The organism is Stenotrophomonas sp. C-A (assembly GCF_054030835.1).
The window spans coordinates 3,773,737-3,830,013 of the sequence record NZ_CM132916.1 but is presented as its reverse complement, the minus strand read 5'-3'; the positions used below and the strand labels follow the sequence as shown (position 1 = coordinate 3,830,013).

Below are 56,277 nucleotides of genomic sequence, written 5' to 3'. Positions count from 1 at the left end.
AGGGTCTGCGCGCTGCCCAGCCACAGCGGCGTGCTGCCCGGCTGCAGCTGCGCGGGCGCCGGCCACAGGCGCATCACATAGCGCTCATCCGGCTGCGCGCCCTGGCGCACCATCAGCAGTGCTTCCACGCGGGTGTCCAGCGTGGCCGGCAGCACCGGCAGTTCGTCGGCGCCGGTGTTCTTGTCCAGCATCAGCAGCGCCTGTTGCCAGCCCGCCTGTTCCTGCCGCTTCCAGCCGCGTGCTTCCAGCTGCGCCTGCAGCGGTGCCAGCGGCCCGGCCACCTGCACGTCCAGCGGCCAGCGCTGGTCGTCGTCGAACTCATTGCGGCGCGCCGGCAGCGTCACCCAGTCGTGCTGCCACCAGGCCTGCATGTCCATCGCCTGTGGTGCCGGCAGGGTCGGTTCGAAGCGTTCCAGCTTCACCGGGATGTTGCGCGGCGCATAGCACATGGCCGCCACGGCGAAGACGCAATAGAACAGCCAGGCCACCGGTTTCACCCAGAACGAACGGTTGAAGCGGCGGCGGTAGGCGATGCCCAGCACCAGCAGCCAGAACGTGCCGAACAGCATGCCGCCGATCACGTCGCTCAGCCAATGCGCACCCAGGTACAGGCGCGAGAAGCCGATCAGGCTGACCACGATGCCCGACACCAGGTAGGGCCAGACGCGGGTGCGGCCGGGCATCTCGCGGGCGATCAGCACCGCGAAGAAGCCGAAGGTGATGGTGGCCATGGTCACCGACACCGAAGGGAAGCCGAAGCCACTGCTGGCGTCGACCGGGCGCACCACATCCACGGTGGCACCCAGCAGCATGGTCAGCGCCAGGCCGAAGGCGAGGGCAGCCAGCCAATGTGCGGCCGCCATCCAGCGCCGGCGCCAGATCAGGTAGCCCATCGCTGCAGCGGTGGCCGGCAGCAGTACCTGCCAGGCGCCCAGCGACGCCAGCGCGGCCATCGGGTAATCGGCCAGCGGGTTGCGCAGCGCCAGCATGGCCTGGTGCACCAGCAGGTCGATCGCCAGCGGCTCGCCGTGCGCGACCACCACGGTCAGCAACGCGAACCAGCCCCAGCCCAGTACCAGCAGCATCAACGCCAGCATTGCCAGCGGCACCGATTCACGGCGCTTGGGATCAAGCACGCCGACGGTATAGCGGCCCAGCGTCGGGTGGCGGTTGGACCAGTCCAGCAGGCGTGCCAGCCAGTTGTCCATGCGCGCGGCCGACCAGCGGTAGCCGTACAGCACGATGGCCCAGACCAGGCCAAGGATCACCGCCAGCAGGCCGACCACCACTACCAGTCGCCCGGCCACGGCGGCCACCGCGTCATACGCCTCACCGAGGATCCAGCCCGGGGCCAGGAACAGTACGGCCCAGGAGATGCTGGCGATGCCGCTGGCCTGCACGTAGCGGCTGGCCGGCATCTTCATCATGCCGGCGATGGCCGGCACGAATGGGCGGATCGCGCCGACGTAGCGTGCGATCAGGATGCTTTTGAAGGCGTTGCGGCGGAACAGGTTCTCGCCGCGGTCGAGCAGCTGCGGGTAGCGGCTGAACGGCCACACGCCACGCAGCCGGTCGCCCCAGCGGCGGCCGATCCAGTAACTGATGCCGTCACCGGCGAACGCGCCCAGGGCTGCCGCCGCCACCGCGTACGGCCCGGAGATCTGGCCCAGGCCGATGAACACGCCCACCGCGAACAGCAACGGAAGCGCCGGCACGATCGCGCCGAGAATGATGACCGCATCGCAGAAGGCGATCAGAAAAATGACCGCACCCGCCAACACGGGATGAGCGGCAATCCACGCGAGGGTGGCGTCGATCCATGAAGAGTCCATTGCCCGATTATAGGGGCGTGAAGGTGACTGGTTCCCAGCCGCTTCGTGACCGTTTGCAACCAGTGCCATCGCCTAGAATGGGCCCATGCCGCATACGCCTGACGCTCAACCGCATGCTTTGAAGGCCGACAGCTTCGGCCGGATCCTCCTTGTGAAAGGGCCTGATGGCCCCTTCGTGCGCCGTGATCTGGGCGCCACGCCGCTGTGGTTGCGGCTGCCTGCGTGGTGGCTGGCCCGCCGTGAAGCCCGCGCGCTGAAGCACATTCACGGCATGGCCGACGTACCGCAGCTGCTGGCCTGGAATGGCCATCACCTGGATCGCAGCTTCATGGCCGGCGACGCCATGTACCAGCGTCCGCCGCGCGGCGACCTGGCCTGGTTCCGCGCCGCGCGCCGGTTGCTGCAGCAGCTGCATCGCAAAGGCGTGGCCCACAACGATCTCGCCAAGGAAGCCAACTGGCTGGTCACTGAAGATGGACGGCCGGCGCTGATCGACTTCCAGCTGGCGGTGATCGGCAACCCGCGCTCGCGCTGGATGCGGCTGCTGGCGCGCGAGGACCTGCGCCACCTGCTCAAGCACAAGCGCATGTATTGCCGTGAATCGCTCACCCCGGTGGAGAAGCGCGTGCTCAAGCGCACCTCGTGGGTGCGCGAACTGTGGTTTGCTACCGGCAAGCCGGTCTACCGCTTCGTCACGCGCCGCATCCTGCATTGGGAAGACAACGAAGGGCAGGGGCCCAAGCCGTGAGGGCTTCGCGGGTAGTGACCGGCCCGCCGAGCGCGGGCAATGTGTTGCGTGCGCAGTTGCCTGGTGCCGACTTCGTGCACGCCTGTCAGGCCACCACCCGGCGCGACGGGCGTACCGCACTGCAGGCCTACCGCGACATGGCGGCGACCATTCCCGGCTGGTTCGATGGGCTGATGGCGCTGCGCAACCACGGCATGCGCCTGCTCGGCATGAAGCATCTGGGCTCGTTGCGGGCGGTGCAGGTTGTCGAAGATCCTCAACCCGGCCAGCGGCTGGGCATCTTCACCCTGCAGTCGATGGATGACGATGCCATCGTGCTGGAGGACAACGACCGCCACTTGCGTGTGCAGCTGGCCCTGCAGTGGCAGGGCGACGTGCTGGAAGTGGCGACCGTGGTGCATACGCACAACGCGTTCGGGCGCGTGTACATGCTGCCGGTTGCGCCGGTGCACCGGTTGATCGTGCCGCATCTGCTGAAGAAGCAGGTGCAGGCGTACCGGTGACGCGACACTGCGTCCGCCGGGCGTGGCCCGGCGCTGCCTGGATGGCACGTTTCGCATCGGTAGCGCCGGGCCATGCCCGGCGACACGCGGCGTTTCCGGGTTACGGCGTTGCCGGCACCACCTGCTGGCCGATGAAGTTGCGCTTGGCGTCGAAGTCATAGGCGATCTGCAACTGTCCCACATCCGGGCAGGCGTGGCAGTCGCGCAGCGGCGTGCGGTACAGCAAACGGATGCCACCGTTCTCCAGCGGCGAGGCGCCGGCCGACTGCGCCGGTGCGAACGGCGTGGCTTGCGGGTTGGCCTTCAGCAGTTCCTGCACAGTGGGGTCGGCACGCAGGGTGTCGTCCAACTGCACGGCATCCACATCGATGCGCTTGCCGCTGGCATCAACCAGACGGGTACCTTCATTGGTGTTGGCGCGGAACGGATACTCGACCGTGGCAATGCCCAGTCCTTCGTTCTCGTGCCAGGCGGTCACATAGGCCAACTCACCGCCGGTGGACAACTGCTCGGCGGCGGTGATGGCCTCGGCACTGGCGCCACCGGCGCGCATCGCGTCGCGAAGGCAATCCCGGGTGGCCGCATTCTCGCCCTGGCGGCAGGCGTTGAGGTCGCCATCCCAGACCACCGCCTCGCTCCAGCGCATCTTGCCGTCGGCGGCGGCCTTCTCCGCACTCGGCGCGTCACCGGCGGGCGGCTCCTTTCCGGGTTCCGGCGAACGGCCCTGGCAGGCGGTCAGCAGGGCAAGCCCCAGGGCAGGCAGCAACAGGCGGGAACGGCGCATGGCGTGGACCTCGTGCGTTGTCTGGAGGCCCGAGTATCGTCAAGGGCGGGTGAACTCCGCGTCGGCGCGGCATACTAGCGGCTCATTGCATACGCTGGAGTGTGGAACGTGGGCAGTCTGCAGGGCAAAACGCTTTTCATCACCGGTGCCTCGCGTGGCATCGGCCTGGCCATCGCACTGCGCGCTGCGCGCGACGGCGCCAATGTGGCCATTGCGGCCAAGTCGTCGGTGCCGAATCCGAAGCTGCCGGGCACCATCCACACCGCCGCCGAAGCGGTGACGGCTGCAGGCGGGCAGGGCCTGGCGCTGAAGTGCGACATCCGCGAGGAAGAGCAGGTGCAGGCGGCGGTGGCGGCCACGGTCGACACCTTCGGTGGCATCGACATCCTGATCAACAACGCCAGCGCGATCTGGCTGCGCGGCACGCTGGATACGCCGATGAAGCGTTTCGACCTGATGCAGCAGGTCAATTCGCGCGGCAGCTTCCTGTGCGCGCAGGCCTGCCTGCCGTACCTGCTGCAGGCGCCGAACCCGCACATCCTGACCCTGGCACCGCCGCCGAGCCTGGAGCCGAAGTGGTGGGGCGCACATACCGGCTACACGCTGGCGAAGATGGGCATGAGCTTCGTCACCCTGGGCCTGGCCGCGGAATTCGGCCCGCAGGGCGTGGCGGTGAATGCGCTGTGGCCGCGCACCGTCATCGCCACCGATGCGATCAACATGATTCCGGGCGTGGATGCGGCTGGCTGCCGCACGCCACAGATCATGGCCGATGCCGCACACGCGGTGCTGGTGCGCGAAGCGGCCGGCTTCCACGGCCGGTTCCTGATCGACGATGAAGTGCTGGCGCAGGCCGGTATTACCGATCTTTCGGGCTATGCGGTGGATCCGTCGCGCGCGCTGTTGCCGGATCTGTTCCTGGAATGATCGCGCATCGCGGGAAGAGGCCGAGGGCTGCGACCCTTGGCCTGCTGCGTTAGAATACGTGGCTGTAATCGTTTTCAACAGGGATGTGAACACATGTCACGCACTCTTTCCGTCGCGGCGCTGGCCGCTTCGTTGTCGTTGATCCTGACCGCCTGCGGTGGCAAGGCCCCCGCAGCTGCGGGCGGCGCCGCTGCCTCCGGCACGCCGGACGCCAGCGCGGCGCCGTCCGACACACAGCAGCAGTTGACCGCCAAGCTCAACGCCTACATCGGCTGCTTCAACGCGCTGGATTCGAAGACCCATGGCAGCATCCAGTCCTACACGCGCTGGATCAAGGACGTCGACGCTGGCCCGACCGGGCGCGAGACGCACGTGTACGGACCGTTCGAGATCAGCGATTACGACATGAAGCAGTGCGACGCTCCGGTGACCGGGGCGATCGCTGCCAAGCCGGCGCTGGCCGAACTCGATGCTGCTGCAGGCCATTACCAGCAGGCGCTGAAAGCGCTGGTGCCGGTCAGCAAGGACGCGCACGACTACTACGATCGCCAGGACTACGAAGACGACCAGTTTGCCAAGGGCAAGCAGCTGCACGCGCCCTTGATGGCCGCCTTCAAGGATTTCGTGGCTGCCAGCGAAACGTTCAATGCCGAGCTGGAGCGCCAGAACGACGCCGCCCAGCGCGAGCAGCTCAAGGCGCTGGAGCAGGCTGAGGGGCGCACGCGCGAGTACTACCGCCTGGCGATGATGCTGGAGGCCAAGGCCATCATGGATCTGATGAGCGAGGATGATTTCGATCAGGCCAAGGCCCGCGAACGCCTGGATGCCTTCAACCGCATTTCCGATGAAGCGCACGCCAAGGTTGCAGACCAGGAGCCGGGCAAGTCGGACTGGGAAGGCTTCGAACGTGGGGCCGAGAATTTCCGGCGCGAAGGCAAGGAGCGGCTGCAGCGCGTCAGCGAGAAAAAGCCTTACACCGATTTCGAACGACGCATGCTTGATTCGCCGTCGATGGCGCCGCGCGGTTCGGCCAGCAAGCTCATGCAGGAATACAACTCGCTCGTTTTCCAGAGCAACCGCCAGTGACCGGCGCGCCAGCACTCATGCGAGAGACCAGGACGACGTCCTGTCTGCGTATCGCGCCGCTGCTGCTGATCGGCGCTGTGGCGGGCCTCAGCGGCTGCGACAGATCGGCAGGGCTGGGCGTGGCCGACCCCGGGCTGGAGAAGGTGAACGCCTACATCGAGTGCTACAACGGCGTTGAACAGCCCATCCACGAGGGCTTCCAGGCCTACACCAGCTGGATGAAGGACCCCGAAGCCGGCCCGACCGGCAAGGAAGCGCAGCCGCGTTCGCCCGGAAAGGTGCTGTCGCACCGCGTCGAGTACTGCGGCCAGCCACTGACCGACGCGCTGGCGAAGACCCCGGCACTGCCGGTGGATGGCCCCGCGCGTGACTATCAGCAGGCCTTCCAGGCATTGAACACCCTGGTCGAGCGCGCCGATGGCTACTTCACCCGCGAGGACTATCGCCGTGATGGCGGCGAGGGGATGCGCAGCCAGCATGCCCCGCTGATGCAGGCCTACGCCGATTTCTTCAAGGCCAGCGAAGCGATGGATGTGGCGCTGGAAAAGAACGAGAACGATCGCCGTGCCGCGCAGCTGAAGCAGATCGAGGAAAGCGAAGGGCGCTCGCTGGCCTACTACCACCTTCGCCTGCTGGGCGACGGCAAGCGATTGGCCACGGCGTTCCAGGACGACGCACCGGACGTCGCGGCGCTGCGCGCGCAGCTGGCTGACTATCAGGCACTGGTGACGGAAATCCAGAACGGCGGTGTCGGCAAGGACGACCCGATGTGGGGCCACGTGCAGCGTTCGGCGGACAAGCTGGTCCGTACCGCGGGACGCGGCGTCGAGCGCCTGGAGCAGCACAAGCCGATCACCGCCGAAGCGCTGGCGGCAGAGCGGAAGGCGTCGGGCAGTTGGCTCACCACCGACCCGGAGGGAGCGCAGTCAACGATCCTTGCCGCATACAACGATCTGGTGACCACCAGCAACCGCATGCGATGAGCAACGGCGCACGCATCCATGCGTAACCGCCAAGGGGTAGTGCCGGCCGCTGGTCGGCATGTGCCTCAATGGTTGAACGCATCCGGCAGCTTGCCACCGCACTTGCGGCAGTGCAGTGCCTCCGGCTCATGGCCTTCCAGCCCACAGTCCGGGCAGCCACGCGCATCGCGGCGCGCGGCCTGTTCGGCTTCACGCATTGTGCTGGCCAGTTCGGCGGTGTAGATGCCGGTGGGCACGGCGATGATGCTGTAGCCGATCAGGATCAGTACCGAGGTGACGAAGCGGCCGAGCACGGTCTGCGGCACGATGTCACCGAAGCCGACCGTGGCCATGGTCACCACCGCCCAGTACATGCTGGCCGGGATATTGGTGAAGCCGTGTTCGGGACCCTCGATCACGTACATCAGCGCACCGGCGATGATGGTGATGGTGATCACCGTGAACAGGAACACCAGCACCTTGCGCCGGCTGCGCCACAGCGACGTCATCAACACGCCGCTTTCCTCGATGTAGCGGGTCAGCTTGAGGATGCGGAATACGCGCAGGATGCGCAGTGCGCGCACCACCAGCAGGCTCTGCGCGCCGGGGATGAACATCGACAGGTAGGCGGGCAGGATCGACAGCAGGTCGATGATGCCCCAGATGCTCACCGCATACCGCAGCGGGCGCTTGACCACCGCCAGCCGCAGCAGGTACTCGGCGGTGAAGATGATGGTGAAGCCCCATTCCAGGATGTACAGGCCGGTGGACCATTCGGCGTGCAGGTGCTGCACGCTGTCGATCATCACCACCAGGATGCTGGCGACGATCGCCACCACCAGGATCAGGTCGAAATTGCGCGAAGGGCGGGTGTCGTGGCGGTAGATGATGTCGAACCACCGACGGCGCCAGCCGGTCTCGGTGGCGGGGTTCAGCTGGGGGGCGGAAAACGGTCGCATGGGCGCATTGTGCCGCAGGGGTTCCGGCGCGAGAATGGGGATTCCTGAATCCTGCCGACTGCCATGACCGCCGCTACCGATCCGCTGATCTCCCTTTCGCACTATTACCTGCCGGTCTACAAGCCCCGCCAGGTGGTACTGGAGCGAGGCCAGGGCGCCCGCGTGTGGGACAGCCAGGGCCGTGAGTTCATCGACCTGGCCGCCGGCATCGCCGTGTGCGGCCTGGGCCACAACGACCCGGACCTGGTGGCCGCGCTGGTCGAACAGGCCGGCAAGCTCTGGCATACCAGCAATGTGTTCTACAGCGCGCCGCCGCTGCACCTGGCCGAGGAGCTGGTGAAGGCCAGCCGCTTCGCCGAGCGCGTGTTCCTGTGCAATTCCGGCGCCGAAGCCAATGAAGTGGCGATCAAGATGGTCCGCAAGTGGGCCTCCAGCCAGGGCCGCCCGGCCGACAAGCGGGTGATCATCACCTTCCGCGGCAGCTTCCACGGTCGCACCATGGGCGCCGTGACCGCGACTGCCCAGCCGAAGTACCAGGAAGGCTACGAGCCGCTGCCGGGTGGCTTCCGCTACATCGATTTCAACGATGAAGTGCAGCTGGAAACCGCGATGGCCGCCGGTGACGTGGCAGCGGTGATGCTGGAGCCGATCCAGGGCGAGGGCGGCGTGATGCCGGCAAAGTCCGGCTTCCTCAAGCGCGTGCGTGAGCTGTGCGACCAGCACAACGCGCTGCTGGTGCTGGATGAGATCCAGGCCGGCATGGGCCGCACCGGCACGCTGTTCGCGCACTGGCAGGACGACGTGGTGCCGGACATGGTCACCCTGGCCAAGGCGCTGGGTGGCGGCTTCCCGATCGGTGCGATGCTGGCCGGCCCGAAGGTGGCCGAAACCATGCAGTTCGGTGCACACGGCACCACCTTCGGTGGCAACCCGTTGGCCGCTGCGGTCGCACGCGTTGCGCTGCGCAAGCTGGCCTCGGCGGAGATCGCCGCCAATGTCAGCCGCCAGTCGAAGGCGCTGCGCGATGGCTTTGCGCGCATCAACGAAGAATTCGGCGTGTTCAGCGACGTGCGTGGCCGTGGCCTGATGCTGGGCGCGGTGCTGAGCAAGGACTTTGCCGGCCAGGCCGGTGCGATCCTCGACCACGCCGCCGAGCAGGGCCTGCTGACCCTGCAGGCCGGCCCGGACGTGCTGCGCTTCGTGCCGTCGCTGAACATCACCGACGAAGAAGTGGCCGAAGGCCTGAAGCGCCTGCGCGCAGCGATTGCTGCGTTCATTGCCGCGCGCTGACGCCGGCAGAGGCATCTGTAGAGCCGAGCCTACGCTCGGCTCATCGCGATGTCAGGCAACAGGAGCCGAGCATGGGCTCGGCTCTACAGCGGGTCACGCGATCCGATAGCGCTTCAACACCTTGCCCAATCCCCGGCCATCGCGCACGGTTTCCGCGTGCAGGCTGGCAGCGCGTGCGCCGCGCACATTGGCGAACAGGTCATCGACGAACAGCGTGTGCGAAGGCGCCACGCCGAGTACCTCAAGCGTGCGCAGGAAGACTTCCGGTGCGGGTTTGCGCAGGCCGAAATCGGCGCTGCAGAACACACGCTCCCGCAGGGCCGGGAACAGTTCCGGCAGCAGGGTGGGCAAGGCCTGCCGCATCAGCGCGCCGTTGTTCGTCAGCACCGCCATCGGCAGCTGCAGGGGCTGCAGCCGCTGCAACACGGCAGCCTGCGGATGGCTGGCGGCCCGCCGTGCCGCGGTCCATGCAGCCACATCGACCGTCGTGCCCAGACGCTCCCCCAGCTGCGCCAGATAGGCCGGGCCATCCAGCGTGCCATTGTCATGCGCCGCTTCCAGTCCGCTGTCATACAGCGCGGCCTGCACGGCCTGCGCCGGAACCTGCAGCGCCTGGGCCAGGTGCAGCACGCGTTGCGCGCGCTGGTACTGCACCAGCACGCCATCCACATCCAACAGCAACAGATCGATCCGCATCGGCCGAGCATGCCATTGCAGTGAACACGCGGGAAACCCTGGAGCAGCCATGCGACAGACGGTCGCAGACGCGGCCACAGGGGCCTGCCTAGAATGGCGCTTGAATCCGCAGGAGATGCAACGATGAAGGCTTGGAGGGTGGCAGTGGGACTGGGCGCGCTGATGCTGGCGCCGTCGGCGATGGCGCGGGTGTGTGCGGTGAGCATCGACAGCACCGACCAGATGAGCTTCAGCAGCCGCGAGATCAAGGTCGCCGCCGACTGCACCGCCGTGGACCTGACCCTGCGCCACACCGGCAAGCTGGCCACTACCGCCATGGGCCACAACTGGGTGCTGACCCGCACCGCCGACTACCAGCCGGTGGCGATGGCGGGCATGCGCATGACCCTGGCCGACAGCTACCTGCCGAAGGCCGACAAGCGCGTGCTGGCTCACACCAAGGTGATCGGCGGTGGCGAGACCACGCGTGTGCGTTTCTCTACCCAGGGCCTGCAGAAGGGCGGTGACTACACCTTCTTCTGCTCGTTCCCGGGCCACTTCGCGATGATGAAGGGCAAGTTCGTCTTCGGTTGAAAAAAGGGGACGGAGGGGATTAAGTCGTTTGTGCACAAACGACTTAATCCCCTCCGTCCCCTTTTTGCGATCAGCCCTTGGCGGCCTTGAACGCCACGCGTGCAGCGGCCAGCGTTGCTTCGATCACGGCATCGTCGTGCGCGCTGGACAGGAAGCCTGCTTCGTACGCAGACGGTGCCAGGAACACGCCCTGGTCCAGCATCGCGTGGAAGAAGCGGTTGAATGCCGGGATGTCACAGGCAGTGGCCTGCGCGTAGGTCTCCACCTTCTCGCTGGTGAAGAACAGCCCGAACATCGCGCCCACGCGGGTGGTGGTCACGGCCACGCCGGCTTCGGCGGCGGCGGCTTCCAGGCCGGCACACAGGCGTGCCGTGCGCTCGGCGAGGTCGGCGTGGAAGCCCGACTGCTGAATCAGTTCCAGCATCGCCAGGCCAGCGGCCATCGCCACCGGATTGCCGCTCAGCGTACCGGCCTGGTAGATCGGGCCGGCCGGTGCGATCTGCTGCATCAGCTCGCGGCGACCGCCGTAGGCGCCCACCGGCATGCCGCCGCCGATGATCTTGCCGAAGGTGGTCAGGTCCGGGGTGATGCCGTAGTGCGCCTGCGCACCGCCCAGGGCGACGCGGAAGCCGGTCATCACTTCATCGAAGATCAGCAGCGCGCCATGCTTCGTGCACAGTTCACGCAGGTGCTGCAGATAACCGTCGCGCGGCGGAATGCAGTTGGCATTGCCGACCACCGGTTCGATGATCAGGCCGGCGATGTCGTCACCCTGCTGCTCGAACAGCGCAGTCGCGGCTTCGAAATCGTTGTAGGGCAGGGTCAGGGTCAGCTCGCTCAGGCCGGCCGGGACGCCTGGCGAGGTCGGCACGCCCAGCGTCAACATCCCACTGCCGGCCTTGACCAGGAACGAGTCGCCGTGGCCGTGGTAGCAGCCTTCGAACTTGACGATGCGGTTGCGGCCGGTGGCGCCACGCGCCAGCCGGATCGCCGACAGCGTGGCCTCGGTGCCGGAGTTGACCATGCGCACCATCTCGCACGACGGCACCAGCCGGGTGATGGTTTCGGCCATGGTCACTTCGGCCGCGCACGGCGCACCGAACGACAGCCCGTTGTCGATCGCCTTCTTCACCGCCTGGCGCACCGCCGGGTGGTTGTGGCCGACGATCATCGGGCCCCAGGAACCGACGTAGTCGATGTAGCGGTTGCCGTCGACGTCGTACAGGTAGGCGCCGTCGGCGCGTTCGACGAAGAACGGCTCGCCGCCGACCGACTTGAACGCGCGCACCGGCGAATTGACGCCGCCCGGCAGCAGCTGCTGGGCACGGGAGAACAGGGCGTGGGACTGGTCGTGGTTCATGCGGATTTCCTGGGCATTACGCGAACTGGGCGAGGTAGGCGCGCTGGGTCGCGACCGGGTCTTCGGCGGCGAACACGCTGCTGACCACGGCGACCAGATCGGCGCCGGCGTCGATGATGGGACCGACATTGTCCGGCGTCAGGCCGCCGATCGCCACCCGCGGCACGCCCAGTGCGGCGCTTTGCCGCAGCAGGTCGGTATGGGCGCGGCTGCTGGTGACCTTGGTGGTGGTCGGGAAGAACGCGCCGAAGGCCACATAGCTGGCGCCGGCGGCCACGGCCTTTTCGGCATTGGCCAGCTGGTCGTAGCAGGAGGCGCCGATGATGGCGTCCGTGCCGAGCAGGGCGCGCGCGCTGGGGATGTCGCCGTCGGTGCCGCCCAGGTGCACGCCGGCCGCGCCCACGGCCTTGGCCAGTGCCGGGTCGTCGTTGATGATCAGCGGCACGCTGTGCCCCGCGCACAGTGCCTGCAGCGCCATGGCCTGCTCCCGTCGCAGCGCGTCGCTGGCGGTCTTGTTGCGGTACTGCAGCCAGGTAGCGCCAGCGGCCAGCAACGGCGCGGTACGGGCCAGCAGGCGCGCGGTATCGGGCTCGTCCGGGGTGATCAGGTAGACGCCGCGGGGCGCCGGGGAAGCAGAAGTCATTGATGGCTACCGGTGAGTGGACCGCGATGGGACAATGGCGGCCCGTGAATCCAGCCCTGATTATCCGATGAGCGATGCCACCCCCACCACCTTGCGCACCTGGATGTGCGTGGTCTGCGGCTTCCTTTACAGCGAAGCGGAAGGCTTGCCGGAGGAGGGCATCGCGCCGGGGACGCGCTGGGAGGACATCCCCGAGACCTGGACCTGCCCCGATTGCGGGGTGACCAAGGCCGATTTCGAGATGGTCGAAGTCGATTGACCGGTGGGGCCTGCAGGCCCTTCTGTGAGTGCGGACCGTTGGGGTGGGTGTGGACCGTTGGTCCACACACCGACTCCCTCAATGCAGCCGCGGTACCGGCCCGCCCAGGTCGATCAGCTTCTCACGCAGCCACTGCGCGTCGCTGGCCTCGGGATTGCGCTTCAGGTACTGCCCCAGGTCATGGCGGGCGCCGGCCAGATACTCCAGCTGCAGATAGGCCAGGCCGCGATCCCGCAGCGCGTCGTCCTGCTCGGGGGCCAGCTTCAGCAGGCGATCGGCACTGCGTGCAGCGCGGTCCCACTCGCCGGCCTCGGCGTACACGCCATGCAGGTTACGCAGCATGCGCATCAGGATCGCGCGCGCCGGCGCCGGGTCAAGGATCTGCGCCAGCACCTGGTCGTCGGGCATCTGCCCACCCAGGTGTGATTTGGCCCGCTCGCGCAGTTCGTCCACGTCCAGCGGGCGGCCACCGTTGAACGGGTCCATCACCAGCACGCCATCGTCCACCGGCAGACGCACAAGGAAGTGGCCGGGGAAGGACACGCCATCGAGCGGAATGCCCAGTCGGCGCGCGACTTCCATCTGCACCAGCGCCAGCGAGATCGGGTTGCCCAGGCGCCGCTCGAATACCTGGTTGAGGTAGCTGTTGCGCGGGTCGTAGTACTCGTCGTGGTCGCCGCTGTAGCCCAGCTCGTCGAACAGGTGGCGGTTGATCGCCGCCATCTTCAGCGGGCTGTTGTCGATGCTGTCCACTTCCGAGCGGAGGTGGTCGACATGGCTCTGGATCAACGCGTCGTAGGTGGACGGCTGCAGATCGGGGTATTCATCGCGCGCGATCAGCAGTGCGGTCGGCAACAGTGGCAGCGCCTCGTCTTCGAGGTCGGCCAGTGCATCCCAGTCGGGGAGAGAGATCCGGTCCTGCATGACCACAGACTGGCGTCATTCGCAGGCGGTTTCAAGCGGTGCCGCGTGAAAAAGTCACGGCCTGGGTCGATGGGCTTGTCGATGGGCTTCCGGTGGGTGTGGACCTTGGTCCACACCACAGCCAGCCAGCGCGCGGCAGGTCAGTGCCGACCAAGGTCGGCACCTGCCGGTCCTCCTCAACGCAGGGCGAGGATCTACTCGATGCCCGGGCCGAAGGTCAGCTGGGTGCCGTCCTTCAGCTGCAGCTTCTCGGCCTGGCCGGCGTTGAGCTCCAGCACATAGCGTGCAGGGCCGCCGCTGGGGTAGGGCGGGCACATATCGCCGGCCGAGCACGGCGGCACGTCGCGCTGCTGGCTGACCAGCTTGCGCTGGCTGTCGAAGTACAGGATGTCCAGCGCAAGCTTGGTGTTCTTCATCCAGTACGCCTGCATTTCCTCGCGGTCGTGGATGAACAGCATGCCGTGGTCGGCGGCCATCTGGTCGCGGAACATCAACCCGCGCGCGCGGGTTTCATCGTTGGTGGCCAGCTCGACCTGGTAGCGGGCGCCATCCAGCTCGACCCAATGGCGGGCCGCATCGGTGGCGCAGCCGGCCAGGGCCAGCAGCGGGAGCATCAGCAGCGAACGCAACAGCGACATCGTCAGGATCCTTCGAAAGGGTCAGAGCACGACCGGCGGCTCGCCGCCGACGATCACCACATCGGCGCGACGGCGCGCGAACAGGCCCACGCAGACCACGCCCGGCAGCTGGTTGAGCTCGCGCTCCAGCTTTTCCGGATCGGTGATCTGCAGGTTGTGGATGTCCAGGATCTGGTTGCCGTTGTCGGTGACCACGCCTTCGCGCCAGGTCGGCTGGCCGCCGGTCATGTCGCGGATCTGGCGGGCGACCAGGCTGCGCGCCATCGGGATCACTTCCACCGGCAGCGGGAATTTGCCCAGCACCGGCACCTGCTTGCTCGGGTCGACGATGCAGATGAAGCGCTCGCTGGCCTCGGCGATGATCTTCTCGCGGGTCAGCGCGGCACCGCCGCCCTTGATCAGGCACTTGTTGGCGTCGCACTCATCGGCGCCGTCCACGTACAGCGACAGGTTGCCGCTGTGGTTCAGCTCGATCACCTCGATGCCGTGCTGCTTCAGGCGCGCGGTGCTCTGCTCGGAGCTGGACACGGCGCCCTTGATGCGGTGCTGGATGCGGGCCAGGGCATCGATGAAATAGGCCACGGTGGAACCGGTGCCGACACCGACGATCATGCCGTCTTCTACGTACTCGATGGCTTTCTCGGCGGCCAGGCGCTTGGCTTCGGACATGGGAGAACTCTCAGGCAGGGAATCAGGATTTCTTTTCCAGCGACAGCAGCAGCTTCCACTGCGCGGCCGTCACCGGGAACACCGACAGGCGGTTGCCCTTGGCAACCAGCGGGAAGCCTTCGCCGAGCGCTTCGGCGTGCAGCTTGATCTCGTCCAGCGCGATCACCTGCTTGAGCTTGCGGTCGAAGGCCACGTCCACCAGCATCCAGCGCGGGTTCTCGCGCGTGCTCTTGGGGTCGTGGTAGTCGGATTTCGGATCGAACTGGGTGTCGTCCGGGTAGGCCGTGCTGGCCACCGTGGCCAGGCCGACGATGCCCGGCACCTTGGTGTTGGAGTGGTAGAACAGGATGCCGTCGCCCACCTGCATGCCATCGCGCATGAAGTTGCGCGCCTGGTAGTTGCGCACCCCGTTCCAGGGTTCGACCTTGACCTTGGCCAGGTCATCGATGGAGAAGGCGTCCGGTTCGGACTTCATCAGCCAGTAGCGCTTGCGGGCGGTCATGCGTTCACGGGGGCAGCGGAGGGGAACAGGGTGCCGTCTTCGGTGCAGATCGCATCCACCGGCACGTCCCACGACGCCACCGGCAAGGACTCGACCTGCTGCACCGCAAACGCAGCACCGACCAGCCAGGGCGGCGCCGGCCGATCGTGGCGGAAGGCGAAGCTGCGATCATACCAGCCGCCCCCCATGCCCAGCCGCCGGCACTGCGCGTCGAAACCCACCAGCGGGGTCACTACCAGCGCCATCTGCGCTGGTTCCAGGGTGTCTTCCACCGCCACGTCCGGTTCGGGAATGCCGTAGCGGTTGCTGGTCAGCGGCTGCCCCGGCCGCCACGGTGCGAAGCGCAGCACCTCACCGGCCAGCACCGGCAGGCAGTAGGTGAGGCCTTCGGGCAGTTGCAGCTGCCAGCGGTGCAGGGCGATTTCGCCATCCAGCGCCCAGTAGCCAGCCACGGCGCCTTCGCGCGGGGCGAACGGCAGCGCCAGCAGGGCATCGGCAAGGGATTCGGCGGCGGCGATGCGCTCAGCGGCGGAAAGGTCACGGCGGCGTTGCCGCAGGTCGTGGCGCAGGGCCTGGCGCGGGTCGGTCATGGCAGCGTGCGGCAAGGATCAGCCGTCATTGTGCCGCAAAGAACAAGGGCGACGCCCGAAGACGCCGCCCTTGCTGGAATATTGCATTCTCCGCAATGTCGATGCATGCGAAACGACCTTGAACCCGGGGGCTCAAGTGGGAACGCTGGAGAACCATCGGGCTTCCCGCTACAAGGCGGACCTGCACTCCCGGCGCTGTCGCGCTCCCGGTGTCGTTCTTAAGGGACAAGGCGAATGTTTGCACATGCCGTCGAGTACCGCAGAGAACGCGTGGCCATTATAGCCAGCACGCAGGATCTGGATAGGCCGTTCGTCGGCAACAGTCCGTGCCAATTCAGATATGAGAAAAGGGGACGGAGGGGATTAAGGCGTTTCCGGCACGGAAGGGGCGAATGCGCCTTAATTCCCTCCGTCCCTTTTTTCTACGGGGTGCCGTCGATGGCGCGGTCCAGGCGCCGGTTCAGATCGGCCAGCGTCTGCTGCAAGGCCACCGCTTGGCGGGCGTTTTCGTCGCGCAGCAGCTGCAGTTCGTGGGCCAGGTTCAACGCGGCCAGCACGGCGACGCGATCGACCGCGGCCATGCGGTTGCTGCCGCGGATCTCGCGCATGCGCGCATCCAGCAGGCGCGCGGCGGCCATCAGGCTGTCGCGTTCATCGCCGCCGACGCCCACGGTGTATTCACGATCGAGGATGCGGACACTGACCGGTTCGGCGCTCATGTGTGCTGCTCCAGGGATTTGAGCCGGCTGATCATTGCTTCCACCCGCGAACGTGCCTGCTCATTCTTGGCCAGCAGCGTCGAGCGCTCGGCCACCAGCTGTTCCTGCTGGTGGCGCAGGCTGCGGTTCTCCTCGGCCAGGCGCTGGTTGCGTTCAAGCAACGCTTCCACGCGGGCGGCGAAGTCCTGCAGCTGGGCAAGGGGATCGGCGGGTTCCATGCGGGCACGATAGGCAAGCCGGGTAAGGGCGGTCAAGCGTTGTCGCAGCAAGGCTGGACGGCTGCGGAGAGGATGCCGTCGGGTTGCTACACTACGGGGTCTCACGGGCGCGCGCGTGCGCGCCCCGGGTTTCCTTTCCGAACGAGCCGCACGATGACCGAACTTCCCTCCGTCGACGACGTTACCCGCGCCAGCCAGGAACTGGGCCTGGGCGCCACCGCTGCCGAGCTGCACGGCGCGCTGTGTGGCTGGCTGGCCGCCGGCGGCGCCCCCGGCAACGACTGGCCGGCGCGCGTGCTGGCCGACGACAACCTGGCGCCGGTGGCTGCCGACAGCGTGCTGGCGCAGCTGCTGCAGGTCACCATCAAGCAGCTGGAAGACCGTGACTTCGCCTTCGAACTGCTGCTGACCGACAACGATGACGTGTCCGCGCAGGCCGATGCCATGTTCAGCTGGACCCGCTCGTTCCTGGGCGGCTTCGGCCTGGGCAGTGGTGGCAACCGGCCAGCCCTGTCCGAAGAGGGCGAGGAAGCGCTGACCGACATGGCCAGCCTGGCCCGCGCCTCCAGCGAGGATTTCGAGGCCGGCGGCGATGATGACGACGAAGCCCTGTCGGAGATCGAGGAATTCATCCGCGTGGCGGTGCTGCTGCTGCACGGTGACGTGGTGCTGGCTTCGCGCCATCGGCAGCGCCTGAACTGATGGACATCAAGCAGCGCACCGGCATCGCGGCCGGCGAATACAAGCGTCGCCGCCGCCAGCTGATGGACATGGCCGGCGAGGACGCGATCCTGGTACTGCCGGCCGCAGCCGAGAAGGTGCGCAGCCTCGATACCCATTACCCGTTCCGCCAGGATTCGGACTTCCAGTACCTGAGCGGCTTCCCGGAGCCGGAAGCGGTGCTGGTGTTGATCCCGGGCCGCCGCCACGGCGAGGCCATCCTGTTCTGCCGCGAGCGTGATGCCGAGCGCGAGGCCTGGGACGGCAGCCGCGCCGGCCAGGAAGGCGCGGTATCGCAGTACGGCATGGACGATGCCTACCCGATCGACGATCTGGACGACATCCTGCCGGGCTTGCTGGAAGGCCGTTCGCGCGTCTACTACCACTTCGGCCGCGACGCGGATTTCGACCTGAAGCTGATCGGCTGGGTCAACCGCGTGCGTTCGCAGGTGCGCCACGGCGCGCAGCCCCCGCACGAGTTCCTGGAGTTGGGCCACCTGCTGCACGAGCAGCGCCTGTTCAAGTCCGGAGCCGAAGTGGCGTTGATGCACCACGCCGCGCAGATCAGCGTGCGTGCGCATCTGGCGGCGATGAAGGCTGCCAGGGCGGGTATCCACGAGTACGAACTGCAGGCCGAACTGGAACGCGTGTTCCGTGCCAGCGACGCTGTGCCGGCCTACTGCAGCATCGTCGGTGCCGGTCGCAACGGCTGCATCCTGCATTACCGCGACAACAACGCGCGTTCGCGCGATGGCGAGCTGGTGTTGATCGACGCCGGTGCCGAATACCGCGGCTATGCCAGCGACATCACCCGCACCTTCCCGGTGAATGGCCGCTTCAGTGCCGAGCAGCGTGCGCTGCACGACCTGGTCGGCGATGCGCAGGCCGCCGCGTTGGCCCAGGCCAAGCCGGGTGTACCGTACGAGGCCGGCCACCTGGCGGCGGTACAGACCCTGACCGAAGGCCTGCTGCGGCTGGGCCTGCTGAAGGGCACGCTGGAAAAGAACCTGTCCGAAGGCCTGTACCAGCGCTTCTACCGGCACAAGACCGGGCACTGGATCGGCATGGACGTGCACGACGTGGGCGACTACCGCTTGGCGGGCGATTCGCGCCTGCTGGAGCCGGGCATGGCGTTCACCATCGAGCCGGGGCTGTACATCGGCGTGGACGACACGACGGTGGAGCCGCGCTGGCGCGGCATCGGCATCCGCACTGAAGACGATGTGCTGATCACCGATGATGGCCATCGCGTGCTGACCGAAGGCCTGGCGCGCAGCGCCGACGAGATCGAAGCGGTGATGGCGGGGTAAGGGGGGTCGGCAGGGCTTGCAGCCCTGCACCCGCAGAGGCAACAGCAACAGCAACAGCGGGCTATCCGTGGGATGGCGGGGCACTGTGGGTTTGCGGGGACGCCGTGAATCCATCCCTGGAGGCTTGGTCGCCGCATCCATGCGGCTCACACCCCGCAAACCCACAGTACCCCGCCTTCGACAGGTTCACGGGGCTGTTGGTGGGTGCCGACCGTTGGTCGGCACATCTGTCAGACATCGAATGAATCATCCACGCATGGCGTGGATCTACTGGCAATTGCGGTTGTTGGTTCGCGCGGCTGTTGGTAGGTGTCGACCTTGGTCGACACAGAGCGAGCGCAGCACGCGATCCGCTTTTGCTTTTCTTTTTTCTTTTCCGTGGTTGGACGCGGCAGGAAACTGTCAAAGGTGGGGCGGGTGGGCCATGCAGGGGCGTTGGCGCCATGGATGGCGCCATCGAGCTTACAGGGACGTACTTGCAGCGTCCCCTGCATGGCTCACCCGCCCCGCCAAGCACGGCATTTTGAATTCAGCGCCCAACCACGAGGGGCTCAGCCGTTCGCCGCCGCAAACGCCGGCCGCGTCAGGTTGTCCGCCTCGCCCTCTGTGCACAGCACTTCGTCTTCGATGCGGATGCCGCCATACGGACGGAAGAAGTCCACGCGGTCCCAGTTGATCGCATCGCCATGGCCGGCGTCCTTCACTTCATTCAACAGCATGTCGATGAAGTACAGGCCCGGTTCGATGGTCACCACCATGCCCGGTTCCAGCACGCGGGTCAGGCGCAGGTACGGATGGCCGGCCGGGCGCTCGATGCGGCCACCTTCGTCACTGGCCGCGAACCCCGCCACGTCGTGCACCTGCAGGCCGATCAGGTGGCCGATGCCGTGCGGGAAGAACGCGGCGCTGACGCCGGTCTCCAGCGCGGTCTGCGGCGACACCTTGATCACGCCGAAGTCCTTCAGCACGCCCATCAGCGAAAGATGCGCGTCCACGTGCAGCTGCTTGTAGTCAAAGCCCGGCCGCACCGCCGCGCACATCTGCTGCTGGGCAGCGTCGACGGCGGCGATCATCGCCGCGAACTCGTCGTGGCCCTGCGCGGCGTAGGTGCGGGTGATGTCGCTGGCGTAGCCGTAGGCGCTGGCACCGGCATCGATCAGGAAGCTGCGCAGCGGCTGCGGCGCCTTGCGGCCCAGCTCGGTGTAATGCAGCACGGCGGCGTGTTCGTTCAGGGCCACGATGTTGCCGTAGGGCAGTTCGTTGGCATCCTGGCCGACGGCCTGGCAATAGGCCATGTGGATGCTGAATTCGTCGGCGCCATTGCGGAACGCGGCTTCGGCGGCACGGTGGCCGCGCACGCCCAGCACCTGCGCCTGGCGCATCAGCGCGATCTCATACGGCGTCTTGCTGCCGCGGTGCCATTCCAGGTAATTCACCACCGGCGCCGGGTTGTTCGGCACGTAGTTGCCCAGCGCGCTCTGCGGCTCGCCGAGGATGGCGCAGCGCGCCGGGTCGGCCGGCAGCAGGGCCAGCGCCTCTTCGGGCTTGCGGATGATGTGGATGTCGAAGTGCTCCACCCACCAGCCGCTGGGGGCGTCCGGCACCACGTGCCAGTAGTCGAAGGGCTGGTGGAAGATCACGGCCGGGCGCTTGCCCGGGGTGAACACGATCCAGCTGTTGGGCACGCGGGTCAGCGGCAGCCAAGCCTTGAACTGCGGATTGACCGCATATGGGTAGTCGCGGTCGTCGAACACCTGGTAGTGCAGGGTGCCGCTGGGCACCACCAGGTGATCGAAGCCACCGCGGGCCAGCGCCTGTTCGGCACGTCGGCACAGCACGGCCAGGTGGTCGGAATACAGGGCGCCGGGGTCTTGCTGGATCATTGCGGTGGCTCGACACGGAAAACGGCCCTAGATTCTGCCGCATACCGCGAAAAACCGCTGTGCCGGAACCGGCACTCAGGCCGTCGAAACCGGTCCCTCGTCGCTGTCCTCGCCCACCCACTGCCGCAGCAGCTGCCGATGCTCGCGTGACAGGGTGAGGAAGCGGAAGCCGGTCCAGCTCTGCCCGGGAACGTGCGCGGGCTCGCTCCACAGCAGATGCACGCCCACATCGATGTCCTGCTGGCGGCCGTCACCCAGTGGCAGCGGGAAGCGCAGCTGGTACAGCGCATCCTCGCGCAACGGTGCGCTGGCCAGCATCAGCATGCCGGTTTCGGAGACATTGCCGAGGCGCCCGACCACGCACTCGCGCATCTGGTCGGTGACCGGCACCAGGTCCGAGACCTGGCGGCGCGGCGCGCGGCGGGTGTCCTGCGGCGGTACGGCTTTCATGCGGGGGTCTCCTGTGCGCGGCCCGTGGCCAGTGCACGCAGTGCACCGAGGCTGGCTTCCCAGGCACGGTCGACCAGCCGGCCCTTGTCTTCGGTGACCAGCTGCGCGCGCCCGGCACTGATCTGCCGTGCCAGCGTATCCAGGTCGGTATCGGTGATCTTCTGCCCGCGCGCATTGACGAACAACGCGTGGCCGGTCAGCAGGCTGTACCAGGACAGGCGCTGGCGGCGCAGCGTGCCATCGCCCGTGTCGATGTCGAACCAACTGCCGAACGGCAGCGTGGACAGCTGCTGGTAGGCCGCTTCTTCGGCGCTGCTGCGCGGTGTGGCAGGTGCGGTGCCACTGTTCGTGCCGGCGTGCTCGCCCAGGCGCGCACGTGCCTTCAGGCGTGCGCTGAGCTCGGTACGCGAGGTGCTTTCATCCTCGCCGCCGGGCGTTGCCAGCCTGCGCGCGACGGCGGCGGCTTCCTCGGCGTGGTAGCCGACCTGCAGCAGTGCGGCCTCCACGTCCGCTGCCAGCGCGGTATCGGTGCCGCCAGGGGCGTCGACGGCCTGTGCGGTGATGGCAGCGATGCGCTCGGTCTGTTGCAGGCGCTCCTGCCACTGTGGCGAATCGTCACCATGGCGCAGGCGGGTGAGGGTCAGTGCATCGGCCCAGGCCTGGCGCAGCAGGGTCTGCACGAAGCGCGGCGGCGACTGCGTGTCGCAGCACTGGTCGATCTGTGCGGTGGCCTGGCGACGGGCCAGTTCCAATCGTTCCTTGCCGCGGGCGGCTTCCACATGGCGGCGCTCGGCCAGTTCGGCACGATGGGCCGCCGCGCGCTGGTGCTGCTGCACGTCTTCGTTGGCGGCGGCAAAGGCCTCCGGCACACGCGCATCCTGCCCCAGCAGGCCCTGCACGCTCTGCGCCATGCGCTGCAGCAGCTGTGGGTCCACATCGTCATCGCCCAGCCAGTTGGCGCCGACTTCGGCGATCTGGTTGAGCAGCTCACGCGCGGGGTGTTCGTCGCGCACGAAGAAGCCCGGGTCGGCCATGGCCGCGCGTGCCAAGGGCACCTGCAGGCGCGCCAGCAGGGCGGCCGGCACCGGATCGGGACGCTGCTGCTGTTGCACCTGCTGCATCAGCATGCGCAGCAGGTCGAGGTTGTCACGGTCGTGACTGCCCAGCTGGGCCTGCGCACCATGCTCGCTGCGCAGCTGCGCGACCACGGCAGCCTGCAGGTCGGCCACTCCGGTTGCGGCACTGGACTGGGCCTGCAGGCGCGCGAGGACCGCGTCGACTGCCGCGCTGGGCACCGCGCCGCTGTCCGCCGGGGCAGGGCTGGCGTGCCGTGCCTGCTGCAGCAGTTCATGCAATGCACCGCCGGTGGACGTGGTTACGCCCGGCGTGGCGGGGCCGGTTGCGCCGCCCCCGTGGAAGGCGTCCTGTACCAGGCTGGACCAGGAGCCGGCCGGTGCCGAACCGTTCCAGCCGGTCAGGGGGGCTGCGGCGCGCTTGGCCGGCTGCGTGGTGCGGCCGCCCCCCACCGACTGGGTGATGATCCGCCGCGTGCTCGACGAGCGTGCCAGGTAGGGGGTGTAGACCAGCCCCGGCAATACGCCGGACTGGGCCAGCAGGGCATTGGCACGGTCAAGGATATCCCCCAGCCGTTCCAGCACCTGCCGTTCGAAACTGCGATACAGCGCCAGCTGTACCTCGACGCTCAGCGCGTCCTGTTCGGCAATCCGGCGCACCATTGCGCACAGTGCCTGCGGTGCCAGCGGCAGGGTGTCGGCCTCGAAGGCCGGCGCCGCCGCCAGTACGCCCAGGCGTTGGCCCAGCAGGTTCAGTGTGTTGGTTGAACGCAGGGTCTCGCGCCGCACCATCTCGGTCAGCAGCAGGTCGCGATCCACTTCATGCTCATCAACCAGCGACAGCCCGAGCATGCCCGGCAGCGCGGGCGGCGTAGCCCTGGTGCTGACACCGCTGGCCGGTTCGCGCAGCCGTGCGAGGGCATCGGCCACGGCATCGAGCATACGGTCGGCGAAGTGGCCGGCGAAGGCGTGCAGCTGTCCACGCTGGGCCATCAGCTCGGCCTGCTGCTGCGGATTACGTGCGCGGTCGGCGTCGTGCAGCAGGGTCTGCTCCAGCGCCTCCACCGTCAGGATCAGGGGCGCGGCCAGCGTCTGCCGGCACAGGCCGATCAGCGCGCCCAACAGCTCACGTACCCGCGGTGGCAGGTCGCTGGCGGCCAGTCGGTTCTTGTCGGCAGGAGTGATGGAAAAGACGGCTGACATCGGCAGGCGGTACCCGGATTCCCGCGGATCGATCTGGTGAATCTACCGTGTCGGCCGCTGTCGGCGCTACTTTAGGGTGGATGTGCCTTCCGTTCGCCAGGCATGGCCCTCTGTCACGCGAGATCAATCTTCCAGGAACAGGCTCACCACATCGTTGGTGAAGCGGCGGCCCAGCTCGGTCGGCTGCACATGGCCATCCGTCACGTCCAGCCAGCCGCGCTGCACGGCCTCGGCCAGCGGTGCGTCCAGTACGCTGCGCGGCAGGCCGGTGCGCGACTCGAAATCGCGCAGGCCGAAACCTTCGTGCAGGCGCAGCAGATTCAGCATGTACTCGAACGGCAGGCGCTCGGGCGCGATCACATCGTCACCACCGAACGAGGCCGGGGTACCCGCGCTGTCCAGGTAGGCCTGCGGATGCTTCAGCTTCCAGCGGCGCAGCACGTGTTCTTCGGCGCCTGAACTGATCTTGCCGTGCGCACCGGCACCGATGCCCAGGTAATCGCCGAAGCGCCAGTAGTTCAGGTTGTGTGCGCTCTGCCGGCCGGAGCGCGCATAGGCGCTGACTTCGTACTGGCCGAAACCGGCCTGCGCGAGCAGTGCCTGGCAGTGTTCCTGCATGTCCCAGGCGTTGTCTTCATCGGGAATGCCCTGCGGCGGCCGCGCGAAGAACACCGTGTTCGGTTCCAGGGTCAGCTGGTAGTGCGAGATGTGCGCCGGCTGCAGCGCGAACGCGCGTTCCAGATCGGCCTCGGCGCCGGCCAGGGTCTGTTCCGGCAGCGCGTACATCAGGTCGATGTTGAAGTTGTCGTAGCCCGCGTCCTGCGCCATTTTCACCGCGCGCTCGGCTTCGCCACTGTCGTGGATACGGCCCAGGCGCTTGAGCATCGCGTCGTCAAAACTCTGGATGCCGAAGCTGAGGCGGTTCACGCCGGCCGCGCGATAGCGGTCGAATCGACCGTGCTCGGCGGTGCCCGGGTTGGTCTCCAGGGTGATCTCGGCATTGGGCGCGAAACGCAGGCGCGCGCTGGCCTGCTGAAGGAAGCGGTCGATCGCTTCCGGCGGGAACAGGCTGGGCGTGCCGCCACCGAAGAACACGCTGTGCACCACCCGGCCCCAGACCAGCGGCAGGTCCTGGTCCAGGTCACGCAGCAGCGCGTCGATGTAGGCATCGAACGGCAGTTCGCCCTTGGCCTGGTGCGAATTGAAATCGCAGTACGGGCACTTGCGCACGCACCACGGCAGGTGCACGTACAACGACAGCGGTGGTGGCACCAGCCGGGGCGGGCTGTCGTGGTCAGCGGAGCAGGCTTCGCCGGGCAGGTGGTTGCAGTGGTCGTGGGCGTGCGGCATGGGCTTCTTCGGTAGTGCCGGCCGCTGGCCGGCTTCCCTGGTTCGATCGGGTGGCGTCAGTACAGCGTCGCCAGCTGTTGCTTGAGCTGCTGCAGGGCAATGGCGCGGTGGCTGATGGCGTTCTTCAGCGCTGGCTCCATTTCCGCGGCGGTCAGGCCGTGGGTGGTGTCAAGGAACACCGGGTTGTAGCCGAAACCATTCGTGCCGCGCAGCTCGCGGATGATCTGGCCCTCCCAACGGCCTTCGCAGATCAGCGGCTGCGGGTCGGTGGCGTGGCGCAGCAGCACGATCACCGCATAGAACCGGGCGCTGCGCTGGCCGTCGAGAACATCGGCCATCGCGTCCAGCAGCTTGGCGTTGTTGGCCGCCGCGTTGGTCGGGTGACCGGCATAGCGCGCGCTGTACAGGCCCGGCGCACCGCCGAGGGCGTCGACGATCAGGCCCGAATCATCGGCCAGCGCCGGCAGGCCGGTCGCTTCGCAGGCGGCGCGCGCCTTCAGCAGCGCGTTCTCGACGAAGGTCAGGCCGGTCTCTTCCACGTCACCCAGGCCGAGTTCGGCGGCCGAGGTGATCTGCAGCGGCAGGTCAGCAAGGATCTCCTGCATCTCCACCAGCTTGCCGGCGTTGTGGCTGGCCAGTACCAGTTTCTTCATTGACGGGGCTCCAGCAGGTCCCAGGTGTTGCCATACAGATCGCGGAACACCGCGACCGTTGCATAGGGTTCTTCGCGCGGCGCTTCCAGGAACTCGACGCCGGCGGCCAGCATCGCCGCGTGGTCGCGGTGGAAGTCATCGGTGTTGAGGAAGAAGGCGACCCGGCCACCGGTCTGATTGCCGATGCGGCTGCGCTGCTCCTCATTGCTGGCACGGGCCAGCAGCAGCGCGGCGGCGCTGCCGTCGGTCGGGCCGACCACCACCCAGCGCTTGTGGCCCTGGTCGATGTCCTCCAACAGTGCGAAGCCGAGCTTGCCGGTGTACCAGGCGATGGCTTCGTCGTAATCGGCCACCACCAGGGTGGTCAGGGCAAGGCGCCGGTTCATGCCGACAGCGCTGCCTGCTGCGCGGCCAGCAGCTCGCGCACGCCCTTTTCGGCCAGGCCCAGCAGCGCGTCCAGCTCGTCGCGACGGAAGGCATGGCCTTCGGCGGTGCCCTGCAGCTCGATGAAGCCGCCACCGTCGTTCATCACCACGTTCATGTCGGTGTCGCAGTCGCTGTCTTCGGCGTAGTCCAGGTCCAGCACCGGGGTGCCGCGGTAGACACCCACTGACACGGCGGCCACTGCGCCGAGGATCGGGTTGCGCTTGATGTCGCCACGCTTCATCAGCACGTTCACCGCATCGACCAGGGCCACGTAGGCACCGGTGATGGCGGCGGTGCGGGTGCCACCGTCGGCCTGCAGCACGTCGCAGTCGAGGGTGATGGTGCGTTCGCCCAGCGCGTTGCGGTCGACGCAGGCGCGCAGGCTGCGGCCGATCAGGCGCTGGATCTCCAGCGTGCGGCCGCCCTGCTTGCCACGGGCCGCTTCACGGTCACTGCGGGTGTGGGTGGCGCGCGGCAGCATGCCGTACTCGGCGGTGACCCAGCCTTCGCCCTTGCCGCGCAGGAAGCCCGGCACGCGGTTCTCGACGCTGGCGGTGCACAGCACGCGGGTTTCACCGAAGCACACCAGCACCGAACCTTCGGCGTGGCGGGTGAAGCCGCGTTGGATGACGACCGGGCGGAGCTGGTCGGGCTGGCGGCCGCTGGGGCGGGAATCGGACATGGTGCGGGTTCCGTAATGGCGAGGGAGTACGCCGCCACGCCCGCGGCCTTCACGGGGCGGGCAAGGGGGCTCTGGTGAGGGCGCTAGGGTACCATTCCCCCTTTGCACGCACCGGACACAATCCATGATTCGAAGCATGACCGCCTATGCCGGCGGCGAGCGGGTCACCCCGTGGGGCACGCTGGGCTGCGAGCTGCGCTCGGTCAACCACCGCTTCCTGGAGGTCGGCACCCGCCTGCCCGAGGAACTGCGGGCGCTCGAACCGCAGCTGCGCGAGCGCATCGCCGCGCGCCTGAGCCGCGGTAAGCTGGATCTGGTGATGCGCCTGCGCGCGCCGGAAGCGGCGGCCAACCTGCAGGTGGACGAGGCCCTGCTGGGCCAGCTGGGCCGCCTGGCCCACCGCCTGACCTCCGATTTCCCCAACCTGCAGGTCAGCTTCACCGACCTGCTGCAGCTGCCGGGCGTGACCCGTGGCGAGGCCACCGATGCCGCCGCCCTGCAGGTCGAGGCACTGGCCCTGCTGGACCAGGTGCTGGACGGCTTCGTCGAGGCCCGTGAGCGCGAAGGCGGCAAGTTGTCGGCCGCCATCAGCGAGCGCGTGGACGGCATCGAACGCATCGCCACTGAAGTCCGCACGCTGATTCCGGCCATTCGCGACGGCCAGCGTGCCAAGCTGGCCGCACGCCTGGCCGACCTGCCGCACCCGGTCGATCCCGGCCGCACCGAGCAGGAACTGGTGCTGTGGCTGCAGAAGCTGGACGTGGATGAAGAGCTGGACCGTCTTGGCAGCCACATCGTCGAGATCCGCCGCGTGCTCAAGCAGCGTGAGCCGGTCGGCCGCCGCCTGGACTTCCTGCTGCAGGAGTTCAACCGCGAAGCCAACACGCTGGGCTCGAAGTCGGTGGACAGCCGCACGTCCAATGCCGCGGTGGAGCTGAAGGTGCTGATCGACCAGATCCGCGAACAGGTGCAGAACATCGAGTGATGCTGCACCCGGCGAAACGACAAGGGCGCCTTTGGGCGCCCTTGTCGTTTCCGCGCATCAGCGCACGCTGACGCCCGGCGCTCCTTCGCCCAAGCGCCCCACCACGGCCGCCTGGACGAACCCTGCGTCGTGGAAACAGGCCAGCACCGCATCCACCGCTTCCGGGGCACAGGACACCAGCAGGCCGCCACTGGTCTGCGGATCTGTCAGCAGCGGCTGCCAATGTGCTGGCAAGCCCTCGGCGAAGCGCACCTCGGTGCCATAGGAAGCCCAGTTGCGGTGGGAGGCGCCGGTCACGCAGCCACGCTGCAGCAGCTCCAGTGCCTGTGGCAGCAGCGGCACCTGTGCACTGTCCACCTCGGCGGCAACGCCACTGGCACGGCACACTTCCAGCAGGTGGCCGAGCAGGCCGAAGCCGGTGACGTCGGTCATCGCATGCACGCCGTCCAGCGCGGCCAGCGGCACGCCCACGGTGTTAAGTCGGGTGGTCGACTCGATCATCTGCCGGTAGCCGTCGGCGTCCAGCACTTCTTTTTTCAGTGCTGACGAATACACGCCCACGCCCAGCGGCTTGCCCAGCACCAGCACATCGCCGGCGCGGGCATCGGCATTGCGCTTGAGCCGCTGCGGATCGAGCACGCCGATCGCGGCCAGGCCGTAGATGGGTTCCACCGAATCGATGCTGTGGCCGCCGGCCACCACGATGCCGGCATCGGCGCAGGCGCGTTCGCCACCTTGAAGGATTCCGCGGATGGTGTCCTGCGGCAGGCTGTTGATCGGCATGCCGACGATGGCCAGTGCGAACAGCGGGCGCGCGCCCATCGCATACAGGTCCGACAGCGCGTTGGTGGCGGCGATGCGGCCGAAGTCGAATGGATCGTCGACGATCGGCATGAAGAAATCAGTGGTGGCGACAATCGCCTGGCGGTCATCAAGGCGGTACACCGCGGCGTCGTCGCTGGTCTCGCGACCAACCAGCAGCTCAGCCGGTGCCGGAAGCGCCGGCACGCCGCGCAGCAGTTCGGTCAGCACGCCCGGCGCGATCTTGCAGCCGCAGCCGCCGCCATGCGCGAGAGACGTCAGTCGTTGTGGGGCATCGGCCGTCGAAGGGGCGGGGGACTGCGCGTGCGTGGCCATGCCGACATCTCCTGCGGAAACACGAATGGCGGAAGGCAGCAGGAGTCGAACCTACCAGGGAACGATCGACGCCCCCTACTGGGTTTGAAGCCCAGCCGCATGCCCGGATGCGCATGCCTTCCGAAAGTACGGCGGTAGCGGTGGGCTCAATCGCGGACTGCGTTCCACTGCAGGTCGCCACGCGGCCGATGCTGGTCACCGACGCGTCGAGTGTAGCCAACGCGATTGAAGAACTCCAAGATCTGGATGCTGCGTTTGCGGCCCAGGCCGATGGCATCGCGGAAGGCCGCCGCATCCACCGTGCCGCTGGCCTGTGACAGCTGCGCGACGATCGTGGCCAGCTCGGCGATGCGCGCCGGTGCGTAGAACAGGTCCGGCACCACCTGGAACAGTTCGCCACGTGCGGCGGCGCGGCGCAGGACGGCGCGGACCTCGTCTTCGGCCAGTCCGAAGTCGGCGGCCAGGGTGCGCACCCATGGCGGATCGAAACCGCCGTCATGCAGCTGCGGCAGCACACGTTCCAGCAGGAGGCGTTCGCGTTCCGGCGGCGCATGGTCATGGCCGGGCAGGCGCCACCAGGCGCCCACGCGTTGCACGCTGCCGTCGTCCAGCAGGTCCTGCAGCAGCGCATTCCAGAGGCTCACTGCAAGTGAGGGCAGGGTGCTGCGCTGCAGGCGCCCGCTGTCGACACCGGGTTCGTCGGGGCGTCGCTCATGCCAGCCGCGCAACGACGTGGTCACCTGCTCGCGCAAGGCCTGCCAGTGCGAGGCAAGGATGACCACCGTGTCTTCGCGGGTAGCGATGCGTTGCGCGTCCTCGGGTAGTTCGATCTGGTCGGCCGCGCGCCGGCAGTAGCGTTGCAGCGCGGCCATGGCAATGCCGAAGGGCGCCTGCTGCAACAGTGGGCCGATTCCCGCACCCGCGGCCAGTTGCTCCAGGGCTCCCAGCCACGCGAGCCGTGCCGGGCTGCGCCGGCGCCGCTGTGGCGGGTCCGGATCGAGCACGATGCCGCCGCCCAGCGTGTGGGAGGCCGCTGAATCGCGGGCGATGAAGCGATCGCCACACATCGCACAGACCGGTGCATCGAACACCAGCTGCACCAACTGCCCATCGCCTTGGTCCGGGTCCTCCAGCAGCACCACATGGGCCTGCCGGTGCATCGTGCCCCAGTGGATATGCAGCGGCGCCCAGTCGCGCAACGGTGCGGCCAACGCGGACAGCCGCAGCCGCACATCAACGCGGGTGGTGGCCAGCAGTGCGCGCGGGTCGGCGATCCAGTCGCCACGGCGGATGTCGTCACGGGCGATGGCTGCCAGGTTCAACGCGCAGCGCTGCCCGGCCATCGCGTGGTCGCTGGCCTGGTTCTGCGCGTGGATGCTGCGTATGCGTACTTCAGTGGCGGCCGGCATCAGCTGCAGATGCTCACCCACCAAGGCGATGCCGCCATGTACCGCGCCGGTCACCAGCGTGCCGTGGCCGGCCAGCGAGAACACGCGGTCCACCGGCATGCGGAACAGTTCGCTGCGCAGTGCGGCCTGGCGTGCGCTGGCGTCGTTCGCCGCCCACGCGTGCAGCTGGGTACGCAGTGCACTGATGCCGGCATCATCGGCTGAGGTGCTGTTGCAGGCGAATACAGGGGAATCCTGTAGCGGCGTTCCGGCCAGCAGCGCAGCGATCTCGATCTCGACCCGGGCGATGCGCGCTACATCCACACGGTCGATCTTGGTCAGGGCCACCGCACCCCGGTCCACGCCCAGCAGTTGCAGGATGGCCAGATGCTCGCGGGTCTGTGGCATCACGCCGTCGTCGGCGGCGATCACCAGCAGGGCGACATCGATACCCGTGGCGCCGGCCACCATCGTGTGCACGAAGCGCTCATGGCCGGGCACGTCGACGAAACCCAGCATCGCGGCCGGGCCTTCGACGTCCCTGCTTTCCACGGGGACATAGGCGTAGCCCAGTTCGATCGATATGCCGCGCGTACGCTCTTCCTGCAGGCGATCGGTTTCGATGCCGGTCAGTGCGCGCACCAGGCTGGTCTTGCCATGGTCGATATGCCCGGCGGTGCCGACGATCATGCCTGCAGCATGCTCCATTGGGCCAGGAAGACCGCTTCGTCGGCGGGTTCCAGGCAACGCAGGTCCAGCCACAACGCGTCATCGGCGATGCGGCCCAGCACCGGCCGCGGCAGCTGACGCAGGCGCTTGGCCAGGCGATCCAGTCCGCCACGGCGTGCGCTGGCAATGCGCAGTCCGGCACTGGCCAGCTGCGCCTGCGGCTGCGCGCCGCTGCCGATCTGGCTGTGCATCGACGCAGGCTCGAGGGTGTAGTCCGCCGCCAGCGAGGCACGCATCGGTTGCAGCAGGCGCTGGGCCTGTGCATCGATGTCGTCCTGCGTGCGCGACAGGGTGCGCAGGGTCGGCAGGCGCTGTGCCAGCAGCTCCGGTTCGCGATACAGGGCCAGCACCGCTTCCAGCGCGGCCAGTCCCATCTTGTCCATGCGCAGTGCCCGCTTCAGCGGGTTGCGGTTGATCCGTGCGATCAGGTCGGCGCGGCCGGCGATGATGCCGGCCTGAGGCCCGCCCAGCAGCTTGTCGCCACTGAACGAAACCAGATCGGCGCCGGCTGCCAGCGTTTCCTGCACGGTGGGCTCGTGCGGCAGGCCGAACGTGGCCAGATCGCACAGGCTGCCACTGCCCAGGTCCACCACCAGCGGCAGGCCATGTTCGTGCGCGATTGTCGCCATCGCCGCGGTGTCGACCTTGGCGGTGAAGCCGGTGATCGCGTAGTTGCTGGCGTGCACCTCCATCAGCAGTGCGGTGCGCGCGCCGATGGCGTTGGCGAAGTCAGCCGGATGGGTACGGTTGGTGGTGCCCACTTCCAGCAACCGCGCACCGGCGCTGCGCATCACGTCGGGAATGCGGAAGGCGCCACCGATCTCCACCAGTTCGCCGCGCGACACCACCACGTCGCGGCGGTTGGCCAGGCTGTTGAGCAGCAGCAGGACCGCCGCCGCATTGTTGTTGACCACGGTGGCGGCTTCAGCGCCGGTCAGTTCGCAGATCAATGCCTGCACCCGTGCATCGCGGTCGCCGCGACGACCACGGATGACGTCGAACTCCAGATCCACCGGCGCGGTCATCGCGCGGCTGACCGCGTGCACGGCGGCATCGGGCAGCAATGCGCGCCCGAGATTGGTGTGCAGTACGGTGCCGGTCAGATTGAACATCGGCTGCAGATCCAGCCGTGCATCGGCCGCCAGTGCGGACTCGATCTCCGCGACCAGCGCCGGACCGGCAATCGCTTCCTGCAGCTGCGCGGCCGAAAGCTGGCCGGCGCTGATACGGTCGCGCAGCACCTGCAGGTGCGAACGCAGCAGCTGGGTGATGCGGCTGCGGCCGTGGCCCTCGATCGGTGCTGCCAAGGCAGGCAGGCGCAGCAACCGGTCCAGCGAGGGCAGGGCGGAAACCGATGCCGGGGTGGGGGGCGTGGCTGTCATCGCCTCACTCGCCGTCGGATTGCCACAGCAGCGGATTCTGGCTGGCGCGCGCATAACCTTCTTCGCCCAGCAGCAGATCCAGCGCCAGCGTGCCGAGGTCATCGGCGACCGGTTCCAGTGAGGGATCCTTTTCCAGATACAGGATCTTGCGGTAGCTGTGGCAGTGGTCGCAGGTCTCGGCACGGACTGCGCTCTCGCGCACGGCCTCGCCGCTGTCGCCATCCACATCGGCCAGGGCGCGGTAGGCGATGTCCTTGCCGGCGGTGCCACACTGACTGCACTGCACGCGCACGTAGTGCCACTGGCAAGCGCACAGCGAGCACGACAGGTAACGGTAGGACGCATAGGGTGGGCGTGCCTGCACCACGCTGACCACCGGTAGCGAGCCGCACAACGGGCACAGGCCGGGTGCATCGGCCAGCGGTTTCAGGTCGGTGGAGCGGAAGCTGTCCGCCAGCACCGCCCAGTAGACCTGCAGTGCGTTCATCACCAGCAGCGCCGCGACCGCGTCCACCGATGGTGCATCATCACGCTCCAGCACGGCATGGGCCTGCGCCTCCAGCCAGGCATCGTCGGCCGCGGCGACGCGCTGCAACTCCTGGCGGGTTTCCGCCGGCAGCCCGGCCTCGTCGGCACAGTGCTGGCACAGCGTGCGCAGCCAGTCGCGCCAGCGTCCATCCAGGTGAAGCGTGTTGGCCGGCCGCAACGGCATGCCGGCACCGGCCGCCGCACTCGACTGCTGCGCACGTGCCTGCGATTGCAGCGCTTCGCGTTGCTGTGGTGTCAGCTCGTCCAGCAGCGCCTGCTGTGCATCGGCCAACGCCGCCAACAGCTGCAGGTAGCCGCCGATGGCACTGTGCGCGGCCAGGCTGCGCAGGCGCGTCGCGCGCTCGGCGAACAGGGACGCGACATCGGGCAGGATGATGCGCGGAACATCGCGCGAGGCCAGCGTCTCGATCTCACCGGGTTCAAGGATGCGTTGCGCCATGCAGGGCCAGCCAGAAGAACCAGGCTCCATCCTCGCCGTTGTCAGCGCTGGCGTCCAGCGTGTTGCCGGCCATTTGAAAGGTTGGGGTCAGATCCGTTTTCCGTAGGAAAACGGATCTGACCCCATCGGCTGGTTGAAAGTGGATCCCGACCGTTGGCCGGGATTCGATCAGTGCCGACCAACGGTCGGCACCCACCATCAGATCGCAGGAAACTGTCGAAGGCGGGGTGGGGCCGGTTGCGGGGGCGTGAGCCGCATGGGCCCGAGGCATGCCTCGGGCGGGTTGGGCAGGACGCCCAACCCTGGTCTTGCCGTTTGCGCAGGACTGCGCACACGAGCAAGCGGCGACCGAGCTTACATGGACGTACTTGCAGCGTCCCCCGCAACCGGACCCACCCGCCATCTCGCAGGAGACCTGCCTTTGACGTTGACGTTGATCCGGCGGGTGCAGGGCCGCAGGCCCTGCCGCTACCCCTCTTCCCGGCGCCCGCGCAGGATGTCCCGGAACCACTGCCGGTGATGCTTGTACGCCCACCCGTAGGTCACCTTGCCCTGGGTCATCGCCCGCACCGACCCCTTGATCCAGATCGCCGCATAGATGTGCACCACGATGGCGCAGATCAGCACCCAGCCGAACAGCGCATGGGCAAGTACCGAGAAGCGGATCACCCCGATCGGGAAGAAGTGGCTGAAGTACTGCCGCCAGATCACGAAGCCGGTCAGCAGCAGCGCCGACAGGCATCCGATGATGGCCCAGAACAACAGCTTCTGGCCGGCATTGAAACGGCCCACCGGCGGCAGCTTCTCATCCTCGTTGCGCAGTACATCGCGCATGCCGCGCATCCACGCGCGGTCGTCGGCGGTCGGCAGGTTATCGCGCCACATGCGGAAGGCCAGCAAGGCAAAGCCCACCACCATGGCCAGGCCAACGAACGGGTGCAGGATGCGCGTCCACGGTCCACCACCGAACAGCTGGGTCAAAGGGAACAGAGCAGGGTGGAACAACGCCAACCCGGACAGCGCGGTCAGCACGAAGCAGATCGCCACGACCCAGTGGTTGATGCGGGTCGGCGCGCGGTAGCGGATGATCTGTCGCGGGTGCGGTGCGTACTTCATGGCCGCTGCTCCTCTTCGATCTGCTTCGCCTCGTGTTCGGCTTCCTCTTCTTCCTCGTCATTGACCGTGTTGCGGCCGATGCCGATGTAATGCAGGAAGCCGGCGAAGGCGGTGGCGGCGATCGCCAGCACGCCCAGCGGCTTGGCCACGCCCTTCCAGACCTCCACCATCGGGCTGATGCGTGGGTCCTTGGGCAGATCGGCGTACAGCTCGGGTTTGTCCACATGCTGCAGCACGTACATCACGTGGGTGCCACCCACGCCCTGTGGGTCGTACAGGCCGGCGTTCTCGTAGCCGCGCGATTTCAGGTCTTCCACACGGCCGGCCGCATGCTCGGTCATCGCCTGCTTGCTGCCGAAGGTGATCGCACCGGTTGGGCAGGTCTTCACGCAGGCCGGCTCCTGGCCTACCGCCACCCGGTCCGAGCACAGCGTGCACTTGTAGGCCTTGTGGTCCTTCTTGGAAATGCGCGGCACGTCGAACGGGCAGCCGGTCACGCAGTAGCCGCAGCCGATGCAGTTCTCTTCCTGGAAGTCGACGATGCCGTTGGCGTACTGGATGATCGCGCCGGGCGATGGGCAGGCCTTCAGGCAGCCCGGGTCGCTGCAGTGCATGCAGCCTTCCTTGCGGATCAGCCACTCCAGCTTGCCCTTCTCGTCCTCGTACTCGCGGAACTTCATCACCGTCCACGACTGGTCGCTGAGGTCCGGCGGATTGTCATAGCTGCCAACGCAGCTGCCCACTTCGTCGCGCAGGTCGTTCCACTCCATGCACGCGACCTGGCAGGCCTTGCAGCCGATGCATTTGCTCACGTCGATCAGCTTGGCGACCTGGCCGGTGTGCGCACCGCGCGCTTCCGGCGAGGGCGTGGTGGTGGCCGAGCGGCGGATGATGTCCAGCGATTGCAGTGACATGGCGTGTCTCCTACACCTTCTCGACCTTGACCAGGATGCACTTCGATTCGGGCGTCTGCGAGTTGCCGTCACCGATGGCGTTGGTCAGCGTATTGGCGATGTAGCCGGGTTTGGCCGCACCGAGGAAACCCCAGTGGATCGGAATGCCCACCTGGTGCACGGTCTTTCCATCGATCTGCAGGGCCTTGATGCGCTTGGTCACCATCGCAACGGCTTCGATATGGCCGCGCTTGGAACTCACGCGCACGCGGCTGCCGTTGTTGATGCCCAGCTCGTCGGCCAGTGCAGCACCGATTTCGACGAACTGTTCGGGCTGGATGATGGCGTTGAGCTTGCCGTGCTTGGTCCAGAAGTGGAAATGCTCGGTCAGGCGGTAGGTCGTGGCCACGTGCGGGAACTCGTCCGGCGAACCGATCTGGGCACGGTCGCTGGCGAACACGCGCGCGGCCGGGTTGTTGAGCGTCTGCGCCTGGCCCGGGCTGAGCGGGTTGCTGCGCAGCGGAGTATCGAAGGGCTCGTAGTGCTCCGGGAACGGGCCTTCGGCCATGCCGGCCTTGGCGAAGAAGCGGGCGATGCCTTCGGGGTTCATGATGAACGGGCCCATGCCGCCGGCTGGGTCTTCGTCGGCCTTGAAGTCCGGCACGTCCACGCTGCCCCAGTTCTTCCCGTTCCAGGCCAGCAGGGTGCGCCGCGGATCGAACGGCTGCCCGGCCACGTCGCACGAAGCGCGGTTGTACATGACGCGCCGGTTGGCTGGCCACGCCCAGGCCCAGCCCAGCGTATTGCCGATGCCGGTCGGGTCGCTGTTGTCACGCCGTGCCATCATGTTGCCGGTCGGGCCCCAGGCACCGATGTAGATCCAGCAGCCGGAGGACGTACTGCCGTCGTCGCGCAGGTCGCTGAACGCGGCCAGCTGCTCGCCGGCCTTGCGCACCAGTTTGGTCGGGTCCTTCGGATCGAACACATCCACCAGCGCCTTGCCGTTGTATTCCATCGCCAGTTCTTCCGGCGTTGGTGCCTCGGGGTTGGAGTACTTCCAGGCCAGGTCGCGCACCGGGTCCCACCACGCACCGCCGTCCTTCTGGTACATCGCTTTGATGCGGTGGAACAGCTCGGACATGATCTCGATGTCGCTGCGCGCTTCGCCCGGCGGATTGGCACCCTTCCAGTGCCACTGCAGCCAGCGCGAGGAGTTCACCACCGCGCCGTTCTCCTCGGCGAAGGACGTGGTCGGCAGGCGGAACACCTCGGTCTGAATGGCGCTGGGATCGACATCGTTCAACGCGCCGTGGTTCTGCCAGAACGCAATGGTCTCGGTTTCCAGCGGGTCCATGCTGACCATGAACTTCAGCTTGGAGAACGCACTGATCAGCTTGCCCTTGTTCGGCGCCGAGGCCAGCGGGTTGAAACCCTGGCAGATGTAGCCGTGGATCTTGCCTTCGTTCATCAGCTCGTACGCCTGCAGCATGTCGTACGGCTTGTCGAGCTTGGGAAGGTAATCGAAACACCAGTTGTTGTCGGCGGTGGCGGCGTCGCCCCACCACGATTTCATCAGACTGACGTGGAACTTCGGGTAGTTCTGCCAGAACGACATCTGGTTGGCGCGCAGCGGTTTCTGCGTGCGCTTTGCGATGTAGGCGTCGTAGTCCTGCTCGTCCTGTTTCGGCAGCGTGAGGTAGCCGGGCAGCAGGTCGGACATCAGGCCGATGTCGGTCAGGCCCTGGATGTTGGAATGCCCGCGCAAGGCGTTCATGCCACCACCAGCCACGCCGATGTTGCCCAGCAGCAGCTGCACCATGGTGCCGGCACGCACGTTCTGCGCGCCGATCGAGTGCTGCGTCCACCCCAGCGCGTACAGGATGGTCATCGCCTTGTCCTTGCCGGCGGTGGACGCGATCATGTCCCAGATCTGACGGATGCTGTCGGCCGGCGTACCGCAGATGCGCTCGACCATCTCCACGGTGTAGCGCGCGTAGTGCTGCTTGAGCAGGGTGTAGACGCAGCGCGGGTCCTGCAGCGTCGGGTCGCTGCGCACGAAGCCATCGTCACCGTAGGCGTAGTCCCAACTGGAACGGTCGTAGCTGCGCTTCTCTTCGTTGTAGCCCGAATACAGGCCGTCCTTGAAGGCGAACTCGTCCTTCACCAGGAACGACATGTCGGTGTAGTTCAGCACGTACTCGTGCTGGATGCGGTCCTCGGTCAACAGGTAGTTGATCAGGCCGCCCAGGAACACGATGTCGGTACCGGTGCGGATCGGCGCGTACACGTCGGCCACCGCAGCCGAGCGGTTGAAGCGCGGATCGACCACGATCAGCCGGGCCTTGTTGTGTGCCTTGGCCTCGGTCACCCATTTGAACCCGCACGGGTGCGCCTCGGCGGCATTGCCACCCATGATCAGGATCAGGTCGGCATTCTTGATGTCGACCCAGTGATTCGTCATCGCACCACGGCCTAGCGTCGGGGCAAGACCTGCCACCGTCGGGCCGTGTCAGACACGTGCCTGGTTGTCGAATGCCAACATGCCAAGGGAGCGCACGACCTTGTGGGTCAGCACCGCGGTTTCATTGCTGGTGGCCGAGGCTGCCAGCATGCCGGTGGTCAGCCAGCGGTTGACCGTCTGCCCGGCTTCGTTCTTCTGCACGAAGTTGGCATCGCGGTCGTCCTTCATCAGCCGCGCGATGCGGTCCAGCGCATCGTCCCAGCTCAGCCGCTTCCACTCGTTCGAGCCCGGCGCGCGGTACTCGGGGTAGAGCAGGCGCGACTTGCTGTGGATGATGTCGGCCAGGCCGGCACCCTTCGGGCACAGCGTGCCGCGGTTGACCGGATGGTCCGGGTCGCCTTCGATATGGAAGATGCTCGGCTCGGCATTCTTGGCGCCATCGCCGAGGCTGTACATCAGGATGCCGCAGGCCACCGAACAGTAGGTACAGGTGTTGCGGGTCTCGGTCGCGCGGGTCAGCTTGTACTGCCTGACCTCCGCGAGCGCGATGCCGGGCGCGAAGCCCATCAGTGCCAGACTGGAGCCGACCAGGGTTGTCCCGGTCACTTTCAGGAACTGGCGGCGGCTCATCGATGGCATGCCGTTCTCCTGGGATGGCGGGGAGGCGCAGGCCTCCGGGCTGTCGTTGGGTACGGCCCGGTTATAGCACAGGCCCCCGCACGCCCATGTGGCACAAGGCCCGGCGCCTGCCGGGCGGGCGCGCAGCGGGGCCGCTCTGGTAAAGTTGCGTGCCCGCACCCCGGGGAAGCGTCTGCCGGGCCTGGTTCCAGGATGTTCCGCGCAGCCCCCGCCGTCCTGGCGCGATCCTCCGCGCCGGATCTGGAACACCGAGGAAAAATTTTGCGAAATCAACCCGTTGGATCCCCCGCATGAGCGCTCCGTCGAAGCCGTCGGACGCCGTTGCGCGCGGCACGCTGTACATCGTTGCCGCCCCGTCCGGTGCCGGCAAGAGCAGCATCGTCAATGCCACCCTGGCGCGTGACCCGCAGATCGCCCTGTCGATCTCCTTCACCTCGCGCGCGATGCGCCCCGGTGAAGTGAACGGCCAGCACTACCATTTCGTCTCTGCGGAGAAGTTCGAGGAAATGATCGCCGCCGGCGACTTCTTCGAGCATGCCTGGGTGCACGGCGACTGGAAGGGCACCGCCCGCCAGTCGGTGGAGCCGCAGCTGGCCGCCGGCCAGGACGTGCTGCTGGAAATCGACTGGCAGGGCGCCCAGCAGGTGCGCCAGCTGGTGCCGGGCACGGTCACCGTGTTCATCCTGCCGCCGTCCAAGCAGGCCCTGCAGGACCGCATGCGCAAGCGCGGCCAGGACAGCGAGGCGGTCATCGCCCAGCGCCTGGGCGCGGCCCGTGACGAGATGCTGCACTTCAACGAGTTCGATTACGTCATCGTCAACGAGGTGTTCGACACCGCCGTGGACGAGCTGTGCGCCATCTTCACCGCCAGCCGCCTGCGCCGGGAGGCCCAGAAGGTCCGCCACGCCGGCCTGATCCAGGCCCTGTTGACCCCTGATTCGGGCGCAACTGACTGATTCCAAAAGAATCGGGTGAGGGTTGGCTTGATTTTGTCCAGCCCCTGCCAGTACACTCCGTCCCCTTTCCCTCATTCGACTGAGCGGCCGACCGGTCGCCGGGAGCCCGTATGGCCCGCATCACCGTAGAAGATTGCCTGGAAGTCGTTAACAACCGTTTCGAACTGGTCATGATGGCTTCCAAGCGTGCCCGCCAGCTCGCCAACGGCGTGCAGGCCACGCTGGACAACAGCGAGACCGAGGACAAGCCGACCGTGCTGGCGCTGCGCGAAATCGCCGCCCGCAAGATCGACAACGCGCTGATCGACGAAGTCGAGAAGGCCGAGCGTGAGCGCGCCGAGCGCGAAGCGCTGGAGTGGGCCGCCGCCGAAGTGGTCGCCGACGAAGACATGTCCAAGAACGACGATTGATCGCATCGATCAACGTCATTGCTGGATCGCCGAACAGCCCGCCCAGTGCGGGCTGTTTCGCATTCAGGATTTGCCGTAAACGTCGCGCTGGAATAGGCTTCGGGCATGAACCCAGGCCCCACTGCCAAGGTCGCCGCAGCCCCCGCTGCCGCCGTACCCGACTACGTCCTCCAGCTTGAACGCGCCGCCCATTACCTGCCGCCGGAACAGCTGCCCCTGCTGCGCCGTGCCTGGGAAGTCGGAGCCGCCGCGCACGCTGGGCAGACGCGCAAGTCGGGCGAGCCCTATATCACCCATCCGGTGGCCGTGGCCCAGGTGCTGGCCGAGCTCGGCCTGGACGTGGAAGCGCTGATCGCCGCGATCCTGCACGACACCATCGAAGACACCCCGCTGACCCGTGAGGCGCTGGCCGCCGAGTTCGGCGAAGCCGTGGCCGAACTGGTCGACGGCGTGACCAAGCTGGACAAGCTGAAGTTCCGCGACCGCCAGGAAGCGGCCGCCGAGAGCTTCCGCAAGATGCTGCTGGCGATGTCGCGCGACCTGCGCGTGATCATGATCAAGCTGGCTGACCGCCTGCACAACATGCGCACGCTGGGCGCGCAGAGCCGCGAAGCGCGCGGCCGCATCGCCCGCGAGACGCTGGAGATCTACGCGCCCATCGCCCAGCGCCTGGGCATGAGCCTGGTCAAGAGCGAGCTGCAGAACCTCGGCTTCAAGGCGCTGTATCCGTGGCGCCACGCGATCCTGGAAAAGCACATCCGCAGCCAGCCGGTGGTACGCCGCGAAGCGCTGGCGCAGGTGGAAGTACAGCTGTCGCAGCGGCTGGCGAAGGAGGGCATCGAGCACCGCCTGGTCAGTCGCATCAAGACGCCGTGGAGCATCTACAACAAGATGCGCGACGAGAACAAATCCTTTGACCAGGTGATGGACGTGTTCGGCTTCCGTCTGGTCGTGCGCAGCGTACCCAGCTGCTACCACGCGCTGGGTTCGGTGCACGCCACCTTCAAGCCGCTGGATGGCCGCTTCCGCGACTTCATCGCCATTCCCAAGGCCAACGGTTACCAGTCGCTGCACACGGTGCTGTTCGGGCCGTATGGCTCGCCGATCGAAGTGCAGATCCGTACCGAGGAAATGGACCTGATCGCCGAACGCGGCGTGGCCGCGCACTGGACCTACAAGTTCGGCGGCGATTCACCCAACAGCGCGCAGAGCCGTGCGCACGCCTGGATCGTCGAACTGATCGATTCGCAGCGTGCTGCTGGTTCCTCGCTGGAGTTCCTCGACAACGTCAAGGTCGACCTGTTCCCGGACGAGGTCTACCTGTTCACCCCGAAGGGCAAGATCCTGGCGCTGCCGCGCAACTCCACCGCGCTCGATTTCGCCTACGCCGTGCATACCGACGTCGGCAACATGGCCGTGGCCTCGCGCGTGGACAAGAAACTGGTGCCGCTGCGTACCAAGCTGGTGTCGGGGCAGTCGGTGGAGATCATCACCGCACGCTCGGCCACGCCGAAACCGCAGTGGCTGGAATTCGTGGTCACCAGCAAGGCACGCACCGCCATCCGCCACCAGCTCAAGCAGCTGGAGCACGAGGACGCCGTGCAGCTGGGCCACCGCATGCTCGACCGCGCGCTGGAAGCGATGGATTCGTCGCTGGAACGGCTGCCGAAGGGGCGCCTGGATGCGTTCCTGGCCGAGCATCGTTTCCCACGCCTGGAGGCGCTGCTGGCCGAGGTCGCACTGGGCAACTGGATGCCGACCCAGGCCGCGCAGGCGCTGATGGCCTACGCCGAACTGCGTGGCGGCCCGCATTCGCGCCACCACTCGCAGGAAAAGATCCTGATCAACGGCAGCGAGCGCGGCGTGGTCACCTTCGCCGGCTGCTGCCAGCCGATTCCCGGCGACGAGATCATGGGTTACCACACCGCCGGCAAGGGCATCGTGGTGCACCGCATGGACTGCCCGAACCTGGCCGAGCTGCGCAAGTCGCCGGAGCGCTGGGTGCCGATCGGCTGGGACACCACCGTTTCCGGCGACTACGACACCTCGCTGGTGGTGGAAGTGGAGAACGGCACCGGCGTGCTGGCGCAGCTGGCCGCCGCCATCGCGCAGAGCCACTCCAACATCGAGCGCGTGGATTACCTGGACCGCGACTTCAACGCCGCCGTGCTGGCGTTCAACATCCAGGTACGCGACCGCAACCACCTGGCCGAAGTGATGCGCCGCCTGCGCCGCCTGTCGGTCGTGCAGTCGGTACGCCGCCAGTAGGTCCACGCCATGCGTGGATGATGTTCTGCGCACACGACGTACGGGGTCGGATCCGTTTCCCGGCGGGAAACGGATCCGACCCCAGCCGATGCCGCGCCCACCCGGTACAATCACCGCTCTGTTTTCCCCCAAGCACCGGAGCGACCCATGTCCCGCCAGATCATCAACACCGAAAAGGCCCCCGCCGCCATCGGCCCGTACTCGCAGGCCGTGCGCGCCGGCAATACCGTGTATTTCTCCGGCCAGATCCCGCTTGACCCGGCCACCGGCGACATCGTCGGCGCCGGCGACGTCGAAGCGCAGGCCCGTCGCGCCTTTGACAACCTCAAGGCCGTGGCCGAAGCCGCTGGCGGCTCGCTGGACAAGGTCGTGCGCCTGGGCCTGTACCTGACCGACCTGGGCGAGTTCGCCAAGGTCAACGCGGTCATGCAGGACTACTTCCAGGCCCCGTACCCGGCCCGTTCCACCATCGAAGTCTCCGGCCTGCCGAAGGGCGCCAACTTCGAGGTCGACGCGGTGATGGTCATCGACTGACCGCCACGTGGCACGCAAGGCGGCGGTCACCCCGGTCCTGTCACCGTCCGGCGAAGCATCCCTGGCGATGCTCGCGGGCGTCGGTCCGGCCGTGGCCGCCAAACTGCAGGCGCGTGGCCTGGCCACCCTGCAGGATCTCTGGCTTCATCTGCCGCTGCGTTATGAAGACCGCACCCGGCTGACCCGCATCGAAGACCTGCGCAACGGCGTGCCGGCGCAGGTGGAAGGGCGGGTGGTCGCGGTCGAGCGCGGCATGCGCTACCGGCCGATGCTGAAAGTAGCGGTGGAGGACGAAGGGCAGGGCACCCTGGTGCTGCGCTTCTTCCATTTCCGCCAGCAGCAGGTCGGCCAGTTCGCGGTCGGCAACCGGCTGCGCTGCTTCGGCACGCCCAAGCCGGGCCACCTCGGCCTGGAAATCGTCCATCCCAGCTACCAGGTGCTGGGCCGCAACGACGATCCCGAACTCGGCGACCGCCTCGACCCGGTGTATCCCACCGTCGAAGGCGTGGGCCCGATGACGATGCGCAAGCTGATCGGCCAGGCGCTGGACCGCCTGCCCGAGGAAAGCACGCTGGAACTGCTGCCCAGCGGCTGGCTCGATGGCCTCGGCCTGCCGTCGCTGCGCAGCGCGCTGCTGACCGTGCACCGGCCGCCGCCCGATGCCGACCTGGCCGCGCTGGCCGCCGGCACTCATCCGGCCCAGCGCCGCCTGGCGATGGAAGAGCTGCTGGCCCACCACCTCAGCCTGCGTCGCCAGCGTATCGCGCTGCAGGCGCATCATGCGCCGCCGCTGGCCGGCCCCGGCAAGCTGGCCAAGGCGCTGCTCAAGCAGCTGCCGTTCGCGCTGACCGGCGCACAGGCGCGCGTGTTCAAGCAGATCCGCGAGGACCTCGCGCGCCCCAGCCCGATGTTGCGGCTGGTGCAGGGCGATGTCGGCTCCGGCAAGACCGTGGTCGCCGCGCTGGCGGCGATGCTGGCGGTGGAGCAGGGCAAGCAGGTCGCATTGGCCGCCCCCACCGAACTGCTGGCCGAGCAACACCTCAACAACCTGCGCGGCTGGCTGGAACCGCTCGGCGTGCGCATCGCCTGGCTGGCCGGCAAGGTCACCGGCAAGGCGCGCGCCAAGGTGATGGAGCAGGTCGCCAGCGGCGAAGCGCAGGTGGTGGTCGGCACCCACGCACTGATGCAGGAGGCGGTGGTGTTCCAGGATCTGGCACTGGCCATCGTCGACGAGCAGCACCGCTTCGGCGTGCACCAGCGGTTGGCGCTGCGCGACAAGGGCGCAGGCGGCAACAGCGTGCCGCATCAGCTGGTGATGACCGCAACGCCCATTCCGCGCACGCTGGCGATGTCCGAGTACGCAGACCTGGATGTCTCGGCCATCGACGAACTGCCGCCGGGCCGCACGCCGGTGCAGACCGTCGCCCTCAACAATGACCGTCGCCCGGAACTGATCGAGCGCATCGCCCTGGCCTGCCAGGAAGGGCGGCAGGTGTACTGGGTGTGCACGCTCATCGAGGAAAGCGAAGAGCTGGATGCCACGCCCGCGCAGGCCACCTACGAATCGCTGCAGGCGCTGTTGCCCGGCGTACGCGTGGGGCTGGTGCATGGCCGCCTGAAAGCCGCCGAGAAGCTGGCGACGATGGTCGCGTTCAAGGCCGGCGACATCGATCTGCTGGTGGCGACCACGGTGATTGAAGTGGGCGTGGATGTGCCGAACGCCTCGCTGATGGTGATCGAGAACGCCGAGCGCCTCGGCCTGGCCCAGCTGCACCAGCTGCGCGGCCGCGTCGGTCGTGGTTCGGCGGTATCGCGCTGCGTGCTGCTGTACCAGGCACCGCTCTCGCAGATGGCGCGTGAGCGCCTGCAGACCATGCGCGAAACCAACGATGGTTTCGTCATTGCCGAAAAGGATCTGGAACTGCGCGGCCCCGGCGAACTGCTAGGCACGCGCCAGACCGGCCTGGCCGGTTTTCGCATCGCCGACCTGGCCCGCGATGCCGGCCTGCTGCCCGGCGTGCACGACCTGGCCGAGCGCCTGCTGGCCCAGCAACCCGCGTTGGCCGATCGTGTGGTGCAACGCTGGATCGGCACCGCCGTGCGTTACGCCTCGGCCTGATCCCTGTAGAGCCGAGCCATGCTCGGCTGCCGTTCGCGCTGCGCGCGGGAGTCGAGCATGGCTCGACTCTACAGACATCGCTTTCGATCATTTCCATGTTCATCCACGCATTGCGTGGATGTGTCGACCAAGGTCGACACCTACCAGCAGCGGTAGCTATCTGTCGAAGGCGGGGTGGGTCCGGTGGCGGGGGTGTCCGCGGCATGGATGCCGCGGCCAAGCCCCCATGGACGGGTCTACGGCGTCCCCCGCAACCGGATCCACCCCGCCAACCCCAGGAAACCAGCTTTTGCCGTTGCTGTTGATGTTGCCTCGGCGGGTGCAGGGCGCAGCCCTGCCGAACCCCAACACCCCGTACTTGCAACGGTCATCAACCCGGTCCACACTTCGTTGCCGATCTGAAGACGGCAACGATGACCCACAAGATCCCGCTGTTGATCGACACCGACCCCGGTGTGGACGACGCCCTGGCCCTGCTGATGGCCTTCGCCGATGAACGGCACGACGTGGTCGCCCTGACCATCGCCGCCGGCAATGTCGGCCTCGAGTACACCGTTCGCAACGCCCTCAAGCTCTGCGACATCGTCGGCCGCGCCGACGTGCCGGTGTTTGCCGGCAGCCCGGATCCGCTGCTGCATCCCTCCGTTGACGCTGCCCACGTGCATGGCCGTGACGGCTACGGCGACGTGGACCTGCCGCCGCCGAGCCGCCAGGCCGAAGCCGAGCACGCCGCACTGGCCATCCTGCGCCTGTCGCACGAGCACGCCGGCGAACTGATGCTGGTGATGCTCGGCCCGCTGACCAACCTGGCCCTGGCGCTGAAGCTGGACCCGACCCTGCCACAGCGCATCAAGCGCATCGTGGTGATGGGCGGCGCGGTCACCTGCCACGGCAACATCACCCCGGCGGCCGAATTCAACATTGCCTTCGACCCGGAAGCGGCGCACGTGGTGTTCACCTCGTTCAAGCACCTGCTGGTGTCGGACTGGGAGGCTACCGTCGCCCATGGCCTGCCGCTGCAGGACGCCGAGAAGTGGCTGCAGGCCGATTCCGATCGCGCCCGCTTCTACGAGCTGATCTCGCGCAAGACCCGTGGCCTGTCCGAAGACAGCAAGGGCGGCCGCTGGTACACCGCCGATGCGGTGGCCATGGCCTGGGCGCTGAACCCGGAAGGGCAGCTGCGGGTCGAGTCGCGCCCGCTGAACGTGGAGCTGAACGGCACGTTCAGCCGCGGCGCCACCATCGTCGACTGGAACCGCCAGACCGGCCAGCCGGACAACTGCGATCTGCTGATGGCCTACGACCAGCAGCGTTTCGAGGCCCTGGTGCGCCAGGCCCTGGGCGCGGACTGAAGCCGATTGACCCGCACCGGTTGCCCCGAGCGGCAACCGGTGCTTATAATGCCGCTCTTGACCACCAGCCCATTTACGGTGTGAGCCCATGAAGGCCGATATCCATCCGAACTACCGCGACGTCGTCTTCCATGACGTCACCTCCGATTTCAAGATCCTGACCCGCTCGACCATGGCGACGAAGGAAACCATCAAGTGGGAAGACGGCAACGACTACCCGCTGGTGAAGGTTGAAATTTCCTCGGCTTCGCACCCGTTCTACACGGGCAAGCACAAGGTCATCGACACCTCGGGCCGTATCGACAAGTTCCAGAAGCGCTACGCGCGCTGATCTGTCGATCCAGCTTCGAACCGACGGCCGCGCTCTGCGCGGCCGTTTGTTTTTCCCCAACGCCAACCCAACGGGCGTTTGGATGGACGGAACACTGCGTTCGTGTGACAACACTTTTGCCGATCCGGGCCGCTCAACGGCCGGCGTCTGGTCGCCTGTCGTATACGACTTCTGTCTAGCGCCGGGCAAATGCTGCTGTGCGATAATGACCTGATCCCCGGCACAGGCCGAGGACGTCATTCACGTGCCTGACCAATGCGCTTGGGCAGGCGCCTTCCCATGAAGGAGCGCACACAGTGTCCGATCTTGATCAGGTCACGCTCAACGCCGGCGATAAGTCGGTCGTTCTGCCCGTCATCAAACCCACCCTTGGCAACGACTGCGTCGACATCGCGAAGCTGACCAAGGAAACGGGGTATTTCACCTACGATTCCGGCTTCACCGCGACGGCCAGCTGCAAGTCCGCCATCACCTACATCGATGGCGACAAGGGCGTGCTGCTGTACCGCGGCTACCCGATCGAACAGCTGTCGGAAAAGTCGAGCTACGTCGAAGTGGCCTACCTGCTGATCAACGGCGAGCGCCCGAGCGCCGAGCAGCTGAAGGCCTTCACCGATGAGCTGGCTGCCGAAGCCAACGTCGACGAGTCGATCAACACCCTGATCGGCAGCTTCGCCAAGGATGCCCATCCGATGGCGATCCTGACCGCCGCCATCGCGCAGCTGTCGGGCATCTATCACGCCTCGCTGGACCTGTCCGACGCCGAACAGCGCCGCCAGGCCGCCGTGCGCCTGATCGCCAAGGTGCCGACCCTGTCGGCGCTGATCTACCGCCACGGCAAGGGCCTGCCGGCCAACAAGCCGGACACCTCGCTGGACTATGTCAGCCGCTTCCTGAAGCAGACCTTCGAGTCGGCTGACGGCCAGTACGATCTGAACCCGGACGTGGTCAAGGCGCTGGACCTGCTGTTCATCCTGCACGCCGACCACGAGCAGAACGCCTCGACCTCGACCGTGCGCCTGGTCGGTTCGACCGGTGCCAACCCGTACGCGTCGGTCGCCGCTGGCGTCACCGCGCTGTGGGGTCCGGCCCACGGCGGTGCCAACGAAGCCGTGCTGAAGATGCTGGAAGAGATCGGCACTGCCGACAACGTCGAGTCCGCCGTGGTCAAGGCCAAGGACAAGACCTCCGGCTTCCGCCTGATGGGCTTCGGCCACCGCGTCTACAAGAACTTCGACCCGCGCGCCAAGGTCATCGGCGAGATGACCAGCAAGGTGCTCAAGCAGCTGGGCGTGCAGGATCCGCTGCTGGACGTGGCCGTGAAGCTGGAACAGGCCGCGCTGCAGGACGAGTACTTCGTCGCCCGCAAGCTGTACCCGAACGTCGATTTCTACAGCGGCATCATCTACAAGGCGCTGCAGATCCCGACCGAGATGTTCACCGTCATGTTCGCCCTGGGCCGTACCTCCGGCTGGGTGTCGCATTGGCTGGAACAGCAGGTTGACCCGGAAATGAAGATCGGCCGTCCGCGCCAGGTCTACACCGGCAGCGACGTGCGCGACTACCAGGGCTGATCGCCCGCGTAGGTTGTGCTGAGAACGCCCCGCATCCGCGGGGCGTTTTTTTTGCGCGGACCTGGTAGGTGCGGACCGTTGGTCCGCACGATTTCGGCGCCCGCGAAAAATCATCTACGCATGGCGTGGATCTGCCACCGCATCCGCCTTCGGTAGGTGCCAACCTTGGTTGGCACGCGCTTCACCGCGCCAAGACCGCGTGATTCAAGGGTCTCGCCAGCTTCACGACCGCTCGCGCAGCCTCAGGGCGCCAGCTGCATCCGCAGCACCTGAAATGGAGCGTCCATCCCGATGAGTACCCGATTCGACCCACCCGAGCGCGGCCCGCTTGGTCCCGACGTCGCCACTGTCGTCACCGCCCCCATCGTCGCCCCTCCCAGCGAAAGCGCCGTTTCCTGGGGCGCGATTTTTGCCGGTGCCGCCGCTGCCGCCGCACTCTCCCTCATCCTGCTCATCCTCGGTGTCGGCCTTGGCCTCTCCTCGGTGTCGCCTTGGTCGTTCGAAGGCGTCAGCAAGGAAACCTTCGGCTGGTCCAGCATCGCCTGGCTCACCTTCACCGCACTGGCCGCTTCCGGCCTGGGCGGCTACCTGGCTGGCCGCCTGCGCACCAAATGGACGCAGATCCATGGCGATGAAACCTATTTCCGCGATACCGCGCACGGCTTCGTGTCGTGGGCCGTGGCCACGCTGCTGACTGCGGGCCTGCTGACCTCGGCCATCGGCGGCGTGCTCGGCACGGGCGCGAAGGTGGCCGGCGCCACTGTGGGCGCCGCTGCATCCACGGCCGGCGTTGCCGCCGCAGGTGCCGGTAGCGCTGCCGGCGCGGCTCCGGAAGGCGACCTCAACTACTGGGTCGATTCGCTGTTCCGCAGCGCGACCAGCGCAGGGCCGTCTGATCCGACAGCGCCGCCGCCGGGTGCGCCGATGGATCCGAATGCTCCCTCGCCGCCGCCGCCGGCCGCTAGTGTCGGCCCGCGCGACGCGCGCATGGGTCCGTCGCCACGCCCGATGCCGGGCAACGGCCCGGTGGGCGACCGCCGCGAAGTCCGTGCCGAAGTGAACCGCATCATCGTCAACAGCCTGCAGGGCGAGGGCCTGGACCCGGCCGACACCCAGTACCTGTCGCAGCTCATCGCGCGCGAAACCGGCATGAGCCAGGCCGAAGCGCAGGCCCGTGTGACCGACGTGCAGACCCGCATGCGTGCCGCACTGGAGAAGGCGAAGACCACCGCCAAGCAGGCGGCCGACGATGCCCGCAAGGCCGCAGCGTATGCCGCGCTGTGGCTGTTCATCACCCTGCTGATCGGCGCGTTCTTCGCCAGCCTCAGCGCCACCTGGGGCGGCCGCCGCCGCGACCTGTAACCCGCATTCCATGCAAGGAGACCTGCCATGAAAATGATTCTGCTCTGGCTGTTGGGCGTGCCGATTCCGCTGCTGATCCTGTACGCAATCTTCTTCTGAGATTGCATCGTTGAGTGGGATCCGTCAGGCCGCCGTAAGGCGGCCTGATGCCATCCCGCTGTGCGTGTGCATGTGTCTGCAGCGTCGAGTCCTGCTCGACGCTACAAAAGCAAGACGCGGCAGCTGAACTATGACTCCGCGTACTGGCTCGGCGAACACCCCAGCGCACGCCGGAAGGCCGCGGAAAACGCACTCGGGCTTGCATAGCCAAGGTCCAATGCCACACGGGTCACCGCCTGCCCCTGTCCCAGCCGCTCGATGGCCGCCAGCAGGCACACCTGCTGCCGCCACTCGGCAAAACTCACCCCGGTATCGGCGCGGAACAAGCGGGTGAACGTACGCCGGCTCATGCCTGCGTCGGCCGCAACGTCATTGAGGCGGGCCGCCAGCGAGGGAGTATCGAACAGGGCACGGCAGACACGTGCAAGGCGTGGATCCGAAGGCAGGGGTGCGTGCAGGGAAAGTGCCGGCATCGACGCGATCTCCGCTGCCAGCAGCTGCATCAGTTTGCCTGCCCGCCCGTCCTCGTCGTACAGCGCAGGCAGATCCACGGCGGCCTCCAGCAACTGTCGCAACAACGGCGATACCGCATACACGCGGCACTGCATTGGCAGCGCCACCGCCATCGCCGTCCCGACAGAGAGAAAGGCATTGAGCATCGTCACCGGACCGCGCATCGTCATCTCATGCGCCAGGCCTGCAGGCACCCAGCAGGCACGCTGCGGTGGCACCAGCCAGCGTCCCTGTGGCGTCGTCACGCTGATGGTGCCGCGCGCAGCGAACGCGAACTGCCCGCGTCGATGGGCATGGCGGGGAAACGTGAACTCGGCTGCGTAGTCGTTCGAGGTGACCACGACATCGCGTGGCAGGTCTTCGTACGGATCAAGCAGCGAATTGCGCATGGCCCGGATTCTATAGTCATTGACCCGTCATCGACAGTGGGCCGGATCCGCGCTGCCTAGCATCAGCACTCCTCTCAGCTGCAATGGAACTCCATGGCCAACACTTTCCATCGCGTGGGGCACGGCCCTCACGCTGTCCTGGTGCTGCATGGCTGGTTCGGCGACGCGCACGCGTTCGAGCCGATCGAGCCATGGTTGTCACGCGACGACTTCAGCTACTTCTTCATGGACTGCCGCGGCTACGGCGGCATGCGCGATGCGCAAGGGGCCTACACCATCGACGAGATTGCATCCGACGCATTGGACCTGATGACGTCCCTCGGCCTTGAACACTTCAGCCTGGCAGGTCATTCGATGGGCGGCATGGCCATTGAACGCGTGGCGGTGCTTGCGCCGGAACGTGTGCGCGGCATGGTGGCCATTGCGCCGGTGCCCTGCGGCGGCATTGCCTACGACGCTGCGACGCGACGCCTGCTTGAAGCGGCAGCCGGGGACGTCGGCATCCGTCGGACCATCATCGATCGCAGTACCGGCGGACGGCTGCCGGCGCAATGGCTCGACTGGAAGGCCGCGTACTCGGCGGCACACGCTTCACCTGCAGCATTTGCTGCCTATCTTCCTGCGTGGGCGGATACCGATTTCAGCAATGAGATCGTCGGCAATCATCGGTTGAAGGTACTGGTAGGTGGTCACGATCCCACCTTCAACCGTGCACTGATGGAGCGCACCCATCTGCGCCGCTACCGGCAGGCCACGATGGAGGTCCTGGCCGATGCCGGGCATTACCCGATGAACGAGACGCCGCTGGCCCTGGTGGCGGCCATGGAATCGTTCCTGAAAGACGCGTCGGGTCCGGAATGAATGGCTTCTGACACGGGATGTCGTTTTCAGATCTTTTCGGATTTATTGCATGGGCGTCACAGTCGAGGCGATAGAAGCTGAGGGCACTTATCCCTGCATGGAGACCACCATGAACCGACGACTCACCCTTGCGCTCATCGCCACTACGTTAAGCCTGCTCAGCGCTGGGGCCTTTGCCCAGTACACCGGCCCGGGCGCCACCCATGCCGTCACCACGGTTGCCGAGGCGCGCGCCCAGCGTGACGACCAGCCGGTGGTGCTGCGGGGCACGCTGGTGGCCAGGATCGGCCATGAGCGCTACCGCTTCAAGGACGCCACCGGCGAGATCGATGTGGAAATCGACGACAAGGATCTGCCCAGCCACCAGGCCGTCAGCGCGACCACCGTGGTGGAGCTGCACGGTGAGGTGGATACGCACCGCTTCAAGCCGACCGACATCGACGTGGAGCACGTCACCGTAGTGCCCGTGCGTTGAAGGTCGTTCGCGATTTCTACACGTAGCGTCGAGCGGTGCTCGGCTCATGCGCACACGGTGCGCCTCAAGCGATAGTCGAGTATCACTCGACGCTACAAATGCAACGCAATGAGGTTTCTTGCATTCAAGTCGTGAGGAAATTTGCATAATCCTCAAACATTGAAAGCCCTCAAGAATTCTTCTTAACGTTCAGTTATTTAGGAATTGTTGCATGGCCTGCGTGCGGTAGGCCTACCTACCATTCTCTCGTCGCCCGTGACCACCTCCACGGGCGGCGCCTCCCTCCCTTTCTCCTTGGGGAGGGGGGCTTTCATATTCCCCCCTGTCCGAGAGAGACACACATGCACGCCATTCTGAAGAAGGCCACGCTCGCTGCAGCGCTGGCCACCGTTTCGCTGTCCGCCAACGCCTTCGACGCCGACATCAAGGTCTGGGCCAACGTCGACCCGACCCTGGCTCTGCTGAAGGCCGATGGCACCGCACTGGATTCGGTCGTCAACATGGTCCACAACCCGGTCACCGGCCTGGTGCCGTGGACCCAGCAGGTGCGCATCTACTCCAATGATGAAGACAAGGACATCGAAGTGCGGGTCGGCAGCGCTCCGCAGCTGCTCAATACCGATGGCAGCGGCGCCCCGGTACCGCTGACTGTCAGCCTCAACGGTAAGGCGCTGACCGTGGCCGCACAGGACTTCGCCGCGTCCGACCTGTTCGACGGCGCACTGGAGGGCGCATCGATCCCGATGCCGCTGCGCATCGCGCAGACCAACCAGGCGCCGATCACCAAGGGCGGTACCTACGAAGGCATCGTCACCATCGCCATGCAGCAGAAGACCACCAGCCCGTAAGGCGCCCGCGCCGGCCCGCGTAACGGGCCGGCCGCTTCCGGTAACACCCCCATGAAATCTCCCGCACCCGCCGTCACCCGGCTGGCGGTCGCGCTCGCCCTGTCGTTGGCCACGCCCTTGGTCGCAGCGCGCGGCGTTCCCGCCGGTTTCGAGGATCTGGTCGAAGGCCAGACCGAACAACTTGAGGTGCGCCTGTTCGGTCGCTCGACTGGGCTGGTGTCGGTGCGCGTGACTCTGGAACACGTGCAGCTGGAAGCCCCGGTCGAGGCGCTGCAGGCATTGCAGCTGCCCGCCGAGGCACAGGCCGCGTTGTTGCCAGCGCTGTCGCAGCCGCTGCCGCGCAACAGCCATCTGGCCTGCCGTTACGGCGGCGCCAGCGCCGGTTGCGGTTACATCGATCCCCCCGAGGAGCCCACCGCCGTGCGCGCGCTGTATGACGAAGGCGAGGGCGCCGTGCGCCTGTTCGTCGCCCGCCAATGGATTCCCGGCGAACCGGCCGCCGAGCGCTACCACCAGGTCAGCGCCACTGCCGAAAACGCCTTCCTGCACCAGCACACGCTCAACGTCAGCGGCGGCCGCGGCTACCAGTCGCTGGCCGCGCAGGGCATGGGCGCACTGGGCGTGTTGCAGCGCGGGCACCTGTCTGCCGATTGGACCTTCAGCCAGCAGCACTATCGCGGCGGCCGCGCCAACCGCGACTTCCAGCTGGACAACGCCTATTACCGCCATGACCTGGGGCAGCAGCACTACCTGCAGGCCGGGCGCATGGACCGCCGCAACCTGAGCAGTCCGCAGGGCGGCACCTTCAGTTTCAGCATGCTGCCGATGGATCGCTTCCAGGGCCTGCGCCTCGGCACCACGCAGGCCTACGTGGATGCCGCCGCCGCCGTGCAGGCCACGCCGCTTACCGTGCTGCTGGCACGCGACGCACGCGTGGACGCGTTCGATGGCGAGCGCCTGCTGCAGACCTTCTACCTGCAGGCCGGCATCAACCAGCTCGATACGCGCCGGTTCCCGCTGGGCAACTACACCGTCACCCTGCGCATCTACGAAGACGGCGTACTGGTGCGCAGCGAGGACGCGCCATTCGACAAGGGCGGCGACTGGACCGACAGCAGCGTGCAGTGGTTCATGCAGGGTGGCCGCCGTAACGAGCGCCGCAGCGACCGTTTCAACGACGAGCTGGCAGCGATGGCCGGCCTGCGCGTGCCGGTATCGCGCAACGTGGCAGTGACGGCCGGTGTCGCCGACCTCGGTGGCTTCAGCTATGGCGAACTGCGGCTGGACCTGCGCCATGTGTTCGCCACCCAGGAGATCCGCGGCACCTTCAGCGGCATGCACGGCAGCGACGGCAGCCGTGGCCAGCAGCACCAGCTGTCCTACCGTCGCCGCGCCTCGTGGAATGTGTACCACCAGCGCATGCGCGGCCGCGCCTGCCAGTTCGAGGACGACGCGCGCGACCGGCTCGGCTGTGCCGACTCGCTCAGCGCCTCGATGGCGCTGCCGGTGGCGGGCGGCAATGCCTACGTGGCCTACACTCGCCGCCAGACCTGGCGCGCAGGCACCGTGCAACCAGGGCTGGGGGATGATCCGCTGGCTGGGCTGGACCCGCTGTTGCCGCCGTGGATTCCACATCCCACGCGCGTGCCGCAGCTCAGCCGCACCTGGCAGGCCAGCTACAGCCGCAGCCAGCGCTGGGGCGAGTTCAGTGTCTCCAGCCGCATCGGCGTGTGGCAGCAGACCAGTGGCGGCGGCCTGCGCGATGGATGCGATCGCGGCATCTATTTCAACTTCAGCCTCAACCGCCTGCAGCGCGGTGACCGCGGCAGTTCGCAGCGTCGCTACGGCCTGGATGTGCGCCAGCCGCAGCATGCACGGCCGGACGTCAACTACAGCGCCGGCCAGACCCTGCGCCAGGAATACGAAGACCAGTACCGCGAAGTGTCGGGCGAACTGCGCGGCAACAACAACGAACGCTACAGCGCCACGCTCAGCGGGCAGCTGCAGAACCGCATCGGCCAGACCGGTGCCACGGTATCGCGCTACCAGCACCAGGGTGGCAATGAAGTGGCGTACAGCGCTACGCACAGTTCCGGCCTAGCCATCGGCTCGCGTGGGCTGTACTGGGGCGCAGGCGTGGGCGCCGATGCCGGGCTGGCGGTGCAGGTGGATGGCACCGACGACCTGGACCTGACCGGCGTTGCAGCCGAACTGCAAGTGGGTGGACTGCGCCGGCAGCGGCTGAAGCTGGGCGAACGCCGCCTGCTGCCGGTGTCCGCCTACCAATCGCACCGCGCCGAAGTGCAGGACGCCAGCGCACTGGACAGCATCGCCGCCGTGCGTGTGAGCGGTGTGGGCGGTGCGCGCCCGCTGTTTCTCTCGCCCGGGCGGCTGGTGCGCATGCCGGTGCCGATTGAAGTGACCTACACCTTCATCGGCAACGCCCACGACATCGCCGGTGCACCGCTGCGCGGCGCCCGCATTCTCAACGCGCCGGTGCCCGGCACCGGCAGCAACGGAGGCTTCGTGGCCGACTTCCCACGACGCGAAAAGACCCTGTACCTGCTGCAGGACGACCGGCTGCTGCACTGCCCGCTGCAGGTGCGCGAGCGCCGCAGCGTGGTGATGCTGGTGGGCGCCGTGCAGTGCGAGCCCCTGGCCGTGGCGCAGCTGCCCGCCGACATCCGCCATCAGGCACGGGTGACGCGACTGCTGCAGGAGCAGGCATTGATTGCCGCCACGCCGCAGACCGCGGCCGCGGGAGGTGCGCAGTGAGCCGCCGGGTGTGGTGGGTGATGGCGGTGCTGTGTGCGCTGGTGGTGCTGGCGCCGCGGGCGATGGCGCAGCGGCCGCCGGAAACGCATCCGACGAGTGAGCATCGCGACATCGTGATGAGCTGGGATCGCGCTGCGATGCCCGGGGATATCGAGTTGTGGGCGCCGAGGACGGTTATGGGCTACAGCAGGGATCAAAGTCTGCAGTACGGTCGGATCCATCTGACATGCGAATCGAACTCGACCACGAGTACAGGCTTGTGCCCGACTAGTGGACTAGAGAGCCTCGAAAGCGGGCCGGCGCCCATTCTGACGCGGATGGTCGAGGAGCGCAGCGGTTTGACTGCAGACCTTCGCATCATGGCGGCTCTAAGTCGAGCGATTGGCGAACGTGCCTGTGGTCCAGAGTTCTGGCTTGGCTGGAAGCGACCGATCTGGACCTCGCGCCAAGAGGAGTGTGGCGGCGAGAAAGCAATAGGGACCTCTGTTGAACTGCTTCTTCCGGAGAGCGAACTGAATCAGCTTGTCGCTGGTCGTTGGCACGGGAAGCTGATCTTGAACTTGAGGACTGATCCAGCGGGCTCCGTTCTTGCTGTGAACACTTTCAATCTTGCGTTCACCATCACCGACTACAACGCGGTCTCCATCTACTTCCCGCTCTTCGACCAGGTCACCCCGCACGTCGGCCTGAACCTGCAGTACGACCCGATCGCCCAGACCGTCGGCGGCCGAACTCAACTCGACATGTGCCTGTATGACGGTCTGGGCTCGCAAAGCCAGTACCTGGGCGTCACCGTGCGCGACAGCGGGCCGCGTCCTCCGGGACCTTCCGGCTATTCGGTCTGGCACACCGATGGCGGCAGCGACGCCACGCAGCGCGTGGACTACACCGTCACCCTCGATCACAACGGCAGCGCCATACCCCTGCGCAACGGCGTGGAGCAGCTGCTGCATGGCATCGATACCGCAAAGCTGCGCCTGGTGCTGCTACCCGGCATGAAGCAGCCGGTGTTCTGCGTGCCCACGCCATTGACGCTGGAAACCCCTCGCGTGCCGGTCAGC

The 56,277-nt window shown here is 67.1% G+C and carries 53 protein-coding genes, 1 tRNA gene and 1 other RNA gene (2 of these 55 cut by a window edge); 25 read left to right on the top strand and 30 right to left on the bottom strand.

What is annotated here, in order from left to right; genetic code table 11:
• Positions 1-1,832, bottom strand: partial view of a bifunctional DedA family/phosphatase PAP2 family protein gene (locus ACW5IY_RS17850; protein WP_457326805.1) — the 5' portion only. The gene continues 166 nt to the left of window position 1, outside the view; only the first 1,832 of its 1,998 coding nucleotides appear in the window; its start codon is at positions 1,830-1,832; its stop codon lies off the left edge, out of view.
• Between the two features lie 85 nt (positions 1,833-1,917).
• Here ACW5IY_RS17850 and ACW5IY_RS17845 point away from each other — a divergent pair, with 85 nt between their 5' ends.
• Both ACW5IY_RS17845 and ACW5IY_RS17840 read left to right on the top strand, forming a co-directional pair.
• A complete protein-coding gene (locus tag ACW5IY_RS17845) occupies positions 1,918-2,580 on the top strand; it encodes a serine/threonine-protein kinase (RefSeq protein ID WP_049437192.1) in 663 nt (220 codons plus the stop codon).
• Positions 2,577-3,083, top strand: coding sequence for a DUF2867 domain-containing protein (locus tag ACW5IY_RS17840; protein WP_049437190.1), 507 nt, complete (start codon positions 2,577-2,579; stop codon positions 3,081-3,083). Before ACW5IY_RS17845 ends, ACW5IY_RS17840 begins: the two co-directional genes overlap by 4 nt.
• 100 nt (positions 3,084-3,183) lie before the next feature.
• Here ACW5IY_RS17840 and ACW5IY_RS17835 read toward each other — a convergent pair whose 3' ends face one another.
• Complete coding sequence (locus tag ACW5IY_RS17835; RefSeq protein ID WP_019338777.1) at positions 3,184-3,867, bottom strand: hypothetical protein; 684 nt, start codon at positions 3,865-3,867, stop codon at positions 3,184-3,186.
• 108 nt (positions 3,868-3,975) lie between these two features.
• Here ACW5IY_RS17835 and ACW5IY_RS17830 point away from each other — a divergent pair, with 108 nt between their 5' ends.
• From ACW5IY_RS17830 to ACW5IY_RS17820, 3 genes are all read left to right on the top strand, one after another.
• Complete coding sequence (locus ACW5IY_RS17830; protein ID WP_010484012.1) at positions 3,976-4,794, top strand: SDR family oxidoreductase; 819 nt, start codon at positions 3,976-3,978, stop codon at positions 4,792-4,794.
• 93 nt (positions 4,795-4,887) lie between these two features.
• Entirely contained in the window at positions 4,888-5,880 is a 993-nt protein-coding gene (locus tag ACW5IY_RS17825) for a YiiG family protein (protein ID WP_043400271.1), read from the top strand.
• 17 nt (positions 5,881-5,897) lie between these two features.
• On the top strand, positions 5,898-6,863 hold the full coding sequence (locus ACW5IY_RS17820; RefSeq protein WP_049437226.1) for a YiiG family protein: 966 nt from the start codon (positions 5,898-5,900) through the stop codon (positions 6,861-6,863).
• Between the two features lie 65 nt (positions 6,864-6,928).
• Here ACW5IY_RS17820 and ACW5IY_RS17815 read toward each other — a convergent pair whose 3' ends face one another.
• Positions 6,929-7,801 carry an ion transporter gene (locus ACW5IY_RS17815; RefSeq protein ID WP_043400272.1) on the bottom strand — a complete coding sequence of 291 codons (873 nt, stop codon included), beginning with the start codon at positions 7,799-7,801 and terminating at the stop codon, positions 6,929-6,931.
• Positions 7,802-7,864: 63 nt separating this feature from the next.
• Here ACW5IY_RS17815 and ACW5IY_RS17810 point away from each other — a divergent pair, with 63 nt between their 5' ends.
• Positions 7,865-9,091 (top strand): acetylornithine transaminase, encoded by a 1,227-nt coding sequence (locus tag ACW5IY_RS17810; protein WP_010484016.1) that lies wholly within the window; start codon positions 7,865-7,867, stop codon positions 9,089-9,091.
• Positions 9,092-9,184: 93 nt separating this feature from the next.
• Here the strand turns inward: ACW5IY_RS17810 and ACW5IY_RS17805 are convergent, their stop codons facing one another.
• The gene (locus tag ACW5IY_RS17805) at positions 9,185-9,787 is read right to left on the bottom strand and encodes an HAD-IA family hydrolase (protein ID WP_049437185.1); all 603 of its coding nucleotides are present in this window, start codon (positions 9,785-9,787) and stop codon (positions 9,185-9,187) included.
• Between the two features lie 123 nt (positions 9,788-9,910).
• Here ACW5IY_RS17805 and azu point away from each other — a divergent pair, with 123 nt between their 5' ends.
• Positions 9,911-10,360 carry an azurin gene (azu, locus tag ACW5IY_RS17800; protein ID WP_043400276.1) on the top strand — a complete coding sequence of 150 codons (450 nt, stop codon included), beginning with the start codon at positions 9,911-9,913 and terminating at the stop codon, positions 10,358-10,360.
• 70 nt (positions 10,361-10,430) lie between these two features.
• On the opposite strand, the gene hemL is transcribed toward azu, so the two are convergent.
• The gene (gene hemL, locus ACW5IY_RS17795) at positions 10,431-11,720 is read right to left on the bottom strand and encodes a glutamate-1-semialdehyde 2,1-aminomutase (protein WP_049437182.1); all 1,290 of its coding nucleotides are present in this window, start codon (positions 11,718-11,720) and stop codon (positions 10,431-10,433) included.
• A 16-nt stretch (positions 11,721-11,736) separates the two neighbouring features.
• A complete protein-coding gene (thiE, locus tag ACW5IY_RS17790; RefSeq protein ID WP_049437181.1) occupies positions 11,737-12,363 on the bottom strand; it encodes a thiamine phosphate synthase in 627 nt (208 codons plus the stop codon).
• Positions 12,364-12,397: 34 nt separating this feature from the next.
• Here thiE and ACW5IY_RS17785 point away from each other — a divergent pair, with 34 nt between their 5' ends.
• Complete coding sequence (locus ACW5IY_RS17785) at positions 12,398-12,622, top strand: rubredoxin (protein ID WP_014038358.1); 225 nt, start codon at positions 12,398-12,400, stop codon at positions 12,620-12,622.
• 78 nt (positions 12,623-12,700) lie between these two features.
• On the opposite strand, the gene ACW5IY_RS17780 is transcribed toward ACW5IY_RS17785, so the two are convergent.
• The 8 genes from ACW5IY_RS17780 to ACW5IY_RS17745 all read right to left on the bottom strand — a co-directional run bounded on the left by ACW5IY_RS17780 (position 12,701) and on the right by ACW5IY_RS17745 (position 16,882).
• On the bottom strand, positions 12,701-13,546 hold the full coding sequence (locus ACW5IY_RS17780; RefSeq protein WP_010484022.1) for a SirB1 family protein: 846 nt from the start codon (positions 13,544-13,546) through the stop codon (positions 12,701-12,703).
• A gap of 194 nt (positions 13,547-13,740) precedes the next feature.
• Positions 13,741-14,184: a DUF192 domain-containing protein gene (locus tag ACW5IY_RS17775; RefSeq protein ID WP_049437177.1), complete on the bottom strand. Its 444-nt coding sequence runs from the start codon at positions 14,182-14,184 to the stop codon at positions 13,741-13,743.
• A gap of 21 nt (positions 14,185-14,205) precedes the next feature.
• Entirely contained in the window at positions 14,206-14,853 is a 648-nt protein-coding gene (gene rpiA / locus ACW5IY_RS17770; RefSeq protein ID WP_006389802.1) for a ribose-5-phosphate isomerase RpiA, read from the bottom strand.
• Between the two features lie 22 nt (positions 14,854-14,875).
• On the bottom strand, positions 14,876-15,355 hold the full coding sequence (locus tag ACW5IY_RS17765; protein WP_012512007.1) for an EVE domain-containing protein: 480 nt from the start codon (positions 15,353-15,355) through the stop codon (positions 14,876-14,878).
• Positions 15,352-15,945, bottom strand: a complete 594-nt coding sequence (locus ACW5IY_RS17760; protein WP_019338637.1) for a 5-formyltetrahydrofolate cyclo-ligase — start codon at positions 15,943-15,945, stop codon at positions 15,352-15,354. Before ACW5IY_RS17760 ends, ACW5IY_RS17765 begins: the two co-directional genes overlap by 4 nt.
• An 83-nt stretch (positions 15,946-16,028) precedes the next feature.
• A non-coding RNA gene (ssrS, locus tag ACW5IY_RS17755) (6S RNA) lies at positions 16,029-16,214 on the bottom strand.
• Between the two features lie 153 nt (positions 16,215-16,367).
• Entirely contained in the window at positions 16,368-16,664 is a 297-nt protein-coding gene (locus ACW5IY_RS17750; protein ID WP_005410899.1) for a cell division protein ZapA, read from the bottom strand.
• Positions 16,661-16,882 (bottom strand): TIGR02449 family protein, encoded by a 222-nt coding sequence (locus ACW5IY_RS17745; protein WP_005410898.1) that lies wholly within the window; start codon positions 16,880-16,882, stop codon positions 16,661-16,663. Before ACW5IY_RS17745 ends, ACW5IY_RS17750 begins: the two co-directional genes overlap by 4 nt.
• A gap of 153 nt (positions 16,883-17,035) precedes the next feature.
• Between ACW5IY_RS17745 and ACW5IY_RS17740 the strand changes: the two genes are divergently transcribed.
• Both ACW5IY_RS17740 and ACW5IY_RS17735 read left to right on the top strand, forming a co-directional pair.
• A complete protein-coding gene (locus ACW5IY_RS17740; protein ID WP_049437176.1) occupies positions 17,036-17,584 on the top strand; it encodes a YecA/YgfB family protein in 549 nt (182 codons plus the stop codon).
• 5 nt (positions 17,585-17,589) lie between these two features.
• Positions 17,590-18,912 carry an aminopeptidase P N-terminal domain-containing protein gene (locus ACW5IY_RS17735; RefSeq protein ID WP_152906278.1) on the top strand — a complete coding sequence of 441 codons (1,323 nt, stop codon included), beginning with the start codon at positions 17,590-17,592 and terminating at the stop codon, positions 18,910-18,912.
• Positions 18,913-19,463: 551 nt separating this feature from the next.
• On the opposite strand, the gene pepQ is transcribed toward ACW5IY_RS17735, so the two are convergent.
• From pepQ to rph, 7 genes are all read right to left on the bottom strand, one after another.
• Positions 19,464-20,795 carry a Xaa-Pro dipeptidase gene (pepQ, locus tag ACW5IY_RS17730; RefSeq protein ID WP_049437173.1) on the bottom strand — a complete coding sequence of 444 codons (1,332 nt, stop codon included), beginning with the start codon at positions 20,793-20,795 and terminating at the stop codon, positions 19,464-19,466.
• 75 nt (positions 20,796-20,870) lie between these two features.
• A complete protein-coding gene (locus ACW5IY_RS17725) occupies positions 20,871-21,245 on the bottom strand; it encodes a PilZ domain-containing protein (RefSeq protein ID WP_049437171.1) in 375 nt (124 codons plus the stop codon).
• The gene (locus tag ACW5IY_RS17720) at positions 21,242-23,521 is read right to left on the bottom strand and encodes a DUF1631 family protein (protein WP_049437169.1); all 2,280 of its coding nucleotides are present in this window, start codon (positions 23,519-23,521) and stop codon (positions 21,242-21,244) included. The genes ACW5IY_RS17725 and ACW5IY_RS17720 overlap by 4 nt, the downstream gene beginning before the upstream one ends.
• Positions 23,522-23,644: 123 nt before the next feature.
• Entirely contained in the window at positions 23,645-24,871 is a 1,227-nt protein-coding gene (gene hemW / locus ACW5IY_RS17715) for a radical SAM family heme chaperone HemW (RefSeq protein ID WP_049437166.1), read from the bottom strand.
• 56 nt (positions 24,872-24,927) lie between these two features.
• Positions 24,928-25,524, bottom strand: a complete 597-nt coding sequence (gene rdgB / locus ACW5IY_RS17710) for an RdgB/HAM1 family non-canonical purine NTP pyrophosphatase (protein ID WP_049437165.1) — start codon at positions 25,522-25,524, stop codon at positions 24,928-24,930.
• Entirely contained in the window at positions 25,521-25,910 is a 390-nt protein-coding gene (locus tag ACW5IY_RS17705; RefSeq protein ID WP_019661993.1) for a VOC family protein, read from the bottom strand. Before ACW5IY_RS17705 ends, rdgB begins: the two co-directional genes overlap by 4 nt.
• On the bottom strand, positions 25,907-26,632 hold the full coding sequence (gene rph / locus ACW5IY_RS17700; protein ID WP_008267511.1) for a ribonuclease PH: 726 nt from the start codon (positions 26,630-26,632) through the stop codon (positions 25,907-25,909). The genes ACW5IY_RS17705 and rph overlap by 4 nt, the downstream gene beginning before the upstream one ends.
• A 124-nt stretch (positions 26,633-26,756) precedes the next feature.
• Between rph and ACW5IY_RS17695 the strand changes: the two genes are divergently transcribed.
• A complete protein-coding gene (locus ACW5IY_RS17695; protein WP_010484036.1) occupies positions 26,757-27,617 on the top strand; it encodes a YicC/YloC family endoribonuclease in 861 nt (286 codons plus the stop codon).
• A 57-nt stretch (positions 27,618-27,674) separates the two neighbouring features.
• On the opposite strand, the gene selD is transcribed toward ACW5IY_RS17695, so the two are convergent.
• From selD to fdnG, 8 genes are all read right to left on the bottom strand, one after another.
• A complete protein-coding gene (gene selD / locus ACW5IY_RS17690; protein WP_049437163.1) occupies positions 27,675-28,754 on the bottom strand; it encodes a selenide, water dikinase SelD in 1,080 nt (359 codons plus the stop codon).
• Between the two features lie 26 nt (positions 28,755-28,780).
• Positions 28,781-28,876 (bottom strand) — tRNA-Sec (locus ACW5IY_RS17685).
• A gap of 24 nt (positions 28,877-28,900) precedes the next feature.
• Entirely contained in the window at positions 28,901-30,832 is a 1,932-nt protein-coding gene (gene selB, locus ACW5IY_RS17680; protein ID WP_049437223.1) for a selenocysteine-specific translation elongation factor, read from the bottom strand.
• A complete protein-coding gene (gene selA, locus ACW5IY_RS17675; protein WP_049437161.1) occupies positions 30,829-32,253 on the bottom strand; it encodes an L-seryl-tRNA(Sec) selenium transferase in 1,425 nt (474 codons plus the stop codon). The genes selB and selA overlap by 4 nt, the downstream gene beginning before the upstream one ends.
• Positions 32,254-32,257: 4 nt before the next feature.
• On the bottom strand, positions 32,258-33,241 hold the full coding sequence (fdhE, locus tag ACW5IY_RS17670; RefSeq protein WP_010484040.1) for a formate dehydrogenase accessory protein FdhE: 984 nt from the start codon (positions 33,239-33,241) through the stop codon (positions 32,258-32,260).
• Positions 33,242-33,709: 468 nt separating this feature from the next.
• Positions 33,710-34,357, bottom strand: coding sequence for a formate dehydrogenase subunit gamma (locus tag ACW5IY_RS17665; protein WP_049437160.1), 648 nt, complete (start codon positions 34,355-34,357; stop codon positions 33,710-33,712).
• Positions 34,354-35,271 carry a formate dehydrogenase subunit beta gene (gene fdxH, locus ACW5IY_RS17660; protein ID WP_019338770.1) on the bottom strand — a complete coding sequence of 306 codons (918 nt, stop codon included), beginning with the start codon at positions 35,269-35,271 and terminating at the stop codon, positions 34,354-34,356. The genes ACW5IY_RS17665 and fdxH overlap by 4 nt, the downstream gene beginning before the upstream one ends.
• Positions 35,272-35,281: 10 nt before the next feature.
• Positions 35,282-38,350, bottom strand: coding sequence for a formate dehydrogenase-N subunit alpha (gene fdnG / locus ACW5IY_RS17655; RefSeq protein ID WP_152906277.1), 3,069 nt, complete (start codon positions 38,348-38,350; stop codon positions 35,282-35,284).
• A gap of 290 nt (positions 38,351-38,640) precedes the next feature.
• On the opposite strand from fdnG, the gene gmk reads away from it, so the two are divergent.
• The 9 genes from gmk to ACW5IY_RS17610 all read left to right on the top strand — a co-directional run bounded on the left by gmk (position 38,641) and on the right by ACW5IY_RS17610 (position 49,256).
• Positions 38,641-39,306 (top strand): guanylate kinase, encoded by a 666-nt coding sequence (gmk, locus tag ACW5IY_RS17650; RefSeq protein WP_049437157.1) that lies wholly within the window; start codon positions 38,641-38,643, stop codon positions 39,304-39,306.
• Between the two features lie 110 nt (positions 39,307-39,416).
• Positions 39,417-39,716: a DNA-directed RNA polymerase subunit omega gene (gene rpoZ / locus ACW5IY_RS17645; protein ID WP_005410877.1), complete on the top strand. Its 300-nt coding sequence runs from the start codon at positions 39,417-39,419 to the stop codon at positions 39,714-39,716.
• Between the two features lie 105 nt (positions 39,717-39,821).
• The gene (locus tag ACW5IY_RS17640; RefSeq protein WP_010484045.1) at positions 39,822-41,984 is read left to right on the top strand and encodes a RelA/SpoT family protein; all 2,163 of its coding nucleotides are present in this window, start codon (positions 39,822-39,824) and stop codon (positions 41,982-41,984) included.
• A gap of 147 nt (positions 41,985-42,131) precedes the next feature.
• On the top strand, positions 42,132-42,518 hold the full coding sequence (locus ACW5IY_RS17635) for a RidA family protein (protein ID WP_005410875.1): 387 nt from the start codon (positions 42,132-42,134) through the stop codon (positions 42,516-42,518).
• A 7-nt stretch (positions 42,519-42,525) separates the two neighbouring features.
• A complete protein-coding gene (gene recG, locus ACW5IY_RS17630) occupies positions 42,526-44,637 on the top strand; it encodes an ATP-dependent DNA helicase RecG (RefSeq protein ID WP_049437155.1) in 2,112 nt (703 codons plus the stop codon).
• 413 nt (positions 44,638-45,050) lie between these two features.
• Entirely contained in the window at positions 45,051-45,989 is a 939-nt protein-coding gene (locus ACW5IY_RS17625; RefSeq protein WP_010484048.1) for a nucleoside hydrolase, read from the top strand.
• Between the two features lie 88 nt (positions 45,990-46,077).
• On the top strand, positions 46,078-46,320 hold the full coding sequence (locus ACW5IY_RS17620; RefSeq protein ID WP_010484049.1) for a type B 50S ribosomal protein L31: 243 nt from the start codon (positions 46,078-46,080) through the stop codon (positions 46,318-46,320).
• A 296-nt stretch (positions 46,321-46,616) separates the two neighbouring features.
• A complete protein-coding gene (locus ACW5IY_RS17615) occupies positions 46,617-47,894 on the top strand; it encodes a citrate synthase (RefSeq protein WP_049437152.1) in 1,278 nt (425 codons plus the stop codon).
• A gap of 291 nt (positions 47,895-48,185) precedes the next feature.
• Positions 48,186-49,256 carry a hypothetical protein gene (locus ACW5IY_RS17610; protein ID WP_049437150.1) on the top strand — a complete coding sequence of 357 codons (1,071 nt, stop codon included), beginning with the start codon at positions 48,186-48,188 and terminating at the stop codon, positions 49,254-49,256.
• Between the two features lie 227 nt (positions 49,257-49,483).
• Here the strand turns inward: ACW5IY_RS17610 and ACW5IY_RS17605 are convergent, their stop codons facing one another.
• Positions 49,484-50,257: an AraC family transcriptional regulator gene (locus ACW5IY_RS17605; RefSeq protein ID WP_049437137.1), complete on the bottom strand. Its 774-nt coding sequence runs from the start codon at positions 50,255-50,257 to the stop codon at positions 49,484-49,486.
• Positions 50,258-50,350: 93 nt separating this feature from the next.
• Between ACW5IY_RS17605 and ACW5IY_RS17600 the strand changes: the two genes are divergently transcribed.
• The 5 genes from ACW5IY_RS17600 to ACW5IY_RS17580 form a co-directional block, all read left to right on the top strand.
• Positions 50,351-51,118 (top strand): alpha/beta fold hydrolase, encoded by a 768-nt coding sequence (locus ACW5IY_RS17600; RefSeq protein ID WP_049437136.1) that lies wholly within the window; start codon positions 50,351-50,353, stop codon positions 51,116-51,118.
• 109 nt (positions 51,119-51,227) lie between these two features.
• Positions 51,228-51,593, top strand: coding sequence for a NirD/YgiW/YdeI family stress tolerance protein (locus ACW5IY_RS17595; protein WP_043400377.1), 366 nt, complete (start codon positions 51,228-51,230; stop codon positions 51,591-51,593).
• A gap of 341 nt (positions 51,594-51,934) precedes the next feature.
• A complete protein-coding gene (locus ACW5IY_RS17590) occupies positions 51,935-52,441 on the top strand; it encodes a CS1 type fimbrial major subunit (protein ID WP_049437134.1) in 507 nt (168 codons plus the stop codon).
• Between the two features lie 51 nt (positions 52,442-52,492).
• Positions 52,493-55,216: a TcfC E-set like domain-containing protein gene (locus tag ACW5IY_RS17585; RefSeq protein WP_049437133.1), complete on the top strand. Its 2,724-nt coding sequence runs from the start codon at positions 52,493-52,495 to the stop codon at positions 55,214-55,216.
• 20 nt (positions 55,217-55,236) lie between these two features.
• Positions 55,237-56,277, top strand: partial view of a CfaE/CblD family pilus tip adhesin gene (locus tag ACW5IY_RS17580; RefSeq protein WP_100050004.1) — the 5' portion only. It continues 69 nt past the right edge of the window; the window shows 1,041 of its 1,110 coding nt (coding positions 1-1,041); its start codon is at positions 55,237-55,239; its stop codon lies beyond the right edge, outside the window.

Excerpts from the sequence above, each read along its gene's own strand:
- ACW5IY_RS17695 (WP_010484036.1), top strand. The coding sequence starts at position 26,757 with ATGATTCGAAGCATGACCGCCTATGCCGGCGGCGAGCGGGTCACCCCG.
- ACW5IY_RS17815 (WP_043400272.1), bottom strand. The coding sequence starts at position 7,801 with ATGCGACCGTTTTCCGCCCCCCAGCTGAACCCCGCCACCGAGACCGGC.
- ACW5IY_RS17835 (WP_019338777.1), bottom strand. The coding sequence starts at position 3,867 with ATGCGCCGTTCCCGCCTGTTGCTGCCTGCCCTGGGGCTTGCCCTGCTG.
- ACW5IY_RS17665 (WP_049437160.1), bottom strand. The coding sequence starts at position 34,357 with ATGAAGTACGCACCGCACCCGCGACAGATCATCCGCTACCGCGCGCCG.
- rdgB (WP_049437165.1), bottom strand. The coding sequence starts at position 25,524 with ATGAAGAAACTGGTACTGGCCAGCCACAACGCCGGCAAGCTGGTGGAG.
- ACW5IY_RS17725 (WP_049437171.1), bottom strand. The coding sequence starts at position 21,245 with ATGAAAGCCGTACCGCCGCAGGACACCCGCCGCGCGCCGCGCCGCCAG.
- ACW5IY_RS17740 (WP_049437176.1), top strand. The coding sequence starts at position 17,036 with ATGACCGAACTTCCCTCCGTCGACGACGTTACCCGCGCCAGCCAGGAA.
- fdhE (WP_010484040.1), bottom strand. The coding sequence starts at position 33,241 with ATGGCGCAACGCATCCTTGAACCCGGTGAGATCGAGACGCTGGCCTCG.
- hemW (WP_049437166.1), bottom strand. The coding sequence starts at position 24,871 with ATGCCGCACGCCCACGACCACTGCAACCACCTGCCCGGCGAAGCCTGC.
- azu (WP_043400276.1), top strand. The coding sequence starts at position 9,911 with ATGAAGGCTTGGAGGGTGGCAGTGGGACTGGGCGCGCTGATGCTGGCG.
- ACW5IY_RS17765 (WP_012512007.1), bottom strand. The coding sequence starts at position 15,355 with ATGACCGCCCGCAAGCGCTACTGGCTGATGAAGTCCGAACCGGACGCC.
- fdxH (WP_019338770.1), bottom strand. The coding sequence starts at position 35,271 with ATGTCACTGCAATCGCTGGACATCATCCGCCGCTCGGCCACCACCACG.
- pepQ (WP_049437173.1), bottom strand. The coding sequence starts at position 20,795 with ATGATCCAGCAAGACCCCGGCGCCCTGTATTCCGACCACCTGGCCGTG.
- ACW5IY_RS17760 (WP_019338637.1), bottom strand. The coding sequence starts at position 15,945 with ATGACCGACCCGCGCCAGGCCCTGCGCCACGACCTGCGGCAACGCCGC.
- ACW5IY_RS17610 (WP_049437150.1), top strand. The coding sequence starts at position 48,186 with ATGAGTACCCGATTCGACCCACCCGAGCGCGGCCCGCTTGGTCCCGAC.
- ACW5IY_RS17825 (WP_043400271.1), top strand. The coding sequence starts at position 4,888 with ATGTCACGCACTCTTTCCGTCGCGGCGCTGGCCGCTTCGTTGTCGTTG.
- ACW5IY_RS17780 (WP_010484022.1), bottom strand. The coding sequence starts at position 13,546 with ATGCAGGACCGGATCTCTCTCCCCGACTGGGATGCACTGGCCGACCTC.
- ACW5IY_RS17845 (WP_049437192.1), top strand. The coding sequence starts at position 1,918 with ATGCCGCATACGCCTGACGCTCAACCGCATGCTTTGAAGGCCGACAGC.
- ACW5IY_RS17745 (WP_005410898.1), bottom strand. The coding sequence starts at position 16,882 with ATGGAACCCGCCGATCCCCTTGCCCAGCTGCAGGACTTCGCCGCCCGC.
- gmk (WP_049437157.1), top strand. The coding sequence starts at position 38,641 with ATGAGCGCTCCGTCGAAGCCGTCGGACGCCGTTGCGCGCGGCACGCTG.
- hemL (WP_049437182.1), bottom strand. The coding sequence starts at position 11,720 with ATGAACCACGACCAGTCCCACGCCCTGTTCTCCCGTGCCCAGCAGCTG.
- selD (WP_049437163.1), bottom strand. The coding sequence starts at position 28,754 with ATGGCCACGCACGCGCAGTCCCCCGCCCCTTCGACGGCCGATGCCCCA.
- rpiA (WP_006389802.1), bottom strand. The coding sequence starts at position 14,853 with ATGTCCGAAGCCAAGCGCCTGGCCGCCGAGAAAGCCATCGAGTACGTA.
- ACW5IY_RS17625 (WP_010484048.1), top strand. The coding sequence starts at position 45,051 with ATGACCCACAAGATCCCGCTGTTGATCGACACCGACCCCGGTGTGGAC.
- ACW5IY_RS17590 (WP_049437134.1), top strand. The coding sequence starts at position 51,935 with ATGCACGCCATTCTGAAGAAGGCCACGCTCGCTGCAGCGCTGGCCACC.
- thiE (WP_049437181.1), bottom strand. The coding sequence starts at position 12,363 with ATGACTTCTGCTTCCCCGGCGCCCCGCGGCGTCTACCTGATCACCCCG.
- ACW5IY_RS17605 (WP_049437137.1), bottom strand. The coding sequence starts at position 50,257 with ATGCGCAATTCGCTGCTTGATCCGTACGAAGACCTGCCACGCGATGTC.
- ACW5IY_RS17600 (WP_049437136.1), top strand. The coding sequence starts at position 50,351 with ATGGCCAACACTTTCCATCGCGTGGGGCACGGCCCTCACGCTGTCCTG.
- ACW5IY_RS17785 (WP_014038358.1), top strand. The coding sequence starts at position 12,398 with ATGGCGGCCCGTGAATCCAGCCCTGATTATCCGATGAGCGATGCCACC.
- ACW5IY_RS17750 (WP_005410899.1), bottom strand. The coding sequence starts at position 16,664 with ATGAGCGCCGAACCGGTCAGTGTCCGCATCCTCGATCGTGAATACACC.
- ACW5IY_RS17720 (WP_049437169.1), bottom strand. The coding sequence starts at position 23,521 with ATGTCAGCCGTCTTTTCCATCACTCCTGCCGACAAGAACCGACTGGCC.
- rph (WP_008267511.1), bottom strand. The coding sequence starts at position 26,632 with ATGTCCGATTCCCGCCCCAGCGGCCGCCAGCCCGACCAGCTCCGCCCG.
- rpoZ (WP_005410877.1), top strand. The coding sequence starts at position 39,417 with ATGGCCCGCATCACCGTAGAAGATTGCCTGGAAGTCGTTAACAACCGT.
- ACW5IY_RS17640 (WP_010484045.1), top strand. The coding sequence starts at position 39,822 with ATGAACCCAGGCCCCACTGCCAAGGTCGCCGCAGCCCCCGCTGCCGCC.
- selA (WP_049437161.1), bottom strand. The coding sequence starts at position 32,253 with ATGACAGCCACGCCCCCCACCCCGGCATCGGTTTCCGCCCTGCCCTCG.
- ACW5IY_RS17620 (WP_010484049.1), top strand. The coding sequence starts at position 46,078 with ATGAAGGCCGATATCCATCCGAACTACCGCGACGTCGTCTTCCATGAC.
- ACW5IY_RS17805 (WP_049437185.1), bottom strand. The coding sequence starts at position 9,787 with ATGCGGATCGATCTGTTGCTGTTGGATGTGGATGGCGTGCTGGTGCAG.
- ACW5IY_RS17810 (WP_010484016.1), top strand. The coding sequence starts at position 7,865 with ATGACCGCCGCTACCGATCCGCTGATCTCCCTTTCGCACTATTACCTG.
- selB (WP_049437223.1), bottom strand. The coding sequence starts at position 30,832 with ATGATCGTCGGCACCGCCGGGCATATCGACCATGGCAAGACCAGCCTG.
- ACW5IY_RS17595 (WP_043400377.1), top strand. The coding sequence starts at position 51,228 with ATGAACCGACGACTCACCCTTGCGCTCATCGCCACTACGTTAAGCCTG.
- ACW5IY_RS17775 (WP_049437177.1), bottom strand. The coding sequence starts at position 14,184 with ATGTCGCTGTTGCGTTCGCTGCTGATGCTCCCGCTGCTGGCCCTGGCC.
- ACW5IY_RS17635 (WP_005410875.1), top strand. The coding sequence starts at position 42,132 with ATGTCCCGCCAGATCATCAACACCGAAAAGGCCCCCGCCGCCATCGGC.
- ACW5IY_RS17705 (WP_019661993.1), bottom strand. The coding sequence starts at position 25,910 with ATGAACCGGCGCCTTGCCCTGACCACCCTGGTGGTGGCCGATTACGAC.
- ACW5IY_RS17820 (WP_049437226.1), top strand. The coding sequence starts at position 5,898 with ATGCGAGAGACCAGGACGACGTCCTGTCTGCGTATCGCGCCGCTGCTG.
- ACW5IY_RS17585 (WP_049437133.1), top strand. The coding sequence starts at position 52,493 with ATGAAATCTCCCGCACCCGCCGTCACCCGGCTGGCGGTCGCGCTCGCC.